45 protein-coding genes (1 of these 45 running past the window's edge) are annotated in these 57,671 nt (G+C 39.7%); 19 read left to right on the plus strand and 26 right to left on the minus strand.

All coding sequences use genetic code 11. The features are described 5' to 3' along the window. Positions 1-733: fimbrillin family protein (locus LO761_RS05970; RefSeq protein WP_272817376.1), on the minus strand; the 733-nt coding region annotated here is incomplete at its 3' end. A 1,079-nt stretch (positions 734-1,812) separates the two neighbouring features. On the opposite strand from LO761_RS05970, the gene LO761_RS05975 reads away from it, so the two are divergent. The 7 genes from LO761_RS05975 to LO761_RS06005 are packed head-to-tail and all read left to right on the plus strand — an operon-like array spanning position 1,813 to position 9,234. Beyond that, positions 1,813-2,574, plus strand: coding sequence for an amidohydrolase (locus tag LO761_RS05975; RefSeq protein ID WP_272817377.1), 762 nt, complete (start codon positions 1,813-1,815; stop codon positions 2,572-2,574). 19 nt (positions 2,575-2,593) lie between these two features. Continuing rightward, entirely contained in the window at positions 2,594-4,198 is a 1,605-nt protein-coding gene (locus LO761_RS05980) for a thiamine pyrophosphate-dependent enzyme (RefSeq protein ID WP_272817378.1), read from the plus strand. Beyond that, positions 4,195-4,779: an indolepyruvate oxidoreductase subunit beta gene (locus tag LO761_RS05985; protein WP_272817379.1), complete on the plus strand. Its 585-nt coding sequence runs from the start codon at positions 4,195-4,197 to the stop codon at positions 4,777-4,779. Before LO761_RS05980 ends, LO761_RS05985 begins: the two co-directional genes overlap by 4 nt. Before the next feature lie 11 nt (positions 4,780-4,790). Next, positions 4,791-6,104 carry a pyridoxal phosphate-dependent aminotransferase gene (locus tag LO761_RS05990; RefSeq protein ID WP_272817380.1) on the plus strand — a complete coding sequence of 438 codons (1,314 nt, stop codon included), beginning with the start codon at positions 4,791-4,793 and terminating at the stop codon, positions 6,102-6,104. A 31-nt stretch (positions 6,105-6,135) separates the two neighbouring features. Next, on the plus strand, positions 6,136-7,446 hold the full coding sequence (locus LO761_RS05995; RefSeq protein WP_272817456.1) for a phenylacetate--CoA ligase family protein: 1,311 nt from the start codon (positions 6,136-6,138) through the stop codon (positions 7,444-7,446). Positions 7,447-7,460: 14 nt separating this feature from the next. After that, complete coding sequence (locus LO761_RS06000; RefSeq protein WP_272817381.1) at positions 7,461-8,777, plus strand: phenylacetate--CoA ligase family protein; 1,317 nt, start codon at positions 7,461-7,463, stop codon at positions 8,775-8,777. A gap of 25 nt (positions 8,778-8,802) precedes the next feature. Further along, the gene (locus LO761_RS06005; RefSeq protein ID WP_272817382.1) at positions 8,803-9,234 is read left to right on the plus strand and encodes an amino acid-binding protein; all 432 of its coding nucleotides are present in this window, start codon (positions 8,803-8,805) and stop codon (positions 9,232-9,234) included. A gap of 155 nt (positions 9,235-9,389) precedes the next feature. Here the strand turns inward: LO761_RS06005 and cydB are convergent, their stop codons facing one another. The 3 genes from cydB to LO761_RS06020 are packed head-to-tail and all read right to left on the minus strand — an operon-like array spanning position 9,390 to position 12,328. Continuing rightward, positions 9,390-10,529, minus strand: a complete 1,140-nt coding sequence (cydB, locus tag LO761_RS06010; RefSeq protein ID WP_272817383.1) for a cytochrome d ubiquinol oxidase subunit II — start codon at positions 10,527-10,529, stop codon at positions 9,390-9,392. 15 nt (positions 10,530-10,544) lie between these two features. After that, positions 10,545-12,062 (minus strand): cytochrome ubiquinol oxidase subunit I, encoded by a 1,518-nt coding sequence (locus LO761_RS06015; protein ID WP_272817384.1) that lies wholly within the window; start codon positions 12,060-12,062, stop codon positions 10,545-10,547. 38 nt (positions 12,063-12,100) lie between these two features. Beyond that, complete coding sequence (locus LO761_RS06020) at positions 12,101-12,328, minus strand: DUF4492 domain-containing protein (protein ID WP_272817385.1); 228 nt, start codon at positions 12,326-12,328, stop codon at positions 12,101-12,103. 298 nt (positions 12,329-12,626) lie between these two features. Between LO761_RS06020 and LO761_RS06025 the strand changes: the two genes are divergently transcribed. From LO761_RS06025 to LO761_RS06050, 6 genes are read left to right on the plus strand one after another with little or no spacing between them, the layout of a single operon-like run. After that, positions 12,627-13,994 carry a TolC family protein gene (locus LO761_RS06025; RefSeq protein WP_272817386.1) on the plus strand — a complete coding sequence of 456 codons (1,368 nt, stop codon included), beginning with the start codon at positions 12,627-12,629 and terminating at the stop codon, positions 13,992-13,994. A 39-nt stretch (positions 13,995-14,033) separates the two neighbouring features. After that, positions 14,034-15,320, plus strand: a complete 1,287-nt coding sequence (locus tag LO761_RS06030; protein ID WP_272817387.1) for an efflux RND transporter periplasmic adaptor subunit — start codon at positions 14,034-14,036, stop codon at positions 15,318-15,320. Then, entirely contained in the window at positions 15,320-16,063 is a 744-nt protein-coding gene (locus LO761_RS06035) for an ABC transporter ATP-binding protein (protein WP_272817388.1), read from the plus strand. Before LO761_RS06030 ends, LO761_RS06035 begins: the two co-directional genes overlap by 1 nt. A gap of 18 nt (positions 16,064-16,081) precedes the next feature. Then, the gene (locus tag LO761_RS06040) at positions 16,082-17,299 is read left to right on the plus strand and encodes an ABC transporter permease (protein ID WP_272817389.1); all 1,218 of its coding nucleotides are present in this window, start codon (positions 16,082-16,084) and stop codon (positions 17,297-17,299) included. A gap of 15 nt (positions 17,300-17,314) precedes the next feature. Then, entirely contained in the window at positions 17,315-18,349 is a 1,035-nt protein-coding gene (locus tag LO761_RS06045; protein ID WP_272817390.1) for a sensor histidine kinase, read from the plus strand. 22 nt (positions 18,350-18,371) lie between these two features. Further along, positions 18,372-19,127 carry a LytR/AlgR family response regulator transcription factor gene (locus tag LO761_RS06050; protein ID WP_272817391.1) on the plus strand — a complete coding sequence of 252 codons (756 nt, stop codon included), beginning with the start codon at positions 18,372-18,374 and terminating at the stop codon, positions 19,125-19,127. A 78-nt stretch (positions 19,128-19,205) separates the two neighbouring features. Here LO761_RS06050 and LO761_RS06055 read toward each other — a convergent pair whose 3' ends face one another. The 4 genes from LO761_RS06055 to dnaB all read right to left on the minus strand — a co-directional run bounded on the left by LO761_RS06055 (position 19,206) and on the right by dnaB (position 24,396). Further along, a complete protein-coding gene (locus LO761_RS06055; RefSeq protein WP_272817392.1) occupies positions 19,206-19,460 on the minus strand; it encodes a TIGR03905 family TSCPD domain-containing protein in 255 nt (84 codons plus the stop codon). 2 nt (positions 19,461-19,462) lie between these two features. Beyond that, entirely contained in the window at positions 19,463-20,206 is a 744-nt protein-coding gene (locus LO761_RS06060; RefSeq protein ID WP_272817393.1) for a YebC/PmpR family DNA-binding transcriptional regulator, read from the minus strand. Between the two features lie 32 nt (positions 20,207-20,238). Then, positions 20,239-22,701 (minus strand): phenylalanine--tRNA ligase subunit beta, encoded by a 2,463-nt coding sequence (gene pheT, locus LO761_RS06065; RefSeq protein ID WP_272817394.1) that lies wholly within the window; start codon positions 22,699-22,701, stop codon positions 20,239-20,241. Positions 22,702-22,815: 114 nt separating this feature from the next. After that, entirely contained in the window at positions 22,816-24,396 is a 1,581-nt protein-coding gene (gene dnaB, locus LO761_RS06070; RefSeq protein WP_272817395.1) for a replicative DNA helicase, read from the minus strand. A gap of 129 nt (positions 24,397-24,525) precedes the next feature. On the opposite strand from dnaB, the gene ispE reads away from it, so the two are divergent. Further along, a complete protein-coding gene (gene ispE / locus LO761_RS06075; RefSeq protein ID WP_272817396.1) occupies positions 24,526-25,356 on the plus strand; it encodes a 4-(cytidine 5'-diphospho)-2-C-methyl-D-erythritol kinase in 831 nt (276 codons plus the stop codon). A 545-nt stretch (positions 25,357-25,901) separates the two neighbouring features. On the opposite strand, the gene galE is transcribed toward ispE, so the two are convergent. The 8 genes from galE to LO761_RS06115 form a co-directional block, all read right to left on the minus strand. Next, positions 25,902-26,933: a UDP-glucose 4-epimerase GalE gene (gene galE / locus LO761_RS06080; RefSeq protein WP_272817397.1), complete on the minus strand. Its 1,032-nt coding sequence runs from the start codon at positions 26,931-26,933 to the stop codon at positions 25,902-25,904. A gap of 146 nt (positions 26,934-27,079) precedes the next feature. Then, positions 27,080-27,703: an electron transport complex subunit RsxA gene (rsxA, locus tag LO761_RS06085; protein ID WP_272817398.1), complete on the minus strand. Its 624-nt coding sequence runs from the start codon at positions 27,701-27,703 to the stop codon at positions 27,080-27,082. Positions 27,704-27,729: 26 nt separating this feature from the next. Continuing rightward, positions 27,730-28,314, minus strand: a complete 585-nt coding sequence (gene rsxE / locus LO761_RS06090) for an electron transport complex subunit RsxE (RefSeq protein WP_272817399.1) — start codon at positions 28,312-28,314, stop codon at positions 27,730-27,732. A gap of 14 nt (positions 28,315-28,328) precedes the next feature. After that, on the minus strand, positions 28,329-28,952 hold the full coding sequence (locus tag LO761_RS06095) for an RnfABCDGE type electron transport complex subunit G (RefSeq protein WP_272817400.1): 624 nt from the start codon (positions 28,950-28,952) through the stop codon (positions 28,329-28,331). After that, positions 28,949-29,959 (minus strand): RnfABCDGE type electron transport complex subunit D, encoded by a 1,011-nt coding sequence (locus LO761_RS06100; RefSeq protein ID WP_272817401.1) that lies wholly within the window; start codon positions 29,957-29,959, stop codon positions 28,949-28,951. The genes LO761_RS06095 and LO761_RS06100 overlap by 4 nt, the downstream gene beginning before the upstream one ends. A gap of 7 nt (positions 29,960-29,966) precedes the next feature. Beyond that, positions 29,967-31,304 (minus strand): electron transport complex subunit RsxC, encoded by a 1,338-nt coding sequence (gene rsxC / locus LO761_RS06105; protein ID WP_272817402.1) that lies wholly within the window; start codon positions 31,302-31,304, stop codon positions 29,967-29,969. Between the two features lie 37 nt (positions 31,305-31,341). Then, a complete protein-coding gene (locus LO761_RS06110; RefSeq protein ID WP_272817403.1) occupies positions 31,342-32,340 on the minus strand; it encodes a Fe-S cluster domain-containing protein in 999 nt (332 codons plus the stop codon). Positions 32,341-32,360: 20 nt separating this feature from the next. Beyond that, a complete protein-coding gene (locus tag LO761_RS06115; RefSeq protein ID WP_272817404.1) occupies positions 32,361-32,783 on the minus strand; it encodes a SoxR reducing system RseC family protein in 423 nt (140 codons plus the stop codon). A 597-nt stretch (positions 32,784-33,380) separates the two neighbouring features. Between LO761_RS06115 and LO761_RS06120 the strand changes: the two genes are divergently transcribed. After that, entirely contained in the window at positions 33,381-34,133 is a 753-nt protein-coding gene (locus LO761_RS06120) for a copper homeostasis protein CutC (RefSeq protein ID WP_272817405.1), read from the plus strand. A gap of 2 nt (positions 34,134-34,135) precedes the next feature. Here LO761_RS06120 and LO761_RS06125 read toward each other — a convergent pair whose 3' ends face one another. The 7 genes from LO761_RS06125 to LO761_RS06155 all read right to left on the minus strand — a co-directional run bounded on the left by LO761_RS06125 (position 34,136) and on the right by LO761_RS06155 (position 48,073). Continuing rightward, a complete protein-coding gene (locus tag LO761_RS06125) occupies positions 34,136-36,796 on the minus strand; it encodes a transglutaminase domain-containing protein (protein ID WP_272817406.1) in 2,661 nt (886 codons plus the stop codon). A 37-nt stretch (positions 36,797-36,833) separates the two neighbouring features. After that, positions 36,834-38,615, minus strand: coding sequence for a translation elongation factor 4 (lepA, locus tag LO761_RS06130; protein WP_272817407.1), 1,782 nt, complete (start codon positions 38,613-38,615; stop codon positions 36,834-36,836). Positions 38,616-38,707: 92 nt separating this feature from the next. Beyond that, positions 38,708-38,911 (minus strand): winged helix-turn-helix domain-containing protein, encoded by a 204-nt coding sequence (locus LO761_RS06135; protein ID WP_272817408.1) that lies wholly within the window; start codon positions 38,909-38,911, stop codon positions 38,708-38,710. Between the two features lie 647 nt (positions 38,912-39,558). Beyond that, positions 39,559-40,515 (minus strand): D-2-hydroxyacid dehydrogenase, encoded by a 957-nt coding sequence (locus LO761_RS06140; RefSeq protein ID WP_272817409.1) that lies wholly within the window; start codon positions 40,513-40,515, stop codon positions 39,559-39,561. A 17-nt stretch (positions 40,516-40,532) separates the two neighbouring features. Then, positions 40,533-41,810, minus strand: coding sequence for a replication-associated recombination protein A (locus LO761_RS06145; RefSeq protein WP_272817410.1), 1,278 nt, complete (start codon positions 41,808-41,810; stop codon positions 40,533-40,535). A 13-nt stretch (positions 41,811-41,823) separates the two neighbouring features. Beyond that, on the minus strand, positions 41,824-44,397 hold the full coding sequence (locus LO761_RS06150; RefSeq protein WP_272817411.1) for a DUF5686 and carboxypeptidase-like regulatory domain-containing protein: 2,574 nt from the start codon (positions 44,395-44,397) through the stop codon (positions 41,824-41,826). Between the two features lie 1,015 nt (positions 44,398-45,412). Beyond that, positions 45,413-48,073: a fimbrillin family protein gene (locus LO761_RS06155; RefSeq protein WP_272817412.1), complete on the minus strand. Its 2,661-nt coding sequence runs from the start codon at positions 48,071-48,073 to the stop codon at positions 45,413-45,415. Positions 48,074-48,786: 713 nt separating this feature from the next. Here LO761_RS06155 and LO761_RS06160 point away from each other — a divergent pair. From LO761_RS06160 to LO761_RS06170, 3 genes are read left to right on the plus strand one after another with little or no spacing between them, the layout of a single operon-like run. Next, positions 48,787-50,517 (plus strand): glutamine--tRNA ligase/YqeY domain fusion protein, encoded by a 1,731-nt coding sequence (locus tag LO761_RS06160; RefSeq protein ID WP_272817413.1) that lies wholly within the window; start codon positions 48,787-48,789, stop codon positions 50,515-50,517. Positions 50,518-50,520: 3 nt separating this feature from the next. Then, entirely contained in the window at positions 50,521-52,020 is a 1,500-nt protein-coding gene (locus tag LO761_RS06165) for a tetratricopeptide repeat protein (protein ID WP_272817414.1), read from the plus strand. Next, on the plus strand, positions 52,008-52,631 hold the full coding sequence (locus tag LO761_RS06170) for a DedA family protein (protein WP_272817415.1): 624 nt from the start codon (positions 52,008-52,010) through the stop codon (positions 52,629-52,631). Before LO761_RS06165 ends, LO761_RS06170 begins: the two co-directional genes overlap by 13 nt. Before the next feature lie 35 nt (positions 52,632-52,666). On the opposite strand, the gene LO761_RS06175 is transcribed toward LO761_RS06170, so the two are convergent. Both LO761_RS06175 and LO761_RS06180 read right to left on the minus strand, forming a co-directional pair. Continuing rightward, positions 52,667-53,731 carry a mannose-1-phosphate guanylyltransferase gene (locus LO761_RS06175; RefSeq protein ID WP_272817416.1) on the minus strand — a complete coding sequence of 355 codons (1,065 nt, stop codon included), beginning with the start codon at positions 53,729-53,731 and terminating at the stop codon, positions 52,667-52,669. A 237-nt stretch (positions 53,732-53,968) separates the two neighbouring features. Beyond that, positions 53,969-54,895: a glycosyltransferase family 2 protein gene (locus LO761_RS06180; protein WP_272817417.1), complete on the minus strand. Its 927-nt coding sequence runs from the start codon at positions 54,893-54,895 to the stop codon at positions 53,969-53,971. A 178-nt stretch (positions 54,896-55,073) separates the two neighbouring features. Between LO761_RS06180 and LO761_RS06185 the strand changes: the two genes are divergently transcribed. After that, complete coding sequence (locus tag LO761_RS06185) at positions 55,074-56,381, plus strand: anaerobic C4-dicarboxylate transporter (RefSeq protein WP_407951548.1); 1,308 nt, start codon at positions 55,074-55,076, stop codon at positions 56,379-56,381. A 4-nt stretch (positions 56,382-56,385) separates the two neighbouring features. Here the strand turns inward: LO761_RS06185 and LO761_RS06190 are convergent, their stop codons facing one another. Next, positions 56,386-57,671, minus strand: partial view of an NAD(P)/FAD-dependent oxidoreductase gene (locus LO761_RS06190; RefSeq protein ID WP_272817419.1) — the 3' portion only. 85 nt of this gene lie beyond the right edge of the window; only the last 1,286 of its 1,371 coding nucleotides appear in the window; its start codon lies beyond the right edge, outside the window; it ends in the stop codon at positions 56,386-56,388.

Below are 57,671 nucleotides of genomic sequence, written 5' to 3' on the forward strand. Positions count from 1 at the left end.
GCACGGCGGTGAGGGCATGGCGGAACGTCAGGTTGGTAGTGGGAGCCGATCCCCACTCGGCATAGTGCACCTCGCCCGAGCAGGCAGTCATCAGGTCTTTCTGATTCTTCACGTCAGGCTCCACCTCAAAGTTCACGTAGGGTGTGGAAGTATGACTCTGAGGCGAGAGCGTGAGCTTGGTGTAGTCGGCGGTCACTTGCGGTGCCACGGCGAAGAACTTGCCGTAGCGTTTTCCCCACGACCATTGTTTGGGCGTGGAGAGCTCGCCGTTGGAGTCGGTTTCCTCATTGTAGAACCACGGCGTGGTCTCGAGGTTGCCCGAGGCAGTGCCACGATAACCGATGGAACTGAAATTTCCCAACGTGGCAGTGGTGGTGATGTTGGCACGGGTCTGTGCCTTACCGTTTGTCCGGGTGGAGGGCACGCCTGCCACAGTGGTCTCGATGAGACAGGCATCGTCGGCTCCCGCTACGGAGAGCTTCCGCGAGGTGAGGTCTTCGGGCGTGAGATTCTGTACGACCAGTCTCTCGGCAAAGGCGGCGCGGGTAACGGCACCGTCGGGAGAGGTGGCGTTGTTTGCTTTGTCCCGTACGTCGCTCACGTTAAAGGTTACGGCAACACCTTTGTCGCCGTCGGTCTGACGACCCTTCCCGAGATCATCGTTGGCACACGAGGTCAGCATGCCCAATGAGGTTAGCATACCCGACCATAAAAGTAATTTCGTTAATTTCATTGTCTTGTTTCTTTTTAAATGGTCATAAAACTTAAAATTGATTCGCGGACTCTTTCCATCCGTTCCCGCAGGTTGAAGCGCTTGGCGCCACAGGGTTAATCGGGGTCTTCAGTAGGATCTTCCACAATGACACTGCCGCCGCCCCCTCCTCCGGGATACACGCCGGCACTGCCTGCCATCATGACTACCGTTTCCATGTCCATGGTCAGGACCTCACAAGAGGGTTTTACATAATTCATTTCTTTTTTCATTTCTTTTTCATTTAACTTGTTTGATAGAATGATTTTATATTCCTAAATGTTCTGTTTTAGCAACGTAAAAACGGTCTTATTTCGCGGTATTGTGCCGTGAAGAAAACACATAAAAAAAGGCAAAGGACATCCTCTTGGAATGCCTTTGCCTGCTATGTTTGTGGCACGCTTACGCGCGCGTACGAAAAGACGAAAAAATGTGTCTAAGTATGAGCGATTAGAATGTGTGTGTGTGTGTGTGTGTGTGTGTGTGTGTGTGTTAGCAAATTATTTGTAACGGCCAAATAATTTAACAAGTTTTTGCAGGAAAAACTATCGTTTCCCTGTGTTGTGCAAATACCTTTATAATATAGGTGGAAATGCGGTGGATGACTATATTTCCCTAACGTGTTCAAAATCCCTTGATTTAGATTTCGGAGGCAAAGCTAAGGATTAAGTTTAATTTATGCAAGGAAAAGAACAGAATTTTATCGAATTCACGTAAATTTATCGTTTTCAGTGAAAAACACACCTTAGGTTCTTCAGGTGAACCTTGAACCTTGCGATATTGATTTAAATTATCATCAAAAGACCGGGAAAAGTGATGTGTATGAATAGCCCCGCCCCACACGGGTAGTCAGGCAAATACTTCCGATGAATACAAGAACCCAACCGTATTTTCGAACCTTCATTCTTATTCTTTTCATTCTTATCTTTTTGTTAGCTTTTCCAAGACTAAAGAAATATTTATTCATCCTTTCCACTAAATAAGTACAAAAAAGAAATTTAACTTTGCCATTTTAATATAAATCTGTATATTCGCACCACTGTAAAATTAATTCATACGTTATGCAGATATCCCTTATACAATTAAATATCGTTTGGGCACAGCCTTCGGACAATATAAAAAAGGCCGATACCCTGATCGATTCCCTTCCGGAGACTGATTTGATAATCCTTCCCGAAATGTTCTCTACCGGATTCATCACGCTACCAAACGGGATTGCTGAGCGTGAGGATTGCGAAACTTTACGCTGGATGGTACAGAAAGCAAAGGAACGAAACGCTGCCATTGCAGGAAGCATCGCCATAGAAAGTAAAGGACATTTCTATAACCGTTTATACTTTGTGGAACCGGATGGAAAAATAACGCATTACGATAAACGTCACCTCTTCTCGTACAGTGGAGAAGATAAGTCGTTCACTCCCGGCAACAAGCGGGTTATAGTAACTTTCCGTGGTGTACGAATACTCCTTCAGATATGCTATGACCTGCGATTCCCCGTATTTAGTCGGAACAAAGGAGATTACGACATGATGCTCTACGTCGCCAGCTGGCCTACGTCGAGAGTAAAACAATGGTTGGCTCTGCTACGTGCCCGTGCCATAGAGAATCAATGCTACGTGGCTGCCGTCGACCGTGTTGGAAAAGATCCGTCGTGTGAATATTGTGGTGGCACTCTCCTACTCGATCCTTTTGGAGAAACCATAACGGAATGCCCTATGAACGCAGAAACGACAGCGACAGGAAAAATCGATTTAGATACATTGAATGCTTACCACAAGCGATTTCCTGCCATAAACGATGCCGATAAATTTACAATAGAATAATAACTAACTAATAATAAAAATGAAAGACAAGAAACTCTTACTCGGCGATGAAGCGATTGCCATTGGAGCACTTCATGCGGGATTGTCGGGAGTATACGCTTATCCGGGAACCCCGTCGACCGAGATAACGGAATTTATTCAAAATCATCCGTTATCGAAAGAACGAAATATTCACAGTCGTTGGTGTACGAACGAGAAAACTGCCATGGAAGCAGCTTTAGGCATGTCGTATGCCGGTAAGCGGGCACTGGTATGTATGAAGCATGTGGGAATGAATGTATGTGCCGATGCCTTTGTCAACTCTGCCATCACCGGCGTAAATGGTGGTTTGGTAGTATTGGTTGCCGACGACCCCAGCATGCACTCGTCTCAGAATGAACAAGATTCCCGTTTCTATGGGAAGTTCGCCATGATTCCTATCTTTGAGCCTACCAATCAGCAGGAATGTTACGACATTATGAACATCGCTTTTCAAACCAGTGAGGCTCTGAAATTACCAGTTTTGCTCAGGATAGTGACCCGTTTAGCCCATTCACGTGCAGACGTCACGGTAGAACAAGAAGCCGCTCCGATGAACACGCTAAACCCTGATAACGATAAGCATTGGGTTTTGCTTCCTGCCATAGCACGTAAGCAGTATTTAGTACTTATCAGTAAGCAAGACCATATAAGAAAGATAGCTGAGGAATCTCCATTCAATCGGTTTGAGAAACTCAATGGCAAAGGAATGGGTATCATAGCCTGCGGAATAGGTTACAACTATGTGAAAGAATGTGATCCGGAAGGTGTATCTGCCATATTGAAAGTATCGCAATATCCGTTACCTGAAAAGCAAATCAAACAACTGGCAGCTATCAGCGATAAGGTTCTTATCGTAGAAGACGGACAGCCGTTTGTAGAGGAACAAATAAAAGCTATTCTCGGACCGGACTATCCTATTGTCGGACGTTTGACAGGTGACCTCCCCCGTACCGGAGAATTAAATCCTGACAATGTTGCCAAAGCCTTGGGAAAAGCATTTGAGACCGCTTATAATGACGTTCACGAAGTAGTAGGTCGTCCGCCTGCCCTTTGTCAGGGATGTGGTCATCGTGACGTATATAAGGCACTAAACGAAGTAGCTGCAGAGTACCCTGACGCTCGTATCTTCGGAGATATCGGCTGCTATACCCTTGGAGCCCTCCCTCCTTTCCAGTCGATAGCCAGTTGTGTGGACATGGGAGCTTCCATCACCATGGCAAAAGGAGCTGCCGATGCAGGTCTTTATCCTGCCATCGCCATTATCGGAGACTCTACCTTTACCCATTCCGGTATGACCGGTCTGCTGGACGCAGTGAATGAAAACGCGAATATCACCGTTGTCATCTCCGATAACCTGACGACTGCCATGACCGGAGGACAAGATTCAGCCGGAACAAATAAATTCGAAGCTATCTGTATAGGTCTGGGTGTTCCTAAAGAGCACGTGCGAGTGGTCGTTCCACTACAGAAGAATATGCCGGAGATTATCAATATACTTCGGGAGGAGATTAATTACAAAGGTGTGTCAGTCATTATCCCTCGTCGGGAATGTATGCAGACCTTAGGACGAAAACTTCGTAAAGCTAAAGCACAACAGAAATGAAAAAGAACATTATATTATCGGGTGTCGGAGGTCAAGGGATCCTCTCCATCGCTACAGTGATAGGTGAAGCCGCTACAGAAGCTAACCTATATTTGAAACAAGCCGAAGTGCATGGAATGAGCCAGCGAGGAGGTGACGTGCAAAGCAACCTCCGCCTGAGTACGGAAGAAATTTATAGTGATTTGATCGCGAAAGGCAAAGCAGATATTATTATCGCCATGGAGCCGATGGAAGCATTACGCTATGTCCCCTATTTAGAGAAAGACGGATGGATCATTACTTCATCGGAACCACTCATTAACATTCCTAACTATCCTAACGTGGACAATGTTATCAACGAATTGAAACAAATGCCTCATGTCAAGATGCTTAAGATTGAAGCTCTGGCTAAAGAGAACTTTATCCCCAAGAGCGCAAACATGATTCTGTTGGGAATGGCAGCCAACTGCATTGACATCCTCTCACCGGAAGATCTCCGTAATGCTATCGGAAAGATATTTGCTGCCAAAGGAGAAAAGGTGGTGGAAGACAATTATAAAGCCTTCGATTTGGGCTTACAATATAGCTTACAATATAAATAGAACTCTCAGACATGACGATATTTAGTAAAGAATTAGTAGAAGAAGCCTGTCAGAAACAACATGTGACCGACCTCTCGCATGCCACTATCGGAGAAGTGCTGCTGGTAGCACAATATTTAGAGAATAAGACCGGCATTCCGTTCATTCGCATGGATCAAGGTTCTCCCGGTCTGCCGGCAAACAAATATGGCATTGAAGCAGAGAAGGCTGCGCTCGATCGTGGTGTAGGCTCACAATATCCGGCCGCTGCCGGCGTCAAAGAGCTGAAAGAGGCTGCGCATGAGTTTATAAAAGCCTTTATCAATGTCGATATTTCTGCCCGTTCATGCATCCCTACTACAGGTTCCGTGGCAGGTTCGTTTGGTTCATTCATCGCTTGTACACAGCGTATTCCCGGAAAGGACAAGGTACTCTTCATCGATCCGGGATTCCCCATTCAAAAGTCGCAGTTACGCATTTTAGGTATCCGGTGGAAAGAGTTCGACATCTATCCTTACCGTGGAGAGAAGTTGCGTGCCAAGCTCGAAGAAGAACTTAAAAACGGTGATATAGCTGCCATCGTTTACTCCAATCCGAACAATCCTGCATGGATCTGTTTGGAGGAAAGTGAACTGAACATCATCGGTGAACTGGCTACCAAGTATGATGCCATCGTTATGGAAGACCTTGCCTACTTCTGCATGGACTACCGCAAAGACCTTGGACATCCATATCAGCCGCCATACGTTCCTACTGTTGCCCGCTACACCGACAACTATATTCTGATGCTTTCTTCATCAAAGATATTCAGCTATGCCGGTCAGCGAATGGCATTGGTATGTGTCAACGATAAACTCTTCGACAAACAGTATCCCGCTCTGGCAGAACGTTACCACGATGCCGGAGTATTCGGATCCACCTTTATCGCCGAGATTCTGTATATGATTACCAGCGGATGCACCGCTTCTACCCAATATGGCTATGCCGAAATGCTGAAACTATCGTATGAAGGAAAGATAAACTTTGTAGAAGACACCCGTGAATATGAACGCAGGGCAAACAAGATGAAGAAGATTTTCTGTGACAACGGATTCAACGTAGTATACGATTATGATGTAACAGCTCCCGTAGGCGACGGATTCTTCTTTACCTTGGGCTATGGCGACATGACCGGTGAAGAACTCTTGGTCGAGCTGATGTATTATGGCGTAAGCAGTATCTCTCTTTCCACTACCGGAAGTAATCAGAGAGGTGTCAGAGCTTGTACCAGCCGTATGCGCGATGAGCTCTACCCTGTACTTCAGAATCGAATGAAGATGTTCCATGAAGATCATTCTAAAAGATAAAATCAATTAAACAATACAATATTTGATACCAATGATTTGGAATGAGAATAAAGAGTGTATGAGCCGTGATGAAATGAGTGCTCTTCAAGGGAAACGGCTCCATAAGATAGTGAATTATGTTTATCATAACGTACCGTTCTATCGCAGGAAACTGCAGGAAATGGATATAACTCCCAATGGTATTCAAACGATAGAGGACATTTCCCAATTGCCTTTCACCACCAAGCAAGACTTGCGTGACAACTATCCTTTCAATATGCAAGCTGCTCCTGCCGAGGAAATTGTTCGTATCCATGCTTCCACCGGAACTACCGGTAACCCTACCATCGTAGGCTATACACGTAAGGATATTGAAATCTGGAGCGAGTGCATGACTCGTTGTCTCACAGCCTATGGAGTAACTCGTAAAGATATCTTCTCTGTAGCTTATGGCTACGGACTGTTCACCGGCGGGCTGGGTGCTCATTATGGTGTGGAAAACTTGGGAGCTTCTGTAGTTCCCACCTCTACCGGCAATACCGAGAAGCATGTGCGCCTTATCCGCGACTTGGGAATAACAGGCATCGCATGTACGCCTTCGTATGCCCTCTATCTGGCTGAAACGATGGACAAGATGGGCATTAACCGTGATCAGATTAAATTACGTATCGGCGCTTTCGGCGCTGAACCTTGGACAGAGAATATGCGCAACGAAATAGAGAATCGCTTGGGACTGAAAGCATTTAATCTGTATGGATTGAGCGAAATCATGGGACCGTGTGTCAGCTACGAATGTGAGATGCAAAATGGCTCACATATCAATGAGGATCATTTCTATCCCGAGATTATCGACCCGAATACCATGGAAAAGTTACCTAACGGACAGTTGGGGGAACTGGTATTCACTACCCTTACCAAAGAAGGTATGCCCTTACTTCGTTACCGTACTAAAGATTTGTCTTCACTGCTGGATGGCGAGTGCGAATGTGGACGTACTAATGTTCGGATGGGACGTATTATGGGGCGTTCGGATGATATGCTCATTATTCGTGGTATCAATATCTTCCCATCGCAAGTAGAGAGCGTTATCCTCAGCATGAAAGAATTTGCTCCGCGATACCTGCTTGTTGTCGACAGAGTGAACAACCTTGACACTCTGCTTGTTCAAGTAGAGCTCCGACAGGAATACTTCACTAATGACTTTGACCGTCTGGCCCCATTGGAGGCTATACAAAAGAAGTTGGCTGATAAACTGAAAAGTGTACTCAGCATTAGCGCAAAAATACAACTGAAAGCTCCCGGAACCATAGAACGCAGTCAGGGAAAGAGCCAATTCGTAGTGGATAAGAGAAAGTTAAACTAATAAACAGAACAACAATGACTAACTATAGCGAATTTTTCAATCCCGAAAAGGAAATGATGTCCCGTCAACAGATTGAAGATCTACAGTTGGAACGTCTCAAACAGACGTTGCATAACTGCATGAACTCCTCTTTCTATAAGAAACGATTTGATGACATCGGTTTGAGCCCCGAAGATATTAAGACGCTCGATGACTTACGAAAGATTCCATTCACTACCAAACAGGATTTACGTGACACCTATCCGTTTGGTATCGCCAGTGTGTCGCTACGCGATTGTATCCGTCTGCATTCTTCAAGTGGAACAACAGGTAACCCTACGGTTATCCTACATACCAAAAAAGATTTAGAAGAATGGGCGAATGCTGTAGCCCGCTGCCTATGGATGGTAGGGGCCCGTCCTGAAGATGTCTTTCAGAATACTTCCGGCTACGGAATGTTCACAGGCGGATTGGGGTTTCAGTATGGAGCAGAACGTCTGGGGATGCTTACCGTTCCTGCTGCTGCCGGAAACTCGCGAAGACAGATTAAATTCATCACCGACTTTGGTACTACAGTAGTACATGCCATTCCCAGCTACGCTACTCGTCTGTACGAAGTGATGCAAGATGAAGGAATCGACCCATATAAAGACACCAAACTGCGTATTTTAGCTATCGGAGCAGAGCCCCACAGTGAGGAACAACGAAAACGCATAGAAGAAATGCTTGGAGTAAAAGCATATAACTCGTTCGGAATGTCCGAGATGTGTGGCCCGGGTGTGGCATTCGAATGTAAGGAACAAAACGGAATGCATATTTGGGAAGATTATTACATCGTCGAGATAGTCAACCCCGACACACTGGAACCTGTACCCGACGGAGAAATAGGCGAAATGGTGCTCACTACCATTAACCGTGAAGCCATGCCATTACTACGCTACCGTACCCGCGACCTTACCCGTATCATTCCCGGAGAATGTCCATGCGGACGTCATCATAAACGAATCGATAGAATGAAAGGCCGGTCAGATGATATGATTGTGCTTCGCGGAGTTAACATCTTCCCTATTCAGATAGAACAAGTACTAATGAAATTTAAAGAACTGGGGAGCAACTACCTCATTACGTTACAGACAGACGAAGTGAACGATTCTATGACTGTGGAAGTAGAATTGGGCAAACTCTTTACCGATGATTATACCCGCTTGCAGAAACTCACGAAAGAGATTACCAGTCAGCTACATGATGAAATTCTTCTCATTCCACACGTCAAGCTGGTTGCTCCGGGCAGTCTTCCTAAAACCGATGGAAAAGCTGTCAGAGTAAAAGATTTAAGAAAACATTTTTGCTAAAGAATAACATTTAATACGTACCAATATGACCGTAAATCAATTATCCGTTTTTATAGAGAACAAATCAGGTACACTGTCAAAAGTGCTCGATCTGTTTAAGGAGGCTCACATTCAAATGATTGCCGCAAACATTGCCGATACCATCGATTATGGTATCTTCCGAATTATATGCAGTGAACCGTCGCGTGCCTATAAAGTGATGAAAGAAGCGGGTGTAGCCGTAACCATGTCCGATGTATTTGCCATCGAACTTGATAATCAACCGGGGAAAGCAGCCGATGCCATCTCCATCTTCGCTCACGAGAATATAGAGATTACCTACCTGTATTCTTTCTTACTGGATGGAAAAGGTATCCTTATCTTCCGTACTGACAACTTCGACCGTGCTTGTGAGATTATCGAGCTGAATAATCTGAAAGTGATTACAGAAGACGATCTGCTCAATTTAGCTAAATAATCATGACGCCCTATCTCCATAACCATGACATGGGAAAGAGTGATGCGTATGAGTTGATCGATTCATGTGTATGAGTTTGGCAAATAATATGTATGAGTCAGGTGATTTATATAGATAAAACATCTGACTCATACATATAAAACATGCACATAACACTAATAACCTTCTTCGTTCTTAATCTCATCAATCGTTATCTGCTTCTTATTTAAAGCACGCCAAGCATATATAATATAGGCAAGAACAAACGGGATAAGAAAAGAAACATACGTCATCGTACGGAGTGTAAACTCACTGGAGCAGCTATTTGATAACGTTAACGAGCTTTGCATGTCGGCCGTTGAAGGATAATAAGAGGTATGGTTATAACCAACTAAGAAAAACAAGGATAAAACCACCAAAACAGTCCCTATGCCCGAAAACCATATTCCATATTTATATGATTTACTGAAAAATGTTTTTAGTATTCCCATCAACACCCCTACCACACCGATTAGAAATAAAATCAAGACAACAGGCATAGCAAGGAAATTATGCAGATACTTCAATGGTTCCATATAAATAGAGCCATCATTGTTTACAGCAAATCCATCGGCTGTTAAAATATATCCTACGAAAGCTAAAAAGAAAACTAAAAAAGGAACGGTATCAACAAGTAATTGATGACGACATCGAGCATTCAAAACATCATTCCTTATATTATTAATAAAGTACAGATTACCCAACAATCGAGCCAAAAAGAACACCGCAAAGCCCAAAATCAAATTCCATGGATTCAGCAAAGCATCCAATCCATGCGATCCGTTTGCCCATGCACTGACTACAGGCATTGATTCTGCTCCGATATTACCTTTATCAATAATAAAATTAGAGCCTGTAAAGAATGTCGCTACCGCAGCACCCAATAACAACGGGCTGACAATTCCGTTTATAATCAGAAACCACTGATAGGTCTTCTTGCCTAATACGTTTCCTATTTTCGATTGAAACTCATAAGATACAGCCTGAAGCACAAAAGTAAACAGAATGATCATCCACAACCAATACGCACCACCAAAACTGGTACTATAAAACAGTGGGAAAGAAGCAAAAAAGCCTCCTCCAAAAGTAACTAATGTAGTGAATGTAAACTCCCATTTCCTTCCTGTGGAATTCACCATTAAAGATCGTTCCTCCTCTGTTTTTCCTAAAGTGAATAGAAGGGAATTACCTCCTTGAACAAATAAAAGAAAAACCAACAGGGCACCCAATAAAGATATCAGGAACCACCAATATTGCTGTAAGAATTCGTATGTCATATTCATAGTATTATATTATTCCTTAATCATTTTTGTATTCTCTTCGACAGACGGACCTGCCTTAATCGCTTTAATCATAATACAAATTTCCGCAACCAGCATAATAGTAAAAAGAATTAAGAAGATAAAGAATGTCAGCTGCACCGAACCTGTTTGTAATTTACTGATAGCCGCGTTCAAGGGTAACATATCCTGAATAGCCCAAGGCTGCCGTCCCACCTCCGCGACTATCCAGCCGGATTGAGCAGCAATATATCCTAATGGTATAGTCCAAAATGCCACTTTTTGTAACCAGGTCTTATTCTCCAACTTTTCCTTATATTGATACCAACAAATCAGTAAGAACAATAAGATGAAAAAACCGCCCAATCCAACCATTACACGGAACGACCAGAAAGTAATGGCAACAGGTGGAATTAAATAATTCGTGTCTTTAATATAGCCATAGCCAAAATAAGGCATATTTTCTTCCAGCATCTTCAAACTTTCCATCTTTAAGGCATCATCTTTTTCTGCAATCGCTTTACGATAATTGCCCAATGAAGCAATCGCGACTTTTCCACGGCGTATCTTTTCCTCTGCCGACGGATAGACTTTTCCATCCGGTGTTTGATAACCATCAATAATATCGTTGATGCCGGGGACAAAACCATTGAAGTCGTGAGTAGCTAAGAATGAAAGCACCTTTGGAAATTTCAAATCACCGACAACGGTAAAAGGAACACCGGTTCCTCCATGAAGAAGTCCTTCAGCCGCAGCCATCTTCATCGGTTGAAGCTTTGCAACCTGAACACCGGAAATATCTCCGGTTAACGCAATAATGATTGAAGAAACGAGTCCAAATAAAGCTCCTACTTTAATACTGGACAAAGCAAAATTTACATGGCGTTTTTTAATCAGATACCAACAACTAACCCCTACCACAAAGATAGCTCCGAGAACCCAGCCACTCATCACTGTATGGAAAAACTTTGCTACCGCCATAGGAGAAAAAGCCACAGCAATAAAATCATTCATCTCATTTCTTACTGTGTCAGGATTAAAATGCATACCTACAGGATACTGCATCCATGAATTTGCAACCAGAATCCACCAAGCAGAAATGGTCGCGCCAATGCCTGTCAACCATGTAGATGCCAAATGGAACTTTTTACTTACCTTCTTCCATCCAAAAAACATCACCGCAACGAAAGTCGATTCCATAAAAAAAGCCAAGATACCTTCAATTGCCAACGGAGCGCCAAAGATATCTCCCACAAACATGGAATAATTGCTCCAATTGGTACCAAACTCAAATTCAAGAATCAAGCCGGTAGCAACACCAACGGCAAAATTGATTCCAAATAGCTTTTGCCAAAATTGGGCAATTCCTTTCCATCTTGGAAGACCTGTTTTTACATACATAGTCTCCATTATGCCCATAATCATAGCTAATCCTAATGTTAAAGGAACAAATAGCCAGTGATACATGGCTGTTAACGCAAATTGGGCACGCGACCAATCAATTAGTGAAGTGTCAATAGATCCAATCATAACCTTATTAAATTTGTATTAGTAGTATATATTAGAATTTAAGGAGCAACTCTGTTAAGTAATTCTTCACTAACGTATTCCGATTTTTGCTCCGGGTTCTTCCCTTTTAAGAAATTGGGAAAGAAAAAAAGCTTCAACACAAAAAATATGACAAACAATTTTATGAAAATAATAAGCCAAAGAGTTTTGCCTATCGTCATCTGACGAAAACCATCCAAATAAAATTTTAATATTCTGACAAATACCGATGTGTGATTCTTTTGCATAAATTTAAATGTCATTTTTGCAAATATAAGTACAATTTTGTAACGATTCCAAATTTTGAAATGTTTTTCTTGGAATATTTTATATAATAGCTTCTTCGCTTTTCCTACATTTTACTTAATTATTAATCTTTGAGATATTATTTTATTATCATTTTAAATAGTATAAAACACATCATTATTAACATTAAGGACTTGAGAATATCACTAATTAGTCGATAATATTCTCCATCATGTCGATTTTATTTGAACAAATATAAAGCTGACCATACATTTGTATCAAAATTTAAATTTATGAAACATGAAAGCAAAAGGATTATATGCAACAATGATATTATTGATAACTACAAGTTATGCAATAGCGCAAACGAATAGCACAAACTCTCTTCGTGAGAAATCGTGGACATTACAAGATTGCATTAACTACGCATTAGAACAAAACATTCAATTACGTCAAAGCAAGATTTCTTTGGCTGAAAGCGAAGTAAACGTTAAACAAACAAAAGCAGCCCTCTTCCCTTCTCTTTCGTTTGCTACAGGACATAATGTGACAAACCGTCCTTATCAACAAAACAGCAATACAGTTAATGGAACGGAAATTATTGCCAGTGATAGCAAAACTACCTATTCTGGGAGTTACGGGTTGTCTGCAAGCGTGACTCTTTGGAATGGCAATAAAAACATGAATAACATTAAACAACAGAAATTGAATAATCAAATTGCAGACTTAACTGTTCAGGAAACAGAAAATTCTCTACAGCAACAAATTACACAACTCTTTATTCAGATATTATATGCTAACGAGTCCGTAAAAATCAACAAAAATACAGTTGAAACAAGTCAAGCTACTTATAATCGTGGTAAAGAGCTTTTTAACGAAGGAAGTCTTTCAAAAGCCGATTTAGCCCAGCTTGAAGCCCAAGTAAGTAATGACCAATATTCGGTAGTTACTTCTGAAAGTACACTTCGGAACTATAAATTACAATTAAAACAATTGCTTGAGTTAGAAGGTACAAACGAAATGGATCTGGTATTACCGGAAATAAGTAATGATGAGATTCTGAAATTATTACCGGCTCAAGAGGATATTTATCAGCAAGCTTTAACTTTCCGACCGGAGATTCAAAGCAGTAAACTGAGCATAGAGAATTCTAAATTAAATATCTCTATCGCAAAAGCAGGCTATTGGCCTACACTTAGTTTAAACGCATCCTCGGGCAGCACAACGAACAGTTCAAGCAATTACAACTGGGGAACTCAAATGAAAAATGGATGGAACAATATGATTGGATTGAGTTTAAGCTTCCCTATCTTCGACAACAGAACAAATAAAAGTAATATGGAAAAAGCACGCTTAGCTTATGATAGTAGTCAATTAGACCTGATTAATAAACAGAAAGAATTATATCAGACTATAGAAGGACTTTATCTTGACGCAAAGAATGCCCAAGAACAATATAAGGCTGCGGAAAGTAATACAAAAAGCTATCAGACAAGTTATGACATGGTCAGCGAACAATTTAATTTAGGGATGAAGAATACAGTTGAGCTTCTTACCGAAAAAAACAATTTACTGAATGCACAACAGCAACGTGTCCAAGCTAAATATATGGCTCTGCTAAATAGAACTTTACTCGATTTCTATGCTGAAGGCAAAATCAAGATATAATGAACAATTCAAATACGTGAAATAATAAAAACAAATAAAATGAAAAACAAGAAATTAATTTATGGAATTATTATAGCTATAATTATAATCATAGCTTGTATATGTTTATTCGGTGGAAAGAAAAGTGTAGGAACTATCAGCTTCGCCACTGAAAAAACAAATAGAGGTAATATCAGCAATTTTATAACAGCAACAGGAACCATCGAGCCTGTTACTGAAGTTGAAGTAGGTACTCAGGTTTCAGGTATTATTGATAAAATTTATGTAGACTACAACTCTATTGTTAAGAAAGGTGAGTTAATAGCAGAAATGGATAAAGTAACTCTACAAAGCGAATTGCAGTCTGCTAAAGCAAGCTATGATGGTGCTAAAGCTGATTTTGACTATCAAAAGAAACTATATGACCGAAACACTCGATTGCATGACAAACAATTGATAAGTGAGACCGACTATGAAAGTTCTCAATACAATTATGAGTTGGCAAAAAGCCAGTTTGAATCCAGTCGTGCTGCATTAGCTAAAGCTCAGCGTAACTTATCGTATGCAACCATTACCTCTCCTATCGATGGTATCGTAACGAGTAAATCTGTCGAGGAAGGTCAGACTGTTGCTTCCGGATTTGAAACACCAACCTTGTTTACTATTGCAGCCGACTTAACAAAGATGCGTGTCATTGCCGATGTTGATGAAGCAGATATAGCTAATGTCAAGGAAGGCGCAAAGGTTAATTTTACCGTTGATGCCTATCCCGATGATATATTCGAAGGAACCGTTCAGCAAGTTCGTTTGGGCAGTACAAACAGTTCAAGCAGTTCATCATCATCTTCATCTTCCGGCAGTAGTTCTACTGTCGTAACCTATGAAGTTGTCATCACTGCCGATAATTCTGAAATGAAACTGAAACCGCGTTTGACGGCCAATGCAACCATCTATACTCTGAATAAAGACAATGTTTTGAGAGTTCCAACTAAAGCCTTACGCTTCACTCCGAATAAAAATATTGTCAAAGGTTATAACATTAAGGATGTAAATGCAGCACACAAAGTTTGGACACTTGATGGAAAGACACTTACTGCTCATGCTGTGCAAATTGGAACAACTGATGGAACTAATACAGAGATTCTAAACGGCATGGATGAAAACACACCGGTTGTTACCGAAATCAAAATTAATCAAACAGAGGAAATGGCCAAGAAAGATGACTCTGAACGCAGTCCATTCCAAATGGGGCCTCCGGATAGAAACAAAAAGAAGAATGGCGCAACCGGCAACGATAGTACCAATGAAACAAACAGAAATGTTGACAATAATCAAAGAGCAAAATAATGAAAAAGATTATTGAATTAAAAGATATTCGAAGGAATTTCATAGTGGGAGATGAAACGGTTCATGCGCTGCGTGGAATCACATTTACAATAGAAGAAGGTGAATTCGTCACGATCATGGGTACATCAGGATCAGGAAAATCAACCTTACTGAATACTTTAGGTTGCTTGGATACTCCTTCAGGCGGTGAATATTTTCTTGATGGAGTATCAGTCAAAGCCATGAGGAAGAATCAGCGCGCTGTTCTCCGAAATAGAAAAATAGGATTTGTATTTCAAAATTATAATCTTCTTGCTAAAACCACTGCCGTTGAAAATGTTGAACTGCCATTAATGTACAATGACGAAGTGTCTGCAGCAGAAAGAAAAAAAAGAGCAATTAATGCTTTAATAGCTGTAGGGCTTGGCGACCGATTGGATCATAAATCCAATCAGATGTCCGGAGGACAAATGCAACGTGTTGCTATCGCCCGCGCTTTAGTGAACAATCCTGCTGTTATTTTAGCTGATGAAGCTACCGGTAACTTGGATACGAGAACAAGTTTTGAAATTCTGGTTTTATTCCAAAAATTGCACGATGAAGGTAGAACAATTATCTTTGTAACTCATAATCCGGAAATCGCGAAATACAGCAGCCGTAATATTCGCCTTCGTGATGGTCGGGTTATTGAAGATATAAAAAACGAAAAAATTATGTCAGCTGCAGATACACTGGCAAAGTTACCTGTTAACCAAGATGATTGATATATAAAATTGAAAAATATGAATATAGGCAATTTATTTAAGATAGCTCTTAAAGCCATTGCAGCTAACAAGATGCGTTCTTTTCTGACAGCGCTTGGTATTATTATTGGTGTAGCATCTGTTATCGCAATGTTAGCTATCGGACAAGGTTCTAAAAAAAGTATTCAAGCCCAAATATCAGAAATGGGTTCTAATATGATTATGATTCATCCGGGAGCTGATATGCGTGGTGGCGTTCGTCAAGATCCAACAGCCATGCAAACGCTCAAACTGGAGAATTATCAAAAGCTAAGAGAAGAATGCACTTATCTGGCGGCAATTACTCCGCAGGTTTCTTCTTCTGGACAATTAATTGCCGGAGGAAATAACTATCCTTCTTCTGTTACCGGTATTGCTCAAGACTATCTAACCATCCGTCAGTTAAAAGTAAAGGATGGAGAAATGTTTTCTGACAATGATATCCGCACAGCTGCTAAGCTCTGTGTAATAGGCAAGACAATCGTAGATAATCTGTTTCCGAGTGAGGAACCCATAGGAAAAATTATCCGAGTTAATCAGGTACCATTCAAAGTAATCGGTGTTTTGGAATCGAAAGGATATAACTCCATGGGGCAAGACCAAGACGATGTTGTGTTAGCTCCTTATACAACAGTTATGAAACGTTTGTTAGCACAAACATATTTAAGTGGTATATTTGCATCTGCCATTACTGAAGACATGACAGAAAACGCTGTGAGTGAAATAACAACTATACTCCGTCGTGAACATAAATTGAAAACAACAGATGATGACGACTTTACAATTCGCACCCAACAGGAATTAAGTAGCATGATGAATACCACCACCGATTTGATGACTACTCTGTTAGCATGTATTGCAGGAATCTCTCTGTTAGTTGGTGGCATAGGAATTATGAATATTATGTATGTAAGTGTAACAGAACGAACTCGCGAAATTGGTCTTCGTATGTCCGTTGGCGCACGTGGCATGGATATTCTTTCTCAATTCTTGATTGAAGCCGTGGTCATCAGTATTACCGGCGGCTTAATTGGAGTACTCATAGGTTGTGGAGCCAGCTATATGATTAAAGCCGTTGCTCATTGGCCGGTATACATCCAACCATGGAGCGTATTACTTTCTTTCTTGGTTTGTACATTAACCGGTGTGTTTTTTGGCTGGTATCCGGCAAAAAAAGCTGCTGCTTTAGATCCCATTGAAGCTTTACGATATGAATAATAAAAAATAAATACTATGAATATATCTGTCAAACAAAAGCCTCTCGAAATATTCATACATGTCATTGTCTGGATATTAGTATTCGGTTTCCCCACGGTTTTTATAGATCGTGGAAGTAACTTCTCCTGGATCAAGTTCTTCACTCACAGTATCTTCACGGTAGGATATTTCATCGTTTTTTATATAAACTACCTTTATTTTATTCCCAAACTATTATTAAAGGATAGAATAAGTTACTTCTTGATACTCAACACTATCTTGATTATTGTCGCTACGTTATCCGTCCATTTCTTTTGGAATCAATACACAACTCCACCGCCCGGAAGATTTATGGGACCTCCACCATACTATTTTTACCTTCGTGATTTTATCATGATGGTATTTGTAGTAGGATTGAGTGTGGCAGTCCGTTTAAGCATGAGATGGAGAATATTAAATGAACGGCTAATTGTTAGTGAGAAACAAAAAACAGACGCAGAACTAAAGAATTTAAAGAATCAGTTGAACCCGCATTTTCTACTGAATACACTGAACAACATCTATGCGCTTACGACTTTCAATACCGAAAAGGCACAGAATGCCATTATGGAACTGAGTCACCTGCTCCGATATATGCTCTATGAGAACCAAACCGATGTGGTGCCCTTACAAAAGGAGTTCAGCTTCATAAAAGATTATATATCGCTCATGCGTATCCGATTAACCGATGATATAAATGTAGAGATGAATTTAGCTGAAGAGCCGGGTAGTAACATATTCATTGCGCCATTCCTCTTCATTTCACTCATAGAAAATGCATTCAAACATGGGGTCAGTCCTACCGAGAAAAGTTTTATCACTATTTCCATTCTTGGAAAAACAAATAGTAAAGTAGAATGCCACATCAGGAACAGTAATTACCCAAAGTCCGGATCCGATAAAAGCGGTAGCGGTGTCGGTTTGGAACAAGTTCAGAAACGACTCGATTTAATGTATCATAACCGATACCTATGGGAGAAAGAAATTAAAGACGATGTTTATTCCTCCACTTTAATTATCTTCACAAAATAAAAACATTAAACACATAAAATATATGGTACTGAATTGTATAATCGTTGATGATGAACCATTAGCTTTACAGCTTCTTGAAACGTATGTCAACAAAACTCCTTTTCTTAATCTTGTCGGCACATTCAGCAATGCCGTAAAAGCCATGAATAAGTTGAATACGCTGTCTAAAGTCGATTTACTGTTCCTTGATATTCAGATGCCCGAACTTAGTGGTTTAGAATTCTCTAAGATGATATCACCCCAAACACGTATCATCTTCACCACTGCCTTCAGTCAATACGCAATCGATAGTTATAAAGTAAATGCGTTAGATTACCTGCTAAAACCGTTCAGTTATGCCGATTTCCTAAACGCATGCAATAAAGCCGTACAGTGGTTCGAAATAAAACAACGTGCCGAAGGAAAAGATGGATCCACTCCTGCCGAGTCTGTTGCCAGCCAACAGAATAACAGCAAAGACTTCATCTATGTAAAAAGTGACTATAAACTGATACAGATACCCCTTAAATCTATTCTATACATAGAAGGATTAAAGGACTATGTGAAAATTCATATAGAAAACCAAGACAGACCGATTCTTTCCATGATTACATTAAAATCATTAGAAGAAAAACTACCTTCTATGTTGTTCATCCGGGTTCATCGTTCATTTATTGTTCAAAAAGCTAAAATTAAAATGATCGATCATGGACGTATCGTCTTCGGCAAGGAATACATCCCCGTCTCAGACAGCTATAAGGATGCCCTTCAAAAATACTTGGACAGTAAAACCATATAAGTTGTCCATTTCCAATATTTGAAACCTAAATAGGGGTACCTCTTGCGAAGCACCCCCTATTCTATCTGAAATAAGAATTTATCCCTGAAGTTCTTTTATTTGCTTTAAAGCCTGACAAAGTTGGTCAGGACAGGATGTGGCTTTATATCCGCAACGGATTCCTTCCAATCGGTCAATCACATCATCTATCTTCATTCCCTTAATAAGCTTGGATATACCTTGAAGGTTACCATTGCAACCTCCTACAAAACTCACATCATTGATAATACCTTCTTCTACATCAAGGTTTATTAACTGACTACAAGTTCCTTGCGCTTGATAAGTATACCTCATTTTTATTCTTCAGCTGATTCCTCGGCCGGTTTCATGTTCGTAAATACATTTTGAACATCATCAAACTCTTCCAAACGTTCAACCATCTTATCTATAGTTTCACGCTCCTCAGGAGTAACTTCTTTCAAATCATTAGGAATATAAGTAAAATCACCACCGACATCTTCAAAACCTTTTTCTTCCAAATAGCCCTGAATAGCAGCATAACTCTTCGGATCACCGTAGATGGTAATGGTCCCTTCTTCTTCATCTTCATCAAATTCGTCATCTACTCCGTAGTCTATCAAATCAAGGATTATATCATCCATGCTGACATCCTCTTTCTTTTTAAAAGTGAAAATACATTTATGGTCGAAAAGGAAAGCCAATGAACCCATTGTGCCCAAGTTTCCTCCAAATTTGTTGAAGACAGAGCGTACATCTGCAACAGTTCGAGTCGCGTTGTCGGTAAGTGTATCAACAAATATTGCCACCCCATGAGGTCCATAGCCTTCATAAGTCATACTTTTGTATTCCGACTGATCCTTACCTAACGCATTTTTTATGGCACGATCAATATTATCCTTCGGCATGTTCTCACGCTTACAAGTCGCAATAATACTACGTAATGTAGGATTATTCTCAGGTTCCGGACCACCGGCTTTCACAGCAATAGCTATTTGTTTACCTAATTTTGTAAATGTACGAGCCATGTGACCCCATCTTTTAAGCTTGGTAGCTTTTCTATATTCAAACGCTCTTCCCATCGGATTAAATTTTATGATTGTTTATTTAATATTTATCTTAATGTTGCTTCCAATTGTTTCTTCAAATTGTCTACAATCTTTTGCATCACTTTATCAATGACTTTGTCATTTAATGTCGCATTCTCATCTTGCAACCAGAAACTGACAGCATAGCTCTTCTTTCCCGGAAGCAGATTCTTACCCTCATAAACATCAAAGAGCTCAATCTCCTTCAATAACTTATGATCTGCCTGATATGCAACACGTTCAATATCCGCAAACTGAACATCCTTATTAATCAGCAGAGCTAAATCACGTTTAACTGCCGGGAACTTCTGCAACTCCTTAAACTCCACCTTCGCGTTCTTTATAGCATATAAAGTATGAGTCCAATTAATATCACCGTAAAAAACATCATTGTCAACATCAAACTTCTTCTGAATATCTTTGCTTACAATACCGAACTCTGCAAGTAAGTTTCCATTACGTTGCTTAATGGCTAATCCGGTAGCATAAATGTCATTAGTAGATTCCTCAAACACTACATTGCCAAAGTTTACACCAAGCATGGTAAAAATGTTCATGATATATGCCTTCAACTCGTACACGCTCATTGTCTCATCCGGATGTGCCCAAGAATTGCTGACACGTTTACCGGTCAACCAAAGTCCCAAATGATATTCTTCAGTATATGAAGAAAGAGTTTCTGCAGGATTATGTTTTGACTTATCAAAGCTATAGCAATTGCCAAACTCGAAGAATTTTAAATCCGGATTTTTATGATTGGCATTACGAACAACACTTTCCATACCTCCAAACAATAACGTCTCACGCATCACATTCAAGTCGGCACTCAACGGGTTCATCACCTTAACCAAATGTTCCGGAGAGAATGTTTTCAGATTCTCATAATAAACTGCGCCCGTCAATGAATTATTTAGAATTTCATTGAAACCGCAACCGATAAGTCTTTCCGATACAATATTTTGTAACCTTTGCGATTTATCTTCTTCTCCTTCAATACTCAAACACATCTTCATGGACGCAGGGAGCTCCACATTATTATATCCGTATATACGAAGAATATCTTCAACAACATCGCACTCACGCTGAACATCTACACGATAAGCAGGAACCAGAAGCTTCATATCCTCATCATTCTCCTCCAGAATCTTCATTTCCAAACTCTTGACGATACTCTTTATTGTCTCATTAGAAATCTCTTTTCCAATTAAAGACTTTGCTCTCTTAAAATTAAAGTCAACTATAAAATCATTAATTGGCTTTGGATAACTGTCAGTAATCTCCATAGAGATTGTTCCACCGGCCAACTCCTTTACCAGTAAAGCAGCAGCTTTCAAGGCATAGATGTTTCCGTTAGGGTCTACGCCACGCTCAAATCGGAAAGAAGAATCCGTGCTAAGGCCATGACGACGAGCTGTTTTACGTATCCATGTCGGATGAAAATAGGCAGACTCAAGGAACACATCTTTTGTTGTTTCTGTTGTTCCGGAATCCAGACCGCCAAATACTCCACCGATACACATCGGCTCTTCTGCATTACAAATCATCAGATCTTTATCTGACAGTGTACGCTCAATGCCGTCTAATGTGATAAACTTAGTTCCGTTATCAACGGTACGCACAACAATTTTACCACCTTTAATCTTTTCGACATCAAAACAATGCATCGGTTGACCGTAAGCATAAAGAATATAATTTGTAATATCTACTATATTATTAATAGGACGCAAGCCAATAGTCTCTAATTTTGCTTTCAACCAATCCGGACTCTCTTTAACAGTTACTCCCTTAACAGTCACACCGGAATAACGCGGACACGCATCTGTATTCAACACTTCCAAGCTAATCGGCAAGTCATGATTATCTATCTTAAACGCGTCAACCGACGGCTTATGAAGTGAAGTCTTATACCCATTCTGAACCAACCATGCATACAAGTCTCTCGCAACACCGTAATGTGAGCAAGCGTCAGCACGGTTTGGCGTAATGTCTATCTCGATAACATAATCGCTTTCCACATGGTAGTAATCTTTTGCAGGTGTTCCTACGACAGCATCTTCAGGAAGAACAATGATACCCGAATGATCTGTTCCAATTCCAATCTCATCTTCCGCACAAATCATACCGATCGACTCAACGCCACGCAACTTTGCTTTTTTAATGGTAATGCATTCATCGCCATCATAAAGTTTTGTTCCGAGTGTGGCAACAACAACTTTCTGTCCCGCAGCTACATTCGGTGCGCCACAAACTATTTGAACAGGTTCACCATTCCCCAAATCAACTGTTGTGACATGCATGTGATCTGAATTCGGATGTGGCTCGCAAGTAAGAACCTTAGCAATGACCAAACCTTCCAAACCACCTTTTATAGATTGAACTTCTTCAACAGCGTCAACCTCCAGACCAACAGATGTAAGAACATCTGCCACTTCCTTCGGTGACAAGTCAAAGTCAACATATTCTTTAAGCCATTTGTAAGAGATATTCATATATACTTTATTTTTTATTTTTCAATTTTGACTTGCAAAGTTAATTGTTTTTTTCTTTTAACCACACGATTTATCCTAAAAACACAAGGTAAATAAGGGGTAAGACGCATTCTATCAGAACGGAGGCTGATTATCGGAAGAAAGAGCGTCAAACGGATCGTTCGAGGGAACGTCGGGAGGCGGTGGAACATTTCCATTACCATTGGAAGGACTATTCATTTTCGAACCAACCGTCTTATAAACACCATCCGGCTCCGGTCCCGGAATTATCATTTCATCTTCCGGATTCTGAAAACGAGCATACTCACTACGGAAGCGAAGCAGCACATCGCCAACAGCACCATTTCGATGCTTAGCAATAATAATTTCAGCCATACCATGTAAATCACGACCATTACCATCTTCATATATCTTATAATATTCCGGACGATGTATAAAACAAACAATATCGGCATCTTGCTCAATGGCTCCTGATTCACGTAAGTCGCTCAATTGCGGACGCTTTGCCTCAGAGCCTTTAACATTAGCATCGGCAACACGAGTCTCAACTGCACGATTTAACTGACTCAATGCAATGATTGGAATATTCAACTCCTTTGCCAATCCCTTTAACGAACGGGAAATAGTACTTACCTCCTCCTGACGGCTGCCAAAACTCATTCCACTGGCATTCATCAATTGAAGATAATCGATAAAGATAATCTTTATTCCGTGTTCACGAACCAGACGACGAGCCTTGGTTCGCAACTCGAAGATAGACAAAGAAGGTGTATCATCTACATACAATGGGGCGTCATATAACGAATTAATTTTGTAATCTAACTGTTGCCACTCGTACGGTTCCAACTGACCGTTCTTTATCTTATCGCCTGTAATCTCACACACATTTACAATTAATCGGTTAACTAACTGCACATTGCTCATTTCCAATGAAAACATGGCACAAGGTATGCGTTGATCAACAGCCATGTTTTTCGCCATCGAAAGAACAAAAGATGTTTTACCCATAGCCGGACGAGCCGCGACAATAATCAGATCTGAGTTCTGCCAACCGGAAGTGATTTTATCCAAACCATTAAACCCACTGGCAAGTCCACTTATACCATCGGTTCTGGCTGCAGCTTTTTGAAGCATAGAATACGCTTCCCTGATAACCGGATTAATCTGCGTATAATCTTTCTTCAAATTCTGTTGTGAAATCTCAAACAACTTACCTTCGGCATCCTGCATCAAGTCTTCCACATCCTCGGTTTCATCAAAAGCTTTCGTCTGAATATAGCTTGTGAAAGTAATCAACTGACGTGCCAGATATTTCTGAGCAATGATTTTTGAGTGATATTCCACATGAGCTGCCGAAGCGACTTTCATACTTAACTGAGTAATATAGAAAGGACCTCCGGCATCTTCCAAATCACCCGTCTTTTCCAACTGATTCTTTACAGTCAGAATGTCAATAGGCTTCTGCTCCATAGCTAATGAAGCGATGGCCTGATATATCAATTGATGACGATGCTCATAAAACGATTCCGGACGGAGGATTTCACTGACCTCCGCAAAAGCTTCATGATCGACCATCAAAGCTCCCAGTACAGCCTCTTCCAAATCGGTTGCTTGTGGCTGAAGATGTCCGTATTCATCCACTTGAACAGTCTTCGGAGTCTTTGACGATTTATTTGATCTTTTTTGTTCTGGCATGATATGCTGTTTAAATGAAGACAAATATAAAACTTTTTAGCGAGATTAGCGCACGAAACGAAGGTCTTTAAGAATTAATACATATATTTGTATCGTAATCTAATCTATTAAACCCAAAGTATCTATATTATGCTTACTTTTCCGAACGCGAAAATTAACTTGGGACTCTTTGTCACTGAAAAGCGTCCTGATGGTTATCACAACCTTGAAACCGTTTTCTATCCCATTCCCTTGCAAGACGCGCTGGAAATCAACCCATCAAAAAAGAATGAAGTGCCTTACACACTCCATCTGCGCGGAACAGCTATTGAGGGAAATCCGGACGATAACTTGGTTATCAAAGCATTAAAACTGATAAAAAAAGATTATCCACAAATACCAAGTGTAGACATTCATTTATATAAGCATATCCCCTGCGGTGCCGGATTAGGTGGAGGTTCTTCGGATGCCGCTTTTATGATTAAAATGCTCAACGAACGGTTTAATTTGAATATTCCGACTGAAAAGATGGAGGAATATGCTGCCACTCTGGGTGCTGACTGTGCGTTCTTTATTCAAGACCAACCTGTTCTGGCCACGGGAATAGGAAATATTTTTGAACCAATTGATTTATCGCTGAAAGATTTCTATCTGATACTGGTAAAACCTAACGACTTTGTTTCTACAAAAGAAGCTTATGTGCACGTAAATCCAAAGAAACCACAGATTTCTTTAAAAGATATTATAAAGATGCCTGTACAAGAATGGAAAAATTATATGAAAAACGACTTTGAGGAATCTGTTTTCCTTAATTACCCGAACATGTTGGCCATCAAAGACAGAATGTATGATTTAGGCGCAACTTATGCCGCTATGTCCGGCTCTGGCTCTTCTGTCTACGGCCTTTTCAGGCAAAAAGTTGAATTTGTAGATGAAAAATTCGGAGGTTGTTTTGTCCGTCAACGGGAACTGCTGATATAATTTCTTTTAATTATTATAATTCAATCCGATATTCATATACTAATCATAAAAGCATAATAAACGGCAAGTCAAACCTAAATCAATCGACTACGTTTAATCTATCTAATTCATTGATATAAAGGCAACGATGTCATTCATATATAAGCATGAGTTAAGTAATTCATCTTCATTATTAAAAAAATAACGCGTAACATCTTATCGTCTCACTATTGTGATACATTTGTTTCACTTCTGTGAGGCGGTTGTTTCACTTCTGTGAGACGATTGTTTCACTTCTGTGAAACGATAAAATTATCAAAGGAAAAAACCTTAAACTTTCTTATTACGGCTCCAGTTTGAATATACAATAAAACTAAATTGTATCAAAAAAATAATCCCACGATTCGCATCACAGGATTATCACAACACAAACACAAAATAAAACACGACAAAACTACTCTGCTTCCTGTCGAGGTTTGGGAGCCTCACTTACTACCTCTCTCCATTCACATGGAAAGAGAAGTTTCAGGTCGCATGTTTCTTATATTATTATATTAATTTCTATCTTATTGAATTCCTCTCTCTCGTAATTTCACCTGCCAATTCCAAGCAGAACGAAGTGTATCTTCAATAGTTGTATCAGCTTTCCAGCCCAATACTTTATTAGCCTTAGTCGGATCTGCCCAAACCTGAACAATATCTCCGGCACGACGACCGGCAATTTTATGAGGAACTTTAACCCCCGTAGCAGTTTCAAACTTATTAATAAGCTCAAAAACGGAAAGTCCTCGCCCTGTGCCTAAATTGAAGACCTCAACAGGTTCCAATTGCTTATCGCCTAAAATACGATTCATAGCACAAACGTGAGCCTTTGCCAAGTCAACAACATAAATATAATCACGTATGCAAGAACCATCGGGAGTAGGATAATCATCACCAAATACACTCAACTCCTTACGTATCCCAATAGCTGTTTGAGTAAGATATGGCAATATGTTCTGCGGAACACCATTCGGCAATTCTCCGATTAAACCGGTAGGATGAGCGCCAATAGGGTTAAAGTAACGCAAAAGAATAGCCTTAATCGGAGAACCGGAAGCAACCGTATCATGAATAATTTCTTCATTAATCTGCTTAGTGTTTCCATAAGGTGATTCAGCTTTCTTTATTGGAGCTTCTTCTGTCACAGGCAACTTGTCGGGCTGACCGTATACAGTACATGAAGAAGAGAATATCAAGCCCTTTACATTATACTTTGGCATTAACTCAAGTAAGTTAATCAAAGAAACAATATTATTACGATAATACTTTAAAGGTTTCTGAACAGACTCTCCTACAGCCTTACTGGCCGCAAAGTGAATGATGCCTTCTATTTTATATTTAGCAAATACTTTCTCCACTGCAGCAAAGTCCAAACAGTCTACCTGCTCAAAGTCAGGACGAATACCTGTAATCTTTTCAATATTATCTACGGTATCTGCGTTAGAATTCGAAAGATTATCAATAATTACTACGTCATAGCCACTCTCCTGCAATTCAACTACAGTATGTGAGCCTATGAATCCGGTACCACCTGTTACTAATATTCTTTTTTTCATTTTAATAACGATATATTATATCAGTCTGCTTTGCTCTTTGCGACACAAATATAAACATTTAAAATTAAAAACCATGGTTTTTGCAAATTTATTTATAAAAAAGTCTGAAGCGAGTTAACTCCAGACTTTTTTGTATATTCATCCTATTAATTCAAACCGAATAAAATAGCCAATCCTTTATCTACTCCAGAGAATCCCATGAATGCCATAGCCATTAATCCTGCTGTAATCAAGGCAATAGACATGCCTTGCATTCCTTTTGGAATATTTACCAATGTGAGTTGTTCGCGGATAGCGGCAAACAGAATCAAAGCCAAACCATAGCCGATAGCTGTTGAAATAGCGTATACGACACCTGTCAGCAAGTTATGTTCCATTCCTTGCGCATTGAATGTTCCATTAGCAACCAAAATAGCAACACCAAGGATACAGCAATTGGTAGTAATCAAAGGAAGATATACTCCCAATGCTTGATAAAGAGAAGGAGAAACCTTTTTAAGGACTATTTCTACCATTTGAACCAAAGAAGCAATCACAAGAATGAATGCAATAGTCTGCAAATAAACTAAATCAAAAGGAACGAGCACATACTTCTGTAAAAGATAAGTCACAATGGTAGAGAGTGTCAGTACAAAGACAACAGCTGCCGACATTCCCACAGCAGTATCAACCTTCTTTGATACTCCTAAGAACGGACAAATACCTAAGAATTGTGAAAGCACGATATTGTTTACAAATATCGCCGTAATAAATATTAATATGTATGCCATATCTATCTTACTTTAAAAGTTCAGGCTTATGCCTTTCTAATCTTATTTACAATAGCGATAAGGTATCCTAAAGCGATGAATGCTCCGGGAGCCAATACAAACACCAACATTCCGTAATTCTCAGGGAAGATAGTAATATCAAATATCTTACCGGTTCCGAGGAACTCACGGATAGCGCCTAAAAGTGTCAAAGCGAATGTGAATCCAAGCCCGATTCCCAAGCCATCAAAGAAAGATGGAACAGGTCCATGCTTTGACGCAAAGGCCTCAGCACGTCCCAGCAGAATACAGTTTACAACAATCAATGGAATAAAAATACCCAATGTCTTGTATAAACCGGGAACATAAGCCTGCATGAACATCTGAAGCAAAGTAACTAAGGTTGCGATGACAACAACGTAAGCAGGAATACGAACCATATCCGGAATCAAATTCTTCAACGCAGAAATCAACACATTTGAGAAAATGAGAACAAACATAGTAGCGATACCCATTCCCAACCCATTAATCGCCGAAGAAGTAGTTCCTAATGTAGGACACATTCCCAAAAGAAGAACAAATATAGGATTCTCATTGATGAGTCCGTTCAAAAATACTTTTATGTTATTCATAAGTCTGCTCCTCCTTAATTAATAGTTTGAACTTTGGGCAACTCAGCCTGATTCGTTGCGCCGCTTATACCATCATTCTTATTACTAAAAATAGCATACGCATTATTGACCGCTTTCAGAAAAGCACGCGATGTAATGGTTGAAGCTGTAATAGCGTCGACATTACCGCCATCCTTGGAAACAGTCAGTTCCTTCTCTCCCGGATTCATTCCGATAATACTGCCCTTTCCATCTTTTTTGAACCAAGTATCAGCTTTAGAGCCTAAGCCCGGAGTTTCACTGGTTTCCATAATGGAATAATTTAAAATATTTCCTTCCTTATCGAATCCGACGAGTACTCTCAGTTCGCCTCCGAATCCGTTAGCAGCCGTCTCAATAGCGGCACCCACCTTCTCTTCGCCTTTAATAGCAGGATAAACTGTATATTTAGCACCATCTACCTCAAACTTTTGAGGTTCGGCAGCAATAGCTCCTTCCGGAAGGACTTGCTTCAATGCTTCGTTAAGTGCTTTCTGATTAGCTTCTGCAATCGGACCTTTAGTTAATTGGTTCACATACGCCAACATAGCAGTTACAATAGCTGCAATCAAGGTCAGCGAAAGGATCATATTTATTAATGATGATTCTAATTTTTTCATTTTTTTACTACCTCCCCAAAACGTTTTGGTTTGCAATATGTATTAATCAACGGAGTAAATACGTTCATAATAAGTATTGCGAATGACATACCTTCAGGATATGAACCGAAAAGACGAATCAAAAAAGTCAAGAAACCTATTCCGATACCATAGATTACCATTCCTTTGTGTGTCATAGGTGAAGTGACATAATCGGTTGCCATAAAGATTGCGCCTAACATTAAACCACCGGTAAACAAATGATACCAAGGAGCAGCATAAGTGGCAGAATCGTAAAGGTTCATCAAGCCTGAGAAAACAAATACCGTAGCAATAATAGATACAGGAATATGCCAACTAATGATTTTCTTCCACAGCAGGAACGCAAAACCTATCAATAGAGCAATAGCTGAGATTTCACCTAACGAACCGGCCCCTAATTGACTCTCTCCCGACAAGCCAAAAAGCAAACCGAAAGCATCAGGCAATTCTTTTAACATTGATGGGTCATGATTGGTGATAGCTGCTTTCATCAAAGCTAAAGGCGTAGCTCCTGTTACTGCATCCGCAAATGAAAACCACTGACCAGGCTGTGGCCAACTGGTCATCTGTACAGGGAAAGATATCAATAAAAACACACGGCCAACCAATGCCGGGTTTAAAGGGTTACATCCCAAACCGCCAAAAGTCATCTTACCAATGCCAATAGCAACCAAAGCTCCGATGATGATAATCCAAATCGGAAGATTCGATGGTAAGTTGAATGCTAACAGAACGCCTGTTAAAATAGCAGATCCATCGGTAATTGTTGTATGTTCTCTTTTTAAAATGTACTTCGTTATAGCCCACTCAAAGAACACACAGGCTGCTACCGAAGTTAACATAACTATCAACGCGCTCAAACCAAAAACAAAAAGTGATACCAGAAAAGCCGGAATCAGAGCGATGAGTACACCATACATATTTTTCTGTATGGAATCACCGCTATGGACATGAGGCGATAAAGATAAAGTTAATTTATTTGCCATATCTCATTTACTTTTTAGCATTACGGGCACGAATGATACCACCAACAGTAGTCTTACCCAAACGGATATAATCCAATAGATAACGGTGAGACGGACATGTATACTGACATGAACCGCATTCGATACAATACATTACACATTCTTTTTCAACTCTCTCCCAATCTTTATTGGCCGACAAAGTCGCCAACAAATATGGTTCAAGTCCCATAGGACAAACAGAAACACATTTCGCGCAACGGATACAGGGTTGCTCCTCTTTGCGTTTAGATTCTTTCTCAGGCATCAGCAAAATACCTGAACTTCCTTTGGTAACAGGTACATTGACAGTAACCACAGCTTTGCCCATCATCGGACCACCGCTGATTACCTTACCGGTATCTTCAGGTACACCACCGGCCGCTTCAATCAACAGATTCATTGGTGTACCTATACGAGTAAGGAAGTTGGACGGATTAGCTACCGACTTGCCGGTAACAGTCACCACTCGTTCAAACAAAGGTTTGTTCTTCTGTACAGCTTCATACACAGCAAATGCAGTTCCTACATTCTGAATAATAGCACCTACACTAACAGGTAATGCAGGAGGAGCAGGAACCTGACGATTGATGACCGCGTCAATTAACTGCTTTTCACCACCTTGCGGATACTTAACCTGCAAAGGAATAATCTCTATGCCTGCATATTCTTTCGACTTATCTGTCAACAACTCGATAGCGTCGGGCTTATTTGCTTCAATAGCAATATATCCTTTATTTACTTTAGCAGCCTTCATCAAAATAGCCAGACCGACCAGAATCTCATCAGGCTTCTCTAACATAAGACGATGGTCAGCTGTCAGATAAGGTTCACACTCAACTCCATTAATAATAACGCACTCCGGTTTTAATCCCGGAGGAGGCATTAACTTTACATGTGTTGGAAAAGTAGCACCACCCATACCAACTATGCCTGCTGCTTTAATCTTATTAACAATCTCTTCCGGTGCAAGGTTGCACTCTTTCACAAGGGTTGCCGTTCTATCAATTGACTCTTCCCATTCATCACCTTCCACGTCAATAAAAATGGCCGGTTTAGGATAACCGCTGGCATCAGGAACAGCGTCAATTTTCTTCACTGTTCCGGAGACAGAAGAGAAGATATCAGCCGATACAAAGCCACCTGCTTCAGCAATCTTTGTGCCAACTTTCACCTTTGCCCCTCTATCAACAATAGCTTTTGCAGGAGCACCGATATGCTGTGACAAAGGAATGATGACTTGTTTAGGAAGGGCAAGCTCAACAATTGCTTTGTCTGCCGACAATTTATTTGCTGCTGGATGAACTCCACCAATTTTAAATGTCCTCACTTTGAATATCTTTAGTTGTTAGTTATTTATTTTATTATTAAGCCTCTGTTACTGATTCCGATTTAGCCTCTACAGGCTTCTTTATCGGTTCAGCAATCGTCTTTTCCTCAACAGATTGAGTAGCTACGGCTTTCGATACAACAGAAGCAGGCCGTTCTGTATTAGCGGCAACCTTTGTCGCTTCAGGTTCAACTGCTGGTTTCGGCTTACGAGGCGGGAAGTTAACCGCATGAATCGTATGCTTGGGACAAACTTCTTCACACTTTCTGCACATCTTACACTTCTCGGCATCAATATAAGAAACATTATTCTCTATAACGATAGCCCCAAAGTTGCAAACTTTTTCACATTTGCCACAAGCGATACATCCTACTGCGCATGCTTTGTTTGTTACAGCGCCCTTATCATGGTTAACACATTCCACAATCATACGGCGTCCCTTTGGTCCCTTCTTTCTGATTTCAATGATATTTCGCGGACAAGCTTTGGCACATGCTCCACAAGCCACACATTTATCCTCAGAAACTTCAGGCAAACCTGTCTCCGGATTCATGTGGATGGCATCAAACTTACAAGCAGCCACACAGTCGCCACACCCAAGACAACCATACGTACAAGCAGTCTCACCTCCTGACGTTGCATGGGCAATGGCACACGAACGAACACCGTCATATTTTGCAATACGAGGGCGATTCTCACAACTTCCATTACAACGAACAACAGCAATTCGTGGTTCTACGACTTCAGCTTGCAAACCAAGGATAGAAGCAACTTTTTCCATCACAGGAGCTCCGCCAACCGTACAAAGCTTGCCTTCCAAAGAACCTGATTCGGCAGCTTGCACACAGGCTTTAGCAAAGCCTGAACATCCCGGATAACCACAACCGCCACAATTAGCCTGAGGAAGTACAGCTGATACTTGACTAATCTTTGGATCTTCATACACAGCAAATTTCTTGGAAGCAACATACAGAATGATAGCAGAAATCAGTCCTATAGCTCCTAACGAAATCACTGCAATAAGAATTACATTCATAAGTTTTAGTTAGTTATTTATTAATTATTTATTGGTTTCAACGTAAAAAAGAATCGTTTACTCAATTTTTTCTTAAAAAAAGATAAGGCTATATAATAAGGTATTAAAGACAGCAATGCAATAAGAGCGGAAATTCCTTCATTCTCTGTAACAGATATCATTATAAATAGAACTATCATCATAACTAAAAAAGGCAGACCGAAGCCTAACAGTACAGCCTGCATTCCCATTCTTGTAGTCCCATATAAAGACACTTGCTCTCCCGGGAAAAATTCATTCGCATTTTCATCATACACATCAATAAGTTTCTCTTTACTCTCAGCCGCTTTGCAAAGATTAACAGCTTTACAGGCTGCACAAGCCGAAGCCTGAACAATCTTAACTCGAATATGAGTCCCGTTGACTGATTCAATGATGCCACTATGCTTAATAATATCTTCCATTTTGCAAACTCCACTTTACAAACTTGCGCAAAATTAATACATAAATCCTAATAAATGAAACTATATAAGAATTATTTTAATATTAATTTCACCGTAATTTCAAGACAGAAATTTAATGTATAGCCTAAGAGTCGACAGCATATTCTTTGTCTCCATATAACGTCCGTTCAGCGAATATAAATCATGCGAGCCGTGTATCTGTCTGAAAAGATGCAATGATACACGGCTTTTCTGAACCCAACCTTATCGGCTACTGTTCCGATACGCATAAATCATTCAACTCATGCTGATCAATCTCTCAACTCATACGCATGAGTTAAACAGTTCATGCGGTTCGCCTTTTCACAACCTCTTAATGACCAATTAAATTCACATGATAGGTTCGCAGATTCATAGGTTCATCAAGGCTAATTTTTTAAACAACCTATTTTGCTTATTTAATATAAGAAATTGATTTATAGAATAACAAGAAGAAACTCGTATGTATATTTCACTTAAAAGATGTATTCTTCAAATATTATTCGTAATATTGCACTTGTCTGTTGATAGTTTTAATCGGATATTTATATTTTTTCAATTCACATTAATATAGCATGTATGAAAAAAACATATCAAATAGAAATCTGCGCTAATTCTGCCTTAAGTTGTATAAACGCACAAGAGGCAGGAGCCAATCGTGTGGAACTTTGCGCAGGAATGCCCGAAGGAGGTACAACTCCATCATACGGAGAAATAGTGACAGCCCGCTCTCTTTTGAATAAGACTAAATTACACGTTATTATTCGACCACGTGGAGGTGATTTTCTCTATTCAAACTTAGAATTATCTATTATGCAACATGACATTCAATTAGCTAAACAGATTGGTGTGGATGGTGTCGTATTCGGTTGTTTGGATAAACAAGGTAATGTGGACATGAAAGCAATGGAAGTTTTAATGAAAGAAGCCGAAGGACTGAATGTTACTTTTCATCGTGCTTTTGACATGTGCAAAGATTATAAAAAAGCATTGGAGGATATCATCTCCATAGGATGTACTCGAATCCTCACCTCCGGACAAAGCATGAATGCGGAATCGGGGATTCCTGTATTAAAAGAATTAGTGCAATTGTCAGCAGACAGAATAATCATCATGCCGGGATGCGGCATCCATTCTAACAATATCAAAAAGATAGCTTTGGAAACAGGGGCTACGGAATTCCATTTCTCCGGTCGCATTCAAATGGAGAGTGAAATGAAATTCCGTAATCCTCATGTCTCTATGGGAGGTACTGTGCATATTGACGAATATATGCAAGATGTAACCGGCAAAGAAGTAGTTCTATCTACTATCCATGCCCTTAAATGTTAAGGTTACAACTTATGGATAACACTCATCAGTTGCTCTCCTAACCCGATAGTGTAACCTTGCGAAACAAAGACAACCCTGTTAAAGGTATCAGCTATAATAAATATAGGAAGCGAATGGCTTGTTATTAACTTCATTTCATCCAAAATTTGTTTTTGGATAGTTCCATCTATGTCTATACCATAATCTATGGTAGAAGGCAGATTTCCAAAATCAGACGCCTTAAACTTATTAGCTTGCTCCTTGCTCGGGAATAGAAGAACTAATTTCTTTCCCCACTTTTCAAAATCCGTTGATAAAGCGGCAATATCACGTAAAGCATGATTCGTCGGTTCTTGCCCTACTCCTAATATTCCAATGACAAAGTATCCACGACCGGTAGTAGAAAGTATAGATTTCTTTTCTCCGTCTAATGTTTTATAGATGGATTCAGAATTAAAACTACCTATTACTTTTACATCATCTTTAGCCTCACGGATAACCAACTCTGTACGAGTCTGCTCTTTCGGTTTAACCGTAAAAAACGATGAATGAGAGAGAACGGTTCCATTAGCCAAACGTGTTCCGCTAACAATCAGATATTCTCCGGGGTCAAGTGATGTACCATGCTTCAACAAGTTATCGAAAGTTGCCCCTTCGCCCATATCAACATCTCCTTCGTCATAGTTAAGCAATTGTAAAGAGCCTTTATCCGTCAGTTTTGAGATGGTAAAATGATGATAATATTTCGGATTATTTAAATACGATATAGGTTTATAATCCGCTACCACCATCCCTGTTTCCGATTGGATCGGATCATTTTGTTCAAAGCTAACATCTATTGCCTTATCCTCGGCTATGAATTGCACCTTTCCGGTCACCTGATCAATACGTGCCGGTATGCCCATTGAACGTGCTAACGCCACAAAAAAGATATCACGACTGTGTTTATCCGCAACTCGTGATTTCCACACTCCAACCGGAGAGATGGGAGCTCCGCCCAAATTACAATCAACATCGACCTTTATATTTTCCTTCACCCACTCAACCAATTTAAAAGGATCGGCTAAATAGTTTTTCTGGTCACTTTCCGATATTTGCTTATCAAAGAAAGTTTGGTATGGAGTAAGCAATTCATTGCTAATACGTGGATTACGAACAAATCGTTTAAAATAATCTGCATTATGAATTCTATAATGCGACTGCATGTGATCAACAAGTACATCGAGTTTTACATCACGTAAATCTTTTTGTGACAATTGCTTAAGCAAATCTATTCCTCCTTTCTTCGATTTCTCAGAATGAAGCTTCTGCATAAAAGTCATCAAAGTTTCATAATTTCCTCTTGAAGCAATCAATATTCGAGCTACTTCATCTTCATCAAGTCCGTTTTTCTTAGCAAATTCACGTGCTGATTCTTCATTCACAAATGTTGCTATATAAGCATTACGTATAGAGTCTTCATAAGCAAAACGTTTATCATTCTCCAAACGTTGGGCTTCTGTTACTTCGGGCATACGTGTGTTTTGAATAGGAGGATTCATATCGAAGTCAAAGGAAATCGCCCCCACTTCTCCAACTTGCTTATCCAATGTAATGGAGGTGGACTCTTCTTTTCCAAAAGAGATCTTTTTATATCCAAATTTCCCATCTTTTGATGCCCAAACAAGCATATCTCCCAATCCCGATGTCAAATACGATTTTCCTTCCTCATCGGTCATCTTTGTAGCAACGGAATAAAACTCGGCATAATTATAAAGCTTATACTCGACAGTAGCACCGGAGACAGGTTTCCCGCTTTTATCAAGAACATTCACTTCCACTTTTGCCGTTGGTGCATAATTGTCTATCACATTTATCTCCGTATATCTCGGAGTTACCTTCATTACTTCTTCCGGTCCATTGTAACGACCAAAAACTTTAGTATGCATCAGCATTCCACGAGATGCCGGTTCATTGAACCAAGCCAAGTTCAAGACCGGTTCAGGTTCACACGCTCCAAGAAACATCCATTTTCCATCTACCCATGCTTCAACCCATGCGTGATTATCATCTGTATGAGCCCAACGCGGCGTATATACCTGACGTGCAGGAATACATACGGAACGAAGTGCCGCAACAGTGAAAGTAGATTCCTCACCACAACGTCCGTATGCTGTTTTCACCGTAGCTAAAGGTGAACTTGTTCGAGAATCAGAAGGCCTATAATTTGCTTTCTCATGGCACCAATGATTAACCTCCAAAACAGCATCATATAAAGACATTTCTTTTACTCTGTCTTTTAGCTCTTCATAAAATATCTTCCTTGAGTCATCTAAATTCTCATTATTTACACGAATAGGCAAAACAAAATGTCTGAATTCACGTTCCGGTATATTCTTTCCCCATGGCATATCTTCTTTTGCTTTAAAAGAAGCATCAATATTCTCAAGAAAGTAATCCCCATTATGATCTACTATGTCGCCAAGCGGCATATAGGCATATAGAAAAGTCAAGGCTTCTTTTTCTTTTCTATTCAACTTCTGTTCAAAGATCTGAAATAATTTAGCATCCAACTTAGCTCTACGATCTTCAAAATCTTTTTGAACAGATTCTCTCTCTTGCCCATCGCTTATGAAGTGTTTCGAACAAGAAGTCAATGAGCATAAAAACACAGAAACAACTAAAAATAATATTTTTGTTCTCATGGCAATCATATTATATATAACCGTTACTTTTAAATCATTAATCCAATTTCAAAACAGCTAAAAAAGCTTTTTGTGGCACTTGCACGTTACCCACTTGCTTCATTCGCTTTTTACCACGCTTCTGTTTCTCTAACAACTTTCGTTTACGACTGACATCTCCACCATAGCACTTGGCAGTAACATCTTTCCGCACTTGTTTTATCGTCTCACGCGCAATAATTTTCCCACCTATTGCTGCTTGAATAGCTATATCAAATTGCTGACGTGGTATCAAATCTTTTAACTTCTCACACATCTTTCTCCCTAAATCATACGCATTGTCAACATGAGTCAAGGTTGAAAGAGCATCAACAGGTTCACCGTTTAAAAGAATATCTAACTTACATAACTTAGATATATGGAAACCATTCTGATGATAGTCGAAAGAAGCATAACCTTTTGAGATACTCTTCAATTTATCATAAAAATCAATCACTATCTCAGCTAAAGGCATATTATAAAGAATCTCAACTCTATCACCGGAAACATAAGTTTGCTTAATCAATTCACCACGTTTACCCAAACAGAGCGTCATAATCGGGCCAATATACTTTGTAGATGTTATGATAGAAGCTTCAATATAAGGCTCCTCTATATGGTCTATTAAAGTGGGGTCAGGCATACCTGCCGGATTATGAACTTCCACCATCAGCCCCTGCTTATCGTATATTCTGTAAGATACGTTTGGCACAGTGGTGATTACATCCATATTAAACTCTCTGTCCAGACGTTCCTGAATAATCTCCATATGAAGCAAACCCAAGAATCCACAGCGGAAACCAAATCCTAAAGCAACTGAAGACTCGGGCTGAAATGTTAAAGAAGCATCATTTAATTGCAACTTCTCCAAAGATGCACGAAGATTTTCATAATCTTCGGGGTCTATAGGGTAAACTCCCGCAAATACCATTGGCTTTACTTCCTCAAAACCTGCAATTGCCTCTTTACAAGGATATCCTACTTGAGTAATAGTATCTCCCACTCTAACTTCTGTTGCCGTTTTTATACCGGAAATTATATAGCCAACCTCGCCGGTATGTAATTCTTTTCGTGGTATCAAATCCATTTTCAACACACCAACTTCATCGGCGTCATATTCCATTCCTGTATTAAAGAATTTCACCCTATCACCCTGATGAATAACTCCATTTTCAATTTTAAAATACGCTATTATACCACGAAACGAATTAAATACAGAATCGAATATCAACGCTTGCAATGGAGCTTTGTCATCGCCAACAGGACAAAGGATACGCTCAACAATTGCATTTAAAATGTTCTCAACACCTAAACCGGTTTTTCCGGAAGCACGTATAATATCCTTTCTATCACACCCTATCAATTCTACAATTTCATCCTCTACTTCATCCGGCATAGCATTGTCCATATCGCACTTGTTAATGATCGGAATAATTTCCAAATCATGCTCTATGGCCATATAAAGATTAGAAATAGTCTGAGCTTGCACTCCTTGCGTTGCATCTACCAGCAATAAAGCTCCCTCACAAGCTGCAATGGAACGAGAAACTTCGTATGAGAAATCGACATGTCCCGGAGTATCTATCAAATTAAGAATGTAATTCTGTCCATTATAATTATATTCCATCTGAATAACATGACTTTTAATAGTTATGCCCCGTTCTCGTTCCAAATCCATATTGTCAAGCATCTGCCCTTCAGTAATCTTTATTGTATTGGTATACTCCAATAACCGATCGGCTAACGTTGACTTTCCATGATCTATATGAGCTATAATGCAGAAATTGCGAATATTTTCCATTGTTATTGAATTGTTTAGCGCAAAGATATAAAAAAATGCGTTGACAACAATTAGATGTGCCAACGCATTTTATTAGAGATCAATAAAATTCCTTAAGCCAATTTGACAAAAATATCACCTTCCTCTTCAGAAGTTTCAAGTTTGCCTTCTCTTAGCAACCAACCCATACCAAGATACAAATCCTTTTCTGAACGAAGACCTGTAGCTTTTTTAAGTTGTTTCAGTGTTAAACCTTCTGTTCCATTCAGCGCGTTCCAGATTGTTCCTGCCAACGCGCCAGCTTTTTCTGTTAACATTTTCTTCTTGCTTTAAATTAAAATTACTACACATTCACGAAACTGTGAATATTCATCATGTCGGTGCAAAGATAAACAATATTATGTTATACAGCATAATATTATAAAAGAAAATTTTCGTAAGTATTAAAAAATATAAAATTATACAACTTCTATAACAGACATGAAATAAATAAGATACCTATAAATAGGATGGTTTCGTGGGTAATACCGTTTCACCTTTGTTTAATAGAAACTTATTCTATGCAAGTTCAAGGAATATACACATGGGTGTTTCTTCTATTCTGTTATATTTATTATTGTTACAACTATTTACTTTAATATATAGAAGTTTCCATTTTGAACAATAAACCATAGTGAACCGATGAGCCCGCGAACCTATTATGTGAATTTGATTTGTCATCAAGAGATTGTACAAAGGTGAACCGTATGAACTGTTCAACTCATGCGGATGAGTTGTTCGATTGATGCGGATGAGTTGATCGATTCATCCGCATGAGTTGAGCAAATGATACGCATCACTTTGCCGGTTTATGCGTATCAAAACAGTAGCTGATATGGTTGGTTTCAAAAAAAGACGTGTATCACTACATCTTTTCAGGCGGATACACGGCTTGTATTATTTAATTTCATTGAACGCACGTTCTTTATTCTGCTACATTATTAATAATATGATGGTTCAAATAACTCTTTAAATTCTCTATTGCTATCTCCATTAAACGAACGCGGGCTTCGTTTGTTGCCCAAGCTATATGCGGAGTAATAAAACAATTTCTTGCTGCCAACAACGGATTATCGTCTTTTGGAGGCTCCTGTGACAAAACATCTATTCCGGCAGCAGCAATAATTCCATGATTTAACGCATCAGCCAAATCTTGCTCGTTAACCAAAGGTCCACGCCCCGTATTAATCAGTATGGCAGTAGATTTCATCAACGAAAGACGGTGAGCATTCACAAGCTCCTTGGTTTCAGGTTTCAACGGACAATTCAAACTAATTATATCACACGTTCTAAACAAATCATCCATATCCAACTTTTTTATACCTTCCGGCAATTTATCCTGAGGTTTGGATGTATAAGCATAAACTTCCATATTAAAAGCCAATGCGATCTTTGCTGTAGCTGAGCCTGTATGTCCTAAACCTACTATTCCCATCTTCTTTCCCGATAATTCCACCAAATTTGTATTCCAATAAACAAAATCCGGACATTTAACCCATTTCCCATTTCTATTCTCATGAGCATAATGTCCCACTCTGTTTGTTATATTAAGAATATGAGCAAACACCATCTGAGCAACAGAGTCCGTACTGTAAGCCGGAATATTGGTTACTATAATATGATGTTTCTTGGCAGCGTCAATATCAACAACATTATAACCTGTAGCCAAGACACCAATATATTTCAACCTTGGCAGTTTCTCCATATCAGCAGCAGTAATGATAGTCTTATTTGTAATCAAAACTTCCGCGTCTTTTGATCTCTGCAGTATTTCTGAAGGTGCCGTACGATCATAAACCGTTAATTCACCTAATTTGCTCATTTCATCCCAAGATAAATCTCCGGGATTTAATCCATAACCGTCTAAAACTACAATTTTCATATTATAAATAATGTATCCTATTTATTATATCTATTCCCCCAACATTTTATCATCTGTTCCTTAAGTTTATTCTCTTGACCATTCTCCTGCGCAATCCAGAACCGTTTATCTTTCACTTCATCCGGTAGATACTGCTGATTAACAAAATGCCCGTCAAAATCATGGGCATATTTATAATCCTTACCATATCCCAACTGTGTCATCAACTTTGTCGGAGCATTACGCAGATGCAGTGGGACAGGAAGATTTCCTGTTTCTTCAACCGTCTGTAAAGCTGAATTAATACCCATATAAGCCGAATTGCTCTTCGGGCTGGATGCCAGATAGACTGTAGCTTCTGCAAGAGGAATTCTTCCTTCCGGCCAACCTATCTTCATCACTGCGTCAAAAGCTGCATTCGCTAACAGAAGGGCATTCGGATTTGCCAAACCAATATCTTCTGATGCCGAAATAACCAAACGACGTGCAATAAAAGCAGGATCCTCACCCCCGTCAATCATTCTTGCCAGCCAATATAAAGCAGCGTCAGGATCACTGCCACGAATAGATTTAATGAACGCGGAAATAATATCATAATGCATCTCCCCGTCCTTATCATAAGCTAAAGGATTTTGTTGAAGACGTTCTGAAACTTTCTTATCAGTAATCTCTATCGTATCAGCATCGCCCTCTGCTTCCACTATTAACTCCAGAATATTTAAGAGTTTCCGGGCATCCCCACCAGAATATCTTAATATTGCCGTCGTTTCCTTCAAATCTATATGCTTTGCCCGCAAAATAAAATCCTTAGTTATCGCATTATTCAAAAGCTCCAACAAATCTTCTTTTTCCAAAGACTTAAGCACATAAACCTGACAACGCGAAAGCAAAGGTTGAATAACTTCAAAAGAAGGATTCTCCGTTGTTGCGCCAATCAAAGTAATAGTCCCGGTTTCAACAGCACTCAATAAAGAATCTTGCTGCGACTTACTAAAACGATGAATCTCATCAATAAAAAGGATAGGACTGGTTTGGGAGAAAAACTGATTCTTTTTAGCTTTATCAATCACCTCTCGTACATCTTTAACGCCGGAAGTAACAGCGCTTAAAGTATAAAAAGGAGTTTCCAATTTGTTAGCAATAATCTTTGCCAACGTTGTCTTTCCTACTCCGGGAGGTCCCCATAAAATAAAAGAAGAGATATGTCCACTATCAATCATTTTACGCAAAACAGCTCCCTGACCGACCAAATGTTTTTGTCCGATATAATCATCAAGCGTCTTTGGACGCATTCGCTCTGCTAAAGGTTCTGCCATCTCATACCTCCTCTTAAAACGACATCATCACCATAAAACGGAAACCCCACTTATTAATATCCGGATTATCCAAATAATTCAAGCGACGAACATATTCAACATGTACTAATTTAAAGATATTGTGAATACCAACAGAGAACTCCATATATGGCTTATGTGGATCCATTACAAAACTGGTTGTTTTTCCATCTCGTGTTGGGAAAAGAAACAAATCAGGATCCTGACTCTTATTTGGATTATTTTTATCCGTCAATGTTCCATAAAGCATTTTAAAGCCTATAATTTCACGCCATTTTAATTTCTTCAGCAAGGGAATACGATTAAAAATCTTTCCATTCATATCCCACGATATATCCAATGACGCATAACGATCGTTCAGGAATTCCAAATTATTTATCAAATTAAATGTTTCTCGCTGAAGAATATAAGAAGTATTGGCTGCCGGCATAATCAGCAATGGGAACGGAACTTTATTCCACTCTGCGCCTCCTTTAACAAATGCATCAATCTTCCCCCATGATGAAAACCAAAAACGTTTATAAATTCCAATCTCCGACATATTATATTTATAATCTCCTCCCACTCCCTTTAACCCCATCGTATGAGAAAGTGTAAATACCGGAGCATCAAACGATATAGGCAACCGACGTTGTTTGGTATTAACATAAGTCTCACCTTGAGCATAACGAAACATAACAGAAACTTCAGAAGTATGCATCTTCGGAACGATTGTTCCCAATCCATCGTTTTTAATATAAACCAAAGAACCTGTAGGCTCGTCACTACTATGTTTAATTTCCAGCTGAGTTTTCAGTCCAAAATAAGTCTCATATTCATATTTTAAAGAGAGTTTACGCACATAATTCATCTGATCAACCTTTGTTGTTCTGAAAGACGTAAACACATTATCTTTATCTGTCTTAAGGAATTTATCTGTAGGAGCCATTACATCATATTGGTAGTTCAATGCAATAGAATGTTTTGGAAATTCTCTGGGTAGGTATTCGCACTTATTAAAAGAATATTCTATTTCTCCCATATATTTTGAACGTTTATCTTTAAAACCGTATGCATAATAGCCCTTAAAGAACAAATGAGGATTCAAATTGGCTGTAGACTGCGCACTGAAACGAAGCCGAAGTCCATCCACAAAATTTTGTGATATCATCGTATTCACCGGACCGATATCCACCTTACTGGGATGTTCTTTAGATCCTGTCTCAACAAAATTCTCTATTAAAGCCTTTAAACCAAAAATAACGTACTTAAAGCTTGGAATTTGTTCCAGTCGCTTAACAAGCAAATCCATCTGACTTTCCGACTCTGAAAGTTGAACCTGACGGTATCTGTTCCAGAATTCATCACTCCGCATCATCGCGTCTGCCTCTTTAATCACATCTCCTTTTAATTTAAACAGTTTGTTAGGCAAAGGATCGAAAGCAAAGTCATCGTATCGCGTCATTCTTCGGACTTGAAAACTTTGAGAAGACTTAATAAGACTCAATTCTACAATCATATCATCCTTAATAAGAACACGATCACCATTAGGAAGAGAATCGAACTCCTGAATAATATTCATGGAATTAACAAAATTAACTCCCGACTTCTTCGGAAAATTCATCAAACATCGTTTAACAGAATAAGAGGAATCTGCCAATACATATAAGTGACCGCTAAAGCCAAAATCTTGAGAGTTATTAGGAACAAACGTTAAATGAAAGCACTTTACACTATCCACTTTTATCGTATCCATAATATAATACTTATAGAACGATATGGCATTTTTACTTGAAATCGGACTAATAAACGGATACTGTAACAAACGTATATCATCCTGATAAATATCTACATCGGTAAACACATCTTTCAACGCAGTATTAAGCATATCACCCGTTGCAAACAAGTCGTTTATGCCATTTGAGGAGATTCCCTTAATTAATGTCTTCTCCGATTTCGGATCTTTCCGGTAAATTTTCTGAGATACCGTTTCGTCAACAGAAAGAGGCAAGATAAACTTTCCCGTCTCATTACAAAGTTCAACCTGATCCTTTAGAAAAGGCATTTTCTTCATCACACCCGTCTCTAACATCTTAGGGGTAACATCATTTAAAGACAAGGTAATTTTTTGATACTTATTATATTGATAATAATCATTATTAGACAATATGTTTACTTTCTTACCGGCAATAACCTTCTTCATCATCTCAACCGCAGGGTTGTTTTTACGTTTATACCTTTCACGCTTAGGTTTTATGACAACTTCTTCAAGCATTATATCATTTGGGACAAGAAGAATATCCATATTTTTAGTCACACCCGGAATTATATTTACTGTCTTTGTAATATAACCCACCGCGGAAAAGGTTAGTTGATTCCATCCTTTCCTTGTTTCTACCGTATATCGGCCGTCAATATCAGTAATACTCCCTACACCCTTACCTTCATAAAATACAGCAATGTATGCCAAAGTTTCATTGGTTGTAGAATCACGAACAACGCCATGAATATTTTGTGCCTTTAACGAAAATGTAAAACACGTTAGGAATAAAACAAATAATATATTGAATTTAATAACAAAATTCCCCATTAATTATCAGCAAACTAACTTATTCAGAATGCAAATTTACAACGATGGATTGAAATAAATAGCTAATAAACCTAATAAAATGACAAATCTTCTTTTTTAGAGCCTATTATATTCTTAATTAATCATATCAAGATATAAAAATCAAGAGAGAGATCTCTGTAAAAAAAGACCTCTCTCTGAGTTTCAACAGGTATTAGTTTTTAAGGTAAAAAGATTGTTCTTAGGATAACATCACAAAGATGAACCCTTTTTAAATAATAACAAAATAAAAAAGCATGTTGTAAGACATAATCTTTATGTTTTATCTACAATACTTTTATATACTTTTATATACTTTTCTAAAAGTCGCTCTCCTTGTTTCTGAAGACAAATATAAATAATATTAACGTGTGTTCGACATAAAAACCCAAAAAGAGGATGTACGTTCCATTAAAATTGTAGTGCGCGCCGTTGTTGATGCGGTACAACAGAATGGTTCAATTTTTACAGCCATAGTTTTTAATGTTTAAAGGATTAGTATTGTTGAAAATATGCTTTGCAACGTCTGCAAAGTGTCCGATAAACTCAAAAGTAGGCTTTGCAACGTCTGCAAAGCCTACTTTTCACTCGTTTGAGTGTTATGTCATTTGACAAAGCTTATTTTTGACTCGTTTGGAAACTTTGTCAACGTGACAAACCGCACTTTCCATCCGTTTGAACGGTTTGCACGGCTGACAAGAGCTATTTTTTCACGGGGCGGACTGCTGTCGGAGTTCCCGACAACGCTTTTTTTCCGTAAAAGTGCTTGCGGGAAGCCCGACAGCAGTTATTTCTTCGTAAAAGCACCGTCGGGAAGTTCCGACAGTGCATTTTTTCTCGTAAAAGAGGTTTCGGGAATCCCGATAGTGCTTTTTTCTTCGTAAGAACACCATCGGAAGTCCCGACAACGCATTTTCTCTCATAAAAGAGGTTTCGGGAATCCCGATAACGCATTTTCTCTCATAAAAGCACTGTCGAGCGGAATCAACGATGCTTCCTATTCTTCCTTCACGGGGCGGACGGCAAACCCGATCGAACGGCGAAAGGTGTATTTCGGGTTCACGATGTCCGAGTGGAAGTACATGCAGCAACCATAGTACCTGCCGGCCGGTACGGCCGACCAGTAGAAACCACCGCCCACCCCGCCAACCAGCGATCCTGTGTGGTAGTAGCGATAACCCGAAAGGGGGAAATATATGGTGGCATCAGGAGAAGTGATCTTATTGTTGAAGTGCCAACCATCGTCCCAAGCACCGTTGACATTCATAGGTCCGTCGTTCTGTCCATCCGTTGTGAAACCGGTGAAGGCGTTCGAGGTGGGCAGGTGAAAACCGGCTGGACATGGATCGTAGATGGTCTTGACCATGGTATTTTCATTATAGCCGGTAGTAGTGTTATCCATCGACCAGAGGTTCTCGTAAGTGTACCCCGTAGGAAGCGCAGCAGACCAAGTGCTACCCCAAGTGTAGAAAGTCTCGGGATGCCGGATACCGTTTTGAATGGACATATTGTCACCACCGTTCGGAGTGAATGTACCGTCTGCAATGTTATCTGTACCCGGCATGGCATCTTTGCGCCCCCATTGGTAGAGCGTTGAAGAGATTAGCTTGACGCTGCCTGTATTTTGTTTGATGTCGATATAAGCTATCTGCTTCGTGCCGCCGTTGGCGATGGTCTGTTCCACCTTCAAACGGACCACACGGGGCTTATCGGAGGTTGATCCATCCCATTTGCGATAGGCGAAACCGAGTGTCTGCTTGGTAAACTTGTAAACCTTGTTCTGATAGTTGGTACAGGGGATGGTATTCAGTACATCATCGTGGTCGAACCACAGATGCCACGACCATACCACCACATCACCCTTGGTTACGGCGATGACGGCGTTGCCGTTCTTGATTTTGTCGGCGGGAACATGGAACTGCACAAACTTCCGGTCGGAGGAAAGGGAAAGGCTCGATGCTTCGACGATACCGCTCTGGTCAGTCCAAACGATTTTGGCTCCGTCGGGAATGTTCGATCCACCGTTAGTCTGCGTAATCCACGGGCTATCGATATTGACGCCATTGTGATCTTTGAAGTTTTGTAGAATATACTCACAGCTGTTCGATGTTTTATAAGCACTCGGATTACCGCTGCCATCCTTGATGGCGTTGCCGTAAACTAACGGAATACGATAGTAGCCCGGAGCGGAGATGAGGTAGCTGTTGGCGGTGTTCTGCACTTCGTCACCACCCGTGGCGTTAGACAGATTGTAGTAGCTGCCGGGAGTACCCTTGGTTGGTGCGTCTTGCAATACCTTGTTGTAAGCGGCAAGGAGGTCAACGATATTTGTCTCGAGGGTGGCAGTACCTTCTTCGCCATACGTTCCGCCGACACTTTTTTCTATGCTCAAGGCGGTGAGCCATGCCGGCTTGGTGGTGGATTCCGTGCCGAAGGTCGTACCGCCGTCGGTGCTCACCTGATAGCTCACCACTTTCCATGGCACAGGCTGCTGCGTGTGGGTAGTGGGATCCTCACGGTAGCTTTGTACGGTGTAGTTAACCGGCTGGGGTACGTAATCCACGACGGCGGGGCTGGTTACGTGGAGCTGATAATCCCAGTCGGAGGTGTCCTGCGAAAGGGCGTAAGTTTTGGTGGTACCGGGCTTCCATGTACCGGAGAGGTTGGCGGTGATGGGCGTGCTGCCGTCGGCGAAGTGAATCTTCACGCTCACGCCATCGAGCGACTGCGGTATCATGTAGAAGACATAATTGTCGTTATCCTTGCCCATGATGATGTTATTCACCGCCTCCGAAGTACTCACGCTGATACCATCCAACGTAAAGGTCTGCGGATCGCTCAGTTCGCTCCATGTACCCGTGCCGACAGCGTCGGTGGGCAGCGTGTAACGTCCCTTGCTTTTGGCATTGATGATTTCCACCTTGCTGATGGTTTTGTTCCACGAGAGGTTCTGTCCCACCTTGAAGCGCACGGCGGTGAGGGCATAATGAAAGCAAAGGTTGGTTTCGGGAGCGGTTCCCTGCTCGGCATAGTGTACCTCGCCCGAGCAGGCGGTCATCAGGTCTTTCTGGTTCTTCACGTCAGGCTCCACCTCGAAATCCACGTATGGCGTGCCCGAATGGTCGGCAGGCGAAAGTTTGAGCTTGTTGTCGGAGCCTGTAATCCGTGGCGCAACAGCAAAGAACTTACCATAGGGCTTTTCCCACGACCACAGTATGGGATTGACAAGGATACCGTCGGGGGTAGTGTCCTCATTGTAGAACCACACCGTTGTGCCGAGATTGCCCGTCGCCGTGCCACGGTAACCGATGGAGCTGAAATGGTCGAGCGTGGTGGCTCGGGTCTGTGCCTTATCGTTTATCCGCACGGGATGGATGCCTGCCACAGTGGTTTCGATGAGGCAGGCATCGTTGGCTCCCGCTACAGAGAGTTTCTGCGAGGTGAGGTCTTCGAGCGTGAGGGACTGCACGGCAAGTCCCTCACCAAAGGCGGCGTTGTCTTGAGCTTCGCGCTGCGCGTTGCTCACGTGGAAGATTACGGCAACACCCTTATCATCACCGCTCTGGCGACCATCAGCGGGGTCGTCGCTGGTACATGAGATTAGCATGATCAATGAGGTTAGCATACTCGAAAATAACAAAATCTTTGTTGTTTTCATTGTTTCATTTCTTTTTTGCTTGTTTAATGTTATTATTTTATTTCCTGAATGTTCTGTTTTAACACAATAAAAATGCTCTTATTTCGCGGTATTGTGTCGTGAAGAAAACACATAAAAAAAGGCAAAGGACATCCTTTTGGAATGCCTTTGCCTGCTATGTTTGTGGCACGCTTACGCGCGCGTATAAAAAGACGGAAAAATGTGCCTAAGTATGGGCGGTTAGAATGTGTGTGTGTGTGTGTGTGTGTGTGTGTGTGTTAGCAAATTATTTGGAACGGCCAAATAATTTGTCTTAAAATTCACGTTATGATTAAAATAGTTTCGCACTTTACACATTTATATAATAGGATGTAAATCACCACGTTGATGATTTCGGTGGTAAAAATAAATATAAAGTTTGAATTGGGCAAAGAAAAACAGAATTTTTTCGAATTCACATAAATTTATTCAAAAAAAGATAAATCTTTTCAATAAATAAATTTTGATTGTTCAATATAGAATCTCCATTAACCAATCAACAGCCAAACATTAAAAAGATAAAATACTAAACAGACACAGACAAACGAGTAAAGTGATACGAATGAGTTGAACGATTCATGCGGATGAGTTTACCAACTTATCAGTATCTATTTAAAATTTTAATTATATAAGGTATAAACCAAAATTTATCCGTAATTTTGCAAACTAACAGAAAACGATAAATCATAGAAGATATGAACACTACAGAAAATACCGAAAAGAAAAATCTGAATTTTATAGAACAAGCAGTTGAAAAAGATATAACAGAAGGGAAAAACGGAGGAAGAGTTCAAACTCGTTTTCCACCGGAACCTAACGGTTATCTCCACATCGGTCATGCTAAAGCTATTTGTCTGGATTTCGGTATAGCAAAAAAATATGACGGTGTATGCAATCTCCGCTTCGATGATACCAATCCAACGAAAGAAGACATGGAATATGTCGACGCAATTAAAGAAGATATAGAATGGTTAGGATTTAAGTGGGAACACGAATATTACGCTTCTGATTATTTTCAGGAGTTATGGGATTTTGCTATCCGTTTAATAAAACAGGGCAAAGCATACATTGATGAGCAGACATCCGAACAGATTGCAAAGCAAAAAGGAACACCTACCCAACCGGGTACAAACAGTCCTTATCGAGACCGTCCTATTGAAGAGAGTCTGAAACTTTTCCAAATGATGAATGCCGGTGAAATAGAAGAAGGAAAGATGGTTCTCCGTGCCAAGATTGATATGAAAAGTCCGGATATGCAGTTCCGCGACCCTATTATATATAGAGTCATCAAAACTCCTCATCATCGAACCGGCGACAAATGGAAAGCTTATCCTATGTACGATTTTGCACATGGACAGAGCGACTATTTTGAAGGGGTAACACATTCGCTTTGCACTTTAGAATTCGTTCCTCACCGTCCGCTCTATAATTTATTTGTCGACTGGGTAAAAAATGAAAAAGATTTGGATGACAATCGTCCGCATCAGTATGAATTCAATAAATTGAACCTGAATTACACCTTGATGAGTAAGCGTAATTTGCTCATTTTAGTCAAAGAACATTTAGTTAATGGCTGGGACGATCCCCGAATGCCGACCATTTGCGCATTCCGTCGTCGTGGATATTCTCCGGAATCCATCCGGAAATTTATTGATAAAATTGGTTATACCACCTATGATGCCCTAAACGACTTTGCCCTTTTGGAGAGTGTTGTTCGCGATGACCTCAATACTCGTGCTACCAGAGTATCTGCCGTATTACATCCTATAAAACTTGTCATTACTAATTACCCTGAAGGACAAGTTGAAGAAATGGAAGCTGTCAATAATCCGGAAGATCCTCATGCCGGTTCACATACTATTGCCTTTGCTCGCGAAATATGGATTGAGCAAGACGACTTTATGGAAGTTGCTCCCAAAAAATATTTTCGTATGACTCCCGGACAGGAAGTTCGATTAAAAAATGCATACATTGTTAAATGTACAGGCTGTAAAAAAGATGAGCAAGGCCGCATTATTGAAGTATATGCCGAATACGATCCGGATTCAAAATCGGGTATGCCGGGGAGTAATCGCCGAGTAAAAGGGACACTTCATTGGGTAAGTTGCAACCATTGTCTGCGTGCAGAAGTTCGGCTGTACGACCGCTTATGGAATGTAGAAAATCCACGTGATGAAATGGAAGTTATCAAAGAAAAACAAGGCTGTGATTCTTTGGAAGCAATGAAACAAATGATTAATCCGGACTCTTTACATACACTCTCCAATTGCTATGTAGAGACTTTCCTTAAGAATGCTAAGCCTTTGGATTATCTACAATTCCAGCGCATTGGATATTTTAATGTTGATAAAGATTCTACTCCGGATCATTTAATCTTCAACAGAACCGTTTCTTTGAAAGATACCTGGAATAAAATTAATAAATAGCAAATGAATTACGATACTTCGTCACAATTTGAAAATAAAGAATTTAAAGAAATCTTAAACACTTATGAAGAAAGTGTAAGAAACAAATCATCAGTCTATTTAGATGCTGATAAATTTATCGACATTGCACAGTATTATATAGAGAATAACAGAGATGAAGAAGCCCAACAAGCGTATGATATGGGATTAAGTATTCATCCAAATGACACTGATATACTTGTCTATAAAACTTATAACACCATCCAAAACGGCGATTTAGAGAAAGCATATCAAATATACGATCTTATTGAAGATAAGGATAATCGGGATGTGAAAAACCTGAAAGCTTTACTCTTGATAGTAGAAAATCGATTGGAAGAAGGAGATCGAATCTTTGAGGAAATAGCAAAAGAAGATAATTACTCTGTTGATACATTAACCGAAATTCTGGCTAACTATATAGACTTTGGGATAGAAGACTTAGCCTCCAAATGGTTGAGCTTTATCCGTGAAAAAGGTTACGACTATACTAAAAACGAACGTTTGACAGAAGTACTAAGTAATTACTATTTAACATTCGATGATTATGATCAAGCCATTCCCTTATTAAAAAAGCTGATAGATAAACATCCATATACCATTAATTACTGGATAGAATTAGCCAATTGCTATGTCAAAGAAAGCAGATTCGCCGAAGCCGATGAAGCCTTAGATTACGCTCTGGCCATCAATGATAAAGAACCTTCTGTTTTAGAACTAAAAGGTGGATGTAGCTTTGAGAAAAATGATTATCAGAAAGCAGAAGAATACTATCTCCGATTAGAGAAAATAGACTCCAATAAACCAAAAGTATGGTATTACCTTGCCAAGGTCTATTCAAATATGGGGCGAAAAGACAAAACGATAGAATACAGCTTCAAGATTGTCGATAGCCGAGATGCCAGTGATTACATCCGTTCGCTGGCATATCATGATTTGGCTAACCTTTTTGGATATGCCCACCGCTTTAAAAAAGGTTTGGATTTCATTGAAAAAGCTATAAAACTGAACAAAGACAATCCGGCTTTTTATGTTACAAAAGGTTGCCTGCAAATTCTTAGAAAAGAAAAAGAGCAAGGTAGGGAATCGTTTATAAAAGCTATACACACCATTCATAAAGGCAATAAAGAAGAAGAATTCTCTATATGGATGATGATAGCTACTTCATTCTTTGACACTGGTATGTACAAGGATGCCATAAAGATTTTTGAAAAAATAGAAAAGAAATATGCTGATAAGAATCAGCATTGTTACCTATTCCTTGCATATTGCAACTACCGGATAAAAAATTTTTTGAATTGTACGCATTATCTCGCTCTACTAAAAAATGCAGAGCCTCAACTTTATGATCAACTGGGAACGGACAATGATCCTATTGGTGATCCTAACTTTTCGGAATCTGTTTCAAGTATTAAGCGGGATGTGGCATTAGGTAAAATTGATTTATCAACATTTGAAGATATGAATAATTTATGGAATCTGTAGCTTTTATACAATGGTGTATGGAGCATCTCAATTATTGGACCATCACATTACTAATGGCAATTGAGAGTTCGTTCATCCCTTTTCCTTCCGAGGTTGTTATACCTCCTGCTGCCTATAAAGCAGCTACCGGCGGAGAATTAAATACTTTTCTAATCATAATATCGGGTACTTTGGGAGCTGCTATTGGTGCATTAATCAACTATTCCCTTGCATATTTCTTAGGACGTCCTATCATTTACAAATTTGCGAATAGTCGATTAGGCCATATATGCTTAATTGACGAACAAAAAGTTCAGAAAGCAGAAAACTATTTCGATGAACATGGCGCTTTATCCACTTTCGTTGGCAGATTAATCCCGGCTATTCGACAACTTATTTCCATTCCGGCAGGCTTAGCAAAGATGAAACTTTCAAAGTTTTTGCTCTATACTATTCTCGGTGCCGGTATTTGGAATTCTATTCTTGCCGGAATCGGTTATTACTTAGAATCTGTTGTCCCCGAAAACCAATTGTTGGAAACAGTTACAAAATACAGCCATCAAATAGGATATTGCTTCATCGCAATAGGAATAGGAATTGTATTATACCTTATATATAAAGGAAGAAAATAGAAAAGAGGCTGCCAAAATTTAGCAGCCTCCTATTTTTATTCAGTAGAAAAATCTTTTATACGTTGCTCCTCTGTCAATCGGCAAATAAGTAACTCTCCATTTTTCTCGGCAATAATGTACCCTTCTAATCCTTGAACAACTACCTTTTTCTCCTCGGTCGCATGAATAACACAGTTTCGTGTTTCATATAATTTGATGTTCGGTCCTATAGAAGTATTGTTATGCGCGTCTCTCGAAGTATTTTCGTGCAAAGATCCCCATGTACCTAAATCACTCCAACCAAAATCGGCAGGATAAACAAATATTTCATCCGCCTTTTCCATCACAGCATAATCGATGGATATATTCTCGCACATTGGAAACATTTCATTTATTTTTTTTTGTTCCTCTGATGTAAAATAATAAGGAGTCAAGGATTCAAATACTTTTGCTATGGCAGGCTCATACACTCGAATAGCATTTACAACCGTATGTACATTCCATATAAAGATGCCTGAATTCCAAAAATAATTATCTTTAGAGATATATCGCTGAGCTGTAGCTTCATCTGGTTTTTCTTTAAATGAATCCACTCTATACACTTCGCTATTAACCGGAGACGCATAAGTCAAATCAGCTTCTATATATCCGTAACCGGTTTCCGGACGAGTCGGCTTCATTCCTAACGTAACGATAGCATCAGAATTTTCAGTAAAATCTAAAGCACCGGTTATTACACGCTGAAATTCAATTGTATTTAATACAATATGATCACTTGGAGAAACAACAATATTTGCTTCCGGATTGACTTTCTTTATTTTCCAACTGGCATACGCGATACATGGAGCTGTATTTCTACGACATGGCTCACAGAGTATATGGTTTTCTTCCATCCAAGGTAACTGACTTTTCACAGTCTCTTTGTATTTTGCAGAAGTAACGATCCAAATGTTTTCATGTGGACAAATTTTATCAAAGCGATCAACAGTCATTTGCAACAGTGTCCTTCCACAGCCCAATATATCAATAAACTGCTTTGGAAAATCCGGAGTACTCATAGGCCAGAATCGGCTACCAATACCTCCTGCCATGATAACTAAGTGATTGTTAGATAAACTCATATTCTATATAATTTGCAATGTTGCAAAGATACACAAAGTTCTTATATAAACTAAATAAAAACATACAAACTAAAAAATTGCTGTATACCACAAAATTAATTGGAAACGAGAAATGCTCCCATAGAAAGCGGCATAACTTATATATCTAAAACTTTTACATGCTAACCAATAATTTTATATTTTAATAATATCAAAACAATCATAACATACTACACTATGAAACTACATACATAGAAATTACTTATTAAACCAAAGGCGAAGTAAAGTAGTTCCTTTAATATAACGCAGATATCTGGACTTAAAACATAACCAGGTAACACGAATTTTATTCGTAAACGAAATATTCTTAACCGATCGGAAAACCTTATTTAAAGTAATAGAAGCATACTTTCGGATATGAGGATAGAGATAAGGAAAACGACCGGCGTACGCAAACAGTTCATCAAGTACCGTGAAATAGCAACGAATATTGTACATTAATCGCTTTTCCGGAATCATAAACTCTTTAACGATACGGTGCATTACCAAACTGCGCTTAATACATCCGACACGGTCGGACTGAATAAACAACAACGCGGTAAACAATTCATCGTCATGAACAATACCCGGATAAAAACGGCAACCGGTTTCTTGAAGTGTCGTTCGTTTAATGAATAATAGCCATGGAACAGGCCGATAGGTACCGCTGTCAAGCATATTGTCGAATAAAGATAACCCTTTGTATACTTCTATATCATTATATGGATCTGTACGATGATAATAGTTCAACTGTTTGTCAGTCCCTTTTTCGGAAACAACATCCCCGTCAAAGAAAGCAAAATTCAATTGTTGCTTCTTTGTAAAGCGATAAGCATTCTCCAACGCTTCGGGTTTCAATTCATCGGTACAATTCATAAAATAAACAAACTCTCCTGTAGCATGTTCCATTCCTAAATTCCGCGCGTCAGGTCGTCCTTTATGTGTTTGACTATACAACTGGATCCGTTCGTCTTCCGATACCAATCGCTCTAAATTTGTAAGACTTTCATCCGAAGAACCATCATTGATAAGAATAATTTCTATTTCCTTTAACGATTGACCGGTAACTGATCTTACTGCAGCCTCAACATACGGAGCTGCATTATAAACGGTTATAATTATAGATACTTTCGGATAATCTGTCATATTCTATTCCTTTGTCGACAACGTAATTGCCCAAAGATAGAAAAAAGGAATGAATTTATCGTCCAAACGACTGATTTTATTTCTATACTTCATTATTAATAATGATCAAAACAGAATTCTATCGCCTATAAATATGATTTCAAAAAATAATCCTACATTTGTAAGTTAAGAAAATATCATAACTATTATGATGGTTATACAACTTCTGATTGTACTACTGGCATTATATGTAGGCTCCCGATATGGTAGCTTAGCACTTGGAGCTATTTCCGGAATCGGACTTGCCATTCTTGTTTTTTGCTTCGGACTTAAGCCGGGAGTTCCTCCTACCGATGTAATTTACATTATCATTGCTGCAGTAACATGCGCAGGAGTGATGCAGGCATCAGGTGGCATGAACTGGCTTATTCAAATAGCCGAGCGGCTGCTTCGCAAACATCCCGAAAGAATTACATTTTACGCTCCCCTTTGTACATTCTTCCTGACAGTTTTAGTAGGAACGGGGCATGTAGTATATACACTGATGCCTATTATATGTGATATAGCACTCAAGAAAGGCATTCGTCCAGAGCGCCCTTGTGCAATTGCTTCCGTTGCATCGCAAGTTGGCATTACCAGTTCACCTATTGCTGCTGCAGTTGTTGCTTTCACTACCATCTCAGCACAAAACGGATTCAACATTTCTATACCACAAGTATTGTTAGTTACTATTCCTGCCAGTATTATTGGAATACTTTGCGCATCTGCTTGTTCGTATAAAAGAGGTAAAGATTTGGATAAGGATCCGGATTTTCAAAAACGCTGTGCTAATCCCGAGACCTATAAATATATGTACGACAACACAGCGACAGTTCTTGACAAAAAGATTTCCGCGGACTCCAAACATGCCGTATATATTTTCTTCACAGCCATAGCACTTATTGTAATGTTCGCATTCTCGCATATAGATATAAAGATGAACATCGTTATACAAATCATAATGCTTGCCACTGCCGCGTTAATGATTATTTTCTGCAAGGCCGACCCCAAAAAAGCAGTTGCCGGTTCTGTTTGGCAAAGCGGAATGGTTGCTGTGGTGGCTATATACGGAATTGCGTGGATGGCCGATACTTACTTTTCAAATTATCTTACTGAAATGCAAACTTCGCTTGGAGATATTGTCGCGAAATATAAATGGTCTATTGCTTTTGTTTTCTTTCTGGTCTCCATCTTAATAAATTCACAAGGTGCCGTAGTGGTTTCCATGCTTCCTCTTGCCTATTCGTTAGGTATACCTGGACCGGTACTACTGGGAGTGCTCCCAAGTGTATACGGATATTTCTTTATTCCAAACTACCCTTCGGACATCGCAACAGTGAACTTCGACCGCTCCGGAACAACAAAAATAGGGAAATATTTACTAAACCACAGTTTTATGATGCCCGGATTGATAAGCGTAGGCGTCACAACTGTGGTCTGTTACATTCTTTCAATGATAATCTACTAACCAATTAAGCTATTCCGTTCAGCATACCATAGAAGAACATTGGCTTGAGAAGATAAACCTTCAGGATCCATGCAGCCCATTGCTCATGCGACATATCAAGTAATGAGAACGGGAAAGAAATTTCCTCTTTTTTCTCATAGTTAAATTCACAAAGTAGTACGTGCCCATAATCGGTAACGATAGGACAAGCAGCATATCCGTCATAAATTTCTTTCGGCTCCTTTCCTTCCATCAAGGAAATCAGATTCTTCGCGGCAATAGGAACCTGCTTCCGAACAGCAGCAGAAGTCTTACTTGTAGGTATTCCGGCTACATCGCCCAAAGAAACGATATTGGGATAAGTCTTATGAACCAGCGTACCTTTATCAACCATCACCCAAGCACCAGAAGCCAGCTTACCTTCAGTCCAGCCCAAGCCTGCCTCGCGGACAAAATCGGGAGCCGACATAGGAGGAACGAAATGGAGAAAGTCGTAATCCTCTACAAACGGAGTAATAACAGTTTCATCACCCACCTGTTCATGACGCTCCATATACACTTTCTTCGCCTGAGTATCAACACCTTTTACCCAGACATTATAATTAATAGGAATATTCCGCTCGTTATAAATTTCGAGTAAGCGAGGTGTATAATAAGGTATATCATATAACTCCTTTGAATGAGTATAGTAGCTCAACTGCACATTTTGACGAGTACCATGTTTGCGAGTATAATGTTCGGTGAGTAAACAAATCTTCTTCGGGGCACCTCCGCATTTATGTTTGGTATATGTATCCGTATAAACTCCTTTTCCACCGGTTTCCGAAAATTTCCGCAACGCTTTCCAAGTTTTCTGAGCACCCTCAAAATCATAGATACAATTAGCATTGCCTTCACCCAATGTCTTTTGGGTAATTCCCTCAACACCTTCCCAATTAATTTGGATTCCCGGGCAAAGTACCATAAAATCATAAGAGATGACACCGCTTAATTTTGTAGTTACCTTATTATGATCGGGATCAATGGCAACCACCGAATCTTTTATCCATTTTATATCGCTGGGCATACAGTCTTCCTGCTTTTTCCAAACATCATCCGGCTGATAAACACCCGAGGCAATCAACGTAAATCCCGGCTGATAATATTGACGGTCAGCCGGATCAATCAACGTAATATCCGGATTGTTTAACCAACGTTTCAGACGGGCTGCCATACTAATTCCGGCTGCGCCACCACCAACAATGACAATTTTCCCTTTTGCGTTACTTGCCGCGTAAGTTGAAGAAACACCCGCCGTAGTTAGAATTCCGG

The sequence above is a fragment of the Phocaeicola oris genome (assembly GCF_021295095.1).
Lineage (GTDB): Bacteria > Bacteroidota > Bacteroidia > Bacteroidales > Bacteroidaceae > Phocaeicola > Phocaeicola oris.

Bases quoted from the DNA above. Each gene is read 5' to 3' on its own strand.
- LO761_RS06040 (WP_272817389.1), top strand. From the start codon at position 16,082: ATGAATATAGGCAATTTATTTAAGATAGCTCTTAAAGCCATTGCAGCT.
- LO761_RS06050 (WP_272817391.1), top strand. From the start codon at position 18,372: ATGGTACTGAATTGTATAATCGTTGATGATGAACCATTAGCTTTACAG.
- LO761_RS06165 (WP_272817414.1), top strand. From the start codon at position 50,521: ATGAATTACGATACTTCGTCACAATTTGAAAATAAAGAATTTAAAGAA.
- LO761_RS06150 (WP_272817411.1), bottom strand. From the start codon at position 44,397: ATGGGGAATTTTGTTATTAAATTCAATATATTATTTGTTTTATTCCTA.
- LO761_RS06115 (WP_272817404.1), bottom strand. From the start codon at position 32,783: ATGGAAGATATTATTAAGCATAGTGGCATCATTGAATCAGTCAACGGG.
- LO761_RS06005 (WP_272817382.1), top strand. From the start codon at position 8,803: ATGACCGTAAATCAATTATCCGTTTTTATAGAGAACAAATCAGGTACA.
- LO761_RS06055 (WP_272817392.1), bottom strand. From the start codon at position 19,460: ATGAGGTATACTTATCAAGCGCAAGGAACTTGTAGTCAGTTAATAAAC.
- LO761_RS06000 (WP_272817381.1), top strand. From the start codon at position 7,461: ATGACTAACTATAGCGAATTTTTCAATCCCGAAAAGGAAATGATGTCC.
- LO761_RS06155 (WP_272817412.1), bottom strand. From the start codon at position 48,073: ATGAAAACAACAAAGATTTTGTTATTTTCGAGTATGCTAACCTCATTG.
- LO761_RS06170 (WP_272817415.1), top strand. From the start codon at position 52,008: ATGGAATCTGTAGCTTTTATACAATGGTGTATGGAGCATCTCAATTAT.
- LO761_RS06135 (WP_272817408.1), bottom strand. From the start codon at position 38,911: ATGTTAACAGAAAAAGCTGGCGCGTTGGCAGGAACAATCTGGAACGCG.
- lepA (WP_272817407.1), bottom strand. From the start codon at position 38,615: ATGGAAAATATTCGCAATTTCTGCATTATAGCTCATATAGATCATGGA.
- LO761_RS05975 (WP_272817377.1), top strand. From the start codon at position 1,813: ATGCAGATATCCCTTATACAATTAAATATCGTTTGGGCACAGCCTTCG.
- LO761_RS06035 (WP_272817388.1), top strand. From the start codon at position 15,320: ATGAAAAAGATTATTGAATTAAAAGATATTCGAAGGAATTTCATAGTG.
- rsxE (WP_272817399.1), bottom strand. From the start codon at position 28,314: ATGAATAACATAAAAGTATTTTTGAACGGACTCATCAATGAGAATCCT.
- LO761_RS05990 (WP_272817380.1), top strand. From the start codon at position 4,791: ATGACGATATTTAGTAAAGAATTAGTAGAAGAAGCCTGTCAGAAACAA.
- galE (WP_272817397.1), bottom strand. From the start codon at position 26,933: ATGAAAAAAAGAATATTAGTAACAGGTGGTACCGGATTCATAGGCTCA.
- LO761_RS06110 (WP_272817403.1), bottom strand. From the start codon at position 32,340: ATGAATGTAATTCTTATTGCAGTGATTTCGTTAGGAGCTATAGGACTG.
- LO761_RS06060 (WP_272817393.1), bottom strand. From the start codon at position 20,206: ATGGGAAGAGCGTTTGAATATAGAAAAGCTACCAAGCTTAAAAGATGG.
- LO761_RS06020 (WP_272817385.1), bottom strand. From the start codon at position 12,328: ATGCAAAAGAATCACACATCGGTATTTGTCAGAATATTAAAATTTTAT.
- LO761_RS06045 (WP_272817390.1), top strand. From the start codon at position 17,315: ATGAATATATCTGTCAAACAAAAGCCTCTCGAAATATTCATACATGTC.
- LO761_RS06180 (WP_272817417.1), bottom strand. From the start codon at position 54,895: ATGACAGATTATCCGAAAGTATCTATAATTATAACCGTTTATAATGCA.
- LO761_RS06160 (WP_272817413.1), top strand. From the start codon at position 48,787: ATGAACACTACAGAAAATACCGAAAAGAAAAATCTGAATTTTATAGAA.
- LO761_RS06120 (WP_272817405.1), top strand. From the start codon at position 33,381: ATGAAAAAAACATATCAAATAGAAATCTGCGCTAATTCTGCCTTAAGT.
- rsxA (WP_272817398.1), bottom strand. From the start codon at position 27,703: ATGGCATACATATTAATATTTATTACGGCGATATTTGTAAACAATATC.
- dnaB (WP_272817395.1), bottom strand. From the start codon at position 24,396: ATGCCAGAACAAAAAAGATCAAATAAATCGTCAAAGACTCCGAAGACT.
- cydB (WP_272817383.1), bottom strand. From the start codon at position 10,529: ATGACATACGAATTCTTACAGCAATATTGGTGGTTCCTGATATCTTTA.
- LO761_RS06095 (WP_272817400.1), bottom strand. From the start codon at position 28,952: ATGAAAAAATTAGAATCATCATTAATAAATATGATCCTTTCGCTGACC.
- LO761_RS06030 (WP_272817387.1), top strand. From the start codon at position 14,034: ATGAAAAACAAGAAATTAATTTATGGAATTATTATAGCTATAATTATA.
- LO761_RS05980 (WP_272817378.1), top strand. From the start codon at position 2,594: ATGAAAGACAAGAAACTCTTACTCGGCGATGAAGCGATTGCCATTGGA.
- LO761_RS05985 (WP_272817379.1), top strand. From the start codon at position 4,195: ATGAAAAAGAACATTATATTATCGGGTGTCGGAGGTCAAGGGATCCTC.
- pheT (WP_272817394.1), bottom strand. From the start codon at position 22,701: ATGAATATCTCTTACAAATGGCTTAAAGAATATGTTGACTTTGACTTG.
- LO761_RS05995 (WP_272817456.1), top strand. From the start codon at position 6,136: ATGATTTGGAATGAGAATAAAGAGTGTATGAGCCGTGATGAAATGAGT.
- LO761_RS06175 (WP_272817416.1), bottom strand. From the start codon at position 53,731: ATGAGTTTATCTAACAATCACTTAGTTATCATGGCAGGAGGTATTGGT.
- LO761_RS06025 (WP_272817386.1), top strand. From the start codon at position 12,627: ATGAAAGCAAAAGGATTATATGCAACAATGATATTATTGATAACTACA.
- LO761_RS06015 (WP_272817384.1), bottom strand. From the start codon at position 12,062: ATGATTGGATCTATTGACACTTCACTAATTGATTGGTCGCGTGCCCAA.
- LO761_RS06125 (WP_272817406.1), bottom strand. From the start codon at position 36,796: ATGAGAACAAAAATATTATTTTTAGTTGTTTCTGTGTTTTTATGCTCA.
- LO761_RS06100 (WP_272817401.1), bottom strand. From the start codon at position 29,959: ATGGCAAATAAATTAACTTTATCTTTATCGCCTCATGTCCATAGCGGT.
- LO761_RS06140 (WP_272817409.1), bottom strand. From the start codon at position 40,515: ATGAAAATTGTAGTTTTAGACGGTTATGGATTAAATCCCGGAGATTTA.
- ispE (WP_272817396.1), top strand. From the start codon at position 24,526: ATGCTTACTTTTCCGAACGCGAAAATTAACTTGGGACTCTTTGTCACT.
- LO761_RS06145 (WP_272817410.1), bottom strand. From the start codon at position 41,810: ATGGCAGAACCTTTAGCAGAGCGAATGCGTCCAAAGACGCTTGATGAT.